Consider the following 57,671-nt stretch of genomic DNA (forward strand, 5'->3'; position numbering starts at 1 on the left):
TCCATGGCCGCCGTCATGGCGGCGGGGCCCCGGGCCGCGCAGGCGCAACGCGCGGCGCACTCCGGCCATGGCCTCACGCTGGTGTGGCGGCAGGATGCCGTCGGTCGTCCCGTCATGGGCTGGATGCTGATGCGCCGCCCGGTGGCGGCCAACGACGTCGCGGCCAACGACGCACCGTCGGAGGGCCGAACGCGGCACGCCTTCTGACCGGCGTTCGATTCCCGTAGCCTTTTCCGACACCACCGGCGAAGGGGGGATTGGCTGATGACCATGCACGTCCTCCACGGCGGCCGTGACGGGTTGGGCTCCCCCAGCCCGCTGGCCCGCCTGGCGCCGTCCCGCTGGGACATGGTGGCGCTGCCCCTGGTCCTGGGCCTGCTGGCCCTCATGGTCTTCGGCGGGCATGAGGTGGCGCAGCCGCTGTCGCAGCTGGAACGCACCCCCATCACGCTGGACCCCTGGACCCTGCCCTATTACGCCCTGCGCACCACGCTGCGCATGATGGCGGCGTTGGGCGCGTCGCTGCTGTTCACCCTGGTCTACGCGCCGCTGGCGGTGAAAAGCCAGCGGGCCGGGCAGATCCTCATCCCGGCGTTGGACATCCTGCAGTCCGTGCCGGTGCTGACCTACCTGTCCTTCACGGTCACCTTCTTCCTGGGCCTGTTCCCCGGCCAAGTGGTGGGGGCGGAGATGGCGTCCATCTTCGCCATCTTCACCAGCCAGGCCTGGAACATGACGTTCAGCTTTTACCAGTCGCTGCGGACGGTGCCGTCCGACCTGGAAGAGGTGTGCACGGGCTATCATTTCTCCACCTGGCAGCGCTTCTGGCGGCTGGAGGTGCCCTTCGCCATTCCCGGCCTGGTCTGGAACATGATGATGAGCATGTCCGGCGGCTGGTTCTTCGTGGTGGCGGCGGAGGCGGTGACCGTGGGCAGCACCACCATCACTCTGCCAGGGGTCGGCGCCTATCTGGCGCTGGCCATCGAACAGCGTGACCTGACCGCCATCGGCTGGGTCATCCTGACCATGCTGGGCGTCATCATCCTCTATGATCAGCTGCTGTTCCGGCCGCTGGTGGCCTGGGCGGACCGGTTCCGCGCCGACACCGTCCAGGCGGAGCAGCGCCCGACCTCCTGGGTGCTGACCATGGTGGAGCGGTCCGCCCTGTTCCGCGCGCTGGGCCGGCCGGCTGGCGGGGCCGCGCGCGCCACCCTGCGCTGGCGCCTCCCGGCCCTGCCCAAGCTCAAGCTGCCGGCGGCCCGGCTCAGCCCCCGCGCCATCAAGATCGGCGATTACGTGTGGCAGGGGGCGCTGGCCGCCATGGCGATCTACGTCGCCGTGGACGGCATCCGCTTCATGGCCACGGGCGTCACCTGGGGCGATGTCGGCCACGTGGTGCTGCTGGGGCTCGCCACCATGGTCCGCGTGATCGTGCTGATCGTCCTGGCCGCCATCTTCTGGGTTCCGGTCGGGGTGATGGTCGGCATGCGGCCGCGCCTGGCGGCCATCGTGCAGCCGCTGGCCCAGTTCCTGGCCGCCTTCCCGTCCAACCTGTTCTTCCCCGTCGCGGTCGCCGTCATCGTGCACTGGACCCTGAACCCGGACATCTGGCTGTCGCCGCTGATGATCCTGGGCACGCAGTGGTACATCCTGTTCAATGTCGTGGCCGGGGCGCAGGCCTACCCCGTGGACCTGCGCGACGTCATCGCCAACCTGCGCCTGCGCGGCTGGCGCAAGTGGCGCGACGCTTTGCTGCCGGGTGTCTTCCCCCACCTGGTCACGGGCGCCATCACCGCCAGCGGCGGCGCCTGGAACGCCAGCATCGTGGCCGAGGCCGTGTCCTGGGGTGACACCCATGTGCAGGCCCGCGGCCTGGGCGCCTACATCGCCCAGATGACGACCGATGCCGATTTCCCCCGCCTGGTGCTGGGCAACGTCGTCATGGTCTGCTTCGTCGTGCTGTTCAACCGCCTGGTCTGGCGCCCGCTCTACGGGTACGCCGAACGCCGCCTGCGTGTGTCCTGAGGACACGGGAAAGGAGACCGAAATCATGAACCTGACCCCGAAGTCCCTGCGGGCCGCGGCCGGCACCCCCCTGGGCGTGAACGCGCCGGCCGACCTCGCCACCGCCGGCGTGGCCCCGCGCACGCCGTCCAGCAACGCTCCCATCCTCACCGTGCGCGGTGTCAGCAAGCGCTATGACGCCGACCCGGACAGCCCCCTGGTGCTGGACAAGGTGGACATGACGGTGGACCGGCGCGAGATCGTGGCCCTGCTGGGCCGCTCCGGCTCCGGCAAGTCCACGCTGCTGCGCATCATCGCCGGCCTGTTGTCCTCCACCTCCGGCCAGGTGTCGGTGGCGGGCAAGCCGGTGTCGGGCCCGGCCAACGACGTGGCCATGGTCTTCCAGTCCTTCGCCCTGTTCCCCTGGCTGACCGTGCTGGAAAATGTGCAGGTGGGTCTGGAGGCGCGCGGCGTGCCCCCGGCGGAAATGCGCCGCCGGGCGCTGGCCGCCATCGACCTCATCGGCCTGGACGGGTTTGAGAACGCCTACCCGCGTGAGCTGTCGGGCGGCATGCGCCAACGCGTGGGCTTCGCCCGAGCCCTGGTGCTGGACCCCGGCATCCTGCTGCTGGATGAGCCGTTCTCGGCCCTGGACGTGCTGACGGCCGAAACCGTCCGCACCGACTTCCTGGACCTGTGGGCGGATGGGCACCTGGCCATTGGCGCCGTGCTGCTGGTGACCCACAACATCGAGGAAGCGGTGCAGATGTGCGACCGCATCCTGGTGATGTCGTCCAATCCGGGCCGCGTCGCGGCGGAGATCGAGGTGACGCTGCCCCAACCGCGCGTGCGCACCGATCCCGCCTTCCGCCAGCTGGTGGACCACATCTACGGTCTCATGACCCGCCGTCCCAAGGCGGCCCCCGGCGCGGCCGAGACGCTGGCGGCGGGCCTCAGCCTGCAACTGCCCCATGTGTCGACCAACGTGCTGGCGGGCCTGATGGAACTGGTGGACGGCGCGCCGCATAACGGCGTGGCCGACTTGCCGGTCATCTCCTCCGCCCTGCAGATGTCCACGGACGACCTGCTGAAGGTGGCGGAAACCCTGCAGATGTTGGGCTTCGCCGAGGTGGTGGAGGGTGATATCCGCCTGTCGGCGTCGGCCCGGCAGTTCGCCCAGGCCGAGCTGGACGTGCGCAAGCGGCTGTTCGCCGATCATCTGTTGCAACGCATTCCCCTGGCGGGCCACATTCGGCGCGTCCTGCAGGAACGTCCCAACCACCGTGCCCCCCGCGCCCGTTTCGAGACGGAGCTGGAGGACTACATGTCCGAGACGGCGGCGGATGAGACGTTGAAGGCCATGATCAGCTGGGCGCGGTATGCCGAGGTCTTCGCCTACGATGGCGATACCGAGCAGTTCCACCTGGATGCGGAAGAAGAGGCCTGATACCAGAGGCACGAGATAGAGACTCGTGCCTCTGTAGCCCGCGACTGCGGGCGCCGGAGCGAGCACCGCCCAGTTCATGTAAAGGGGGGCGCAGCGAGGAAGCCAAAGGGCGCGGATGCGCCCGCCGGCGCTTGAGGCGGCATTTGAGAGGTCACGATCAAATGCCGCGCGTATGATACCGGGCCTCGGCTTGCGGGGCATCGGGGACCGCGCATTTTCAGCCGGGATGCTGATTTGAGCGGCCGGCGATGGAAGGGACTTGGCAGAACGGGCCGCCGGTGATGCACTGCGCGGCCCGTTCCCTTTTCCGGAAGATGCCCATGGTCCGCCCCGTTTCCCGCCGCCTGTTCGCGCTCGCCCTCATCGGGGCGGGGTTGTGGGGGAACGCGGCCGGGGCGGTGGGCCTGCCATCCACACCGGCCAAGCCGGTGACGGACAGCTTTTTCGGGCAGGTGGTCACCGACCCCTATCGTTGGCTGGAGGATTGGTCGGATCCGGTCGTGAAGCGCTGGTCCGCCGATCAGAACGCCTATAGCCGCGTCTACCTGGACGCCGTGCCCCAGCATGCCGCCATCAAGGCGCGGCTGACATCCCTCATCGCGGCCACCCCGATTCGCTATTCCGGCGTGCGGGCCGCTGGTGGCCACCTCTTCGCCCGCCTGACCGATCCCCGCCTGCAACAGCCGCAAATCGTCATGATCGACGACTCGACGGCCACGACGCCGTCGCGGGACCTGCCCGTCCGCGTGGTGATCGACCCCAACAAGATCGACCCGCGGGGCCTGACCTCGGTCGACTGGTTCGTGCCCTCGCCCGACGGCCGTCTGGTGGCGGCCAGCCTGTCCACCGGCGGTAGCGAGAACGGCAGCGTCCATGTCTTCGACGCCGCCACCGGCGCGGAGGTGGGTGACGTCATCCCCCACGTGCAATATCCCACCGGCGGGGGTGACCTGGCGTGGTCCGCCGATGGCAAAGGCTTCTGGTACACCCGCTACCCGGGTGAGGAGCGGCCGGAGGCGGACCGCCATTTCTTCATGCAGGTCTACTGGCACCCGCTGGGCGGCGATCCGCGCAACGACAGTTATGTGCTGGGCCATGACTTCCCCCGCATCGCGGAGGTGGAGCTGGACAACCGCGAGGGCACCGGCCCGCTGGTCATCTCCGTCGCCAACGGCGACGGCGGGGAGTTCGAGCATTTCCTGCTGCCGGCCTCGGCCGCGCCCACCGGCACGCCGGTGCCGGTCACCCGGTTCACCGACAAGGTGGTGGCGGTGACGCCCGGGCCGGACGGCGCGCTTTACCTGATTTCCCGCCTGAACGCGCCGGCGGGCCGCCTGTTGCGCCTGGCGCCGGGCGATACGGACCTGGCCCATGCCAAGCTGCTGGTGCCGGAGGGCAAGGCGGCCCTGCTGTCCGACCGGGGCTCCCACTCCCTGGCCGTGACGGAAAACCGCCTCTATCTGCGCCGCATCGAGGGCGGGCCGATCAGCGTCGCCATGGTGGCGCCGGCCACGGGCCAGCCCTTGGGCCCCTTGCCCCTGCCGCCGGTATCGGCCAACCACGAGCTGGTGCCCCTGGGCGGCGACCGCGTGCTGTACGATGTCGCCACCTATCTGCGGGCGCCGCTCTACGCCGTTTATGACGAGCGGCGGCAAAGCATGGATGAGACCAAGCTCACGGCCACGGGTGGACTGGACTTCAGCGATGCCGAGGTGGTGCGCGATGCCGCCACCTCGGCGGACGGAACCCAGGTGCCGGTCACCCTCATCATCCCCAAGGGGGCCCGGAAGGGCGGAAAGGCGCCGACGCTGCTGACGGGGTATGGCGGTTTCGGCATCAGCCTGACGCCGGGGCAATTGGCGGCGGAACAGCGGCTGTGGCTGGACGCCGGCGGCATCTACGCCATCGCCAACCTGCGCGGCGGGGCGGAGTTTGGCGAGGCCTGGCACGACGCTGGCCGCCTGACCAACAAGCAGCACGTCTTCGACGATTTCGCCGCCGTGGCCCGCCTGCTGGTTCAGCGGGGCTACACCGATGCCGACCATCTGGCCCTGATCGGCGGCAGCAACGGGGGGCTGCTGATGGGCGCCACCCTGACCCAGCACCCGGAACTGGCCCGCGCCGTGGTGGGCAATGTGGGCCTCTACGACATGGTCCGCACCGAGCGGGATCCCAATGGCGCTTTCAACATCACCGAATACGGCACGGTGACGGACCCGGCGCAGTTCCGCGCCATCTACGCCTATTCCCCCTATCACCACGTCACTGACGGTGCCCGCTATCCGGCCGTGCTGCTGACCACGGGGGAGAATGACGGGCGGGTGAACCCCATGCATTCGCGCAAGATGGTGGCGCGGCTGCAGGCGGCGGACCCCGCCGGCCTGCCCATCCTGTTGCGCACCACCGCCAATGCCGGGCATGGGCATGGCAGTTCGCTGGCGGAGCGGGTAGCCCTGTCGACCGACATCTACGGTTTCCTATTCGACCAATTGGCCATGACCCTGCCGCCGGCGGCCAAGTGACCAACGGGCCGATGCTTTAAGGCTGTCCCGGGCGGGACGGGTGGCCCATAGTAGGGGCCTGTTTTTCCTCACGCTGTTCCGCCCCCATGGGTCCGCCTGGTGCCATGACGTCCTTGCCCAACCCCTCGCCAACCCTTCCCCTGCCGGGGGACAGGCTGGACTGGCTGGATCCCGCTTGCCGGCTGGTCCAGGACGGGCAGGCGTATGGCCGTGCGGACCTGATGGGCCGTGCCCAGGACTTGAGGGCGCGCTGGGGTGCCGTGGGACCGGTGGCGGCCGTGGCGGCCACGCCGCTGGCCGTGGCCACGGCCCTGGTTGCCGCGTGCGTGTCGAACGTTCCGCTGTTCCTGCTGCGGGGCGGCGATGTGCCGGCAGGGGTGCCGGCGGGGGTGCCGATGGGGGTGGACGCGCAGGTTCACGCGGACGGCGCGGTGACGCGCCTCAACAAGGATGCGGGAGCCACGGACGCGGGAGCCTGGGCGTCGGGCTTTTCCCTGGTGCTGGAAACCTCCGGCACCACCGGGGCGCCCAAGCGCCTGCGCCATGATTTCGCGCGGCTGACGGCCCGCATCCAGCCGGGGCGCGGGCGGGGGTGCACGTGGCTGGCCACCTTCGATCCAGGCGGCTACGCCGGCCTGCAGGTGCTGCTGACCGTGCTGCGGGGCGGCGGCACCCTGGTCGATGGCGAGGCCCATGACGTGCCGGCCCAGGCAGAGCGCGCGGCGCGGCACGCCGTCACCCACATCAGTGCCACGCCCAGCTTCTGGCGGGCCTTCCTGCTGACGGGGAAGAAGCCGCCACTGAAGGCGCTGACCCTGGGCGGGGAGGCGGTGGAGCAGACCCTGCTGGATCGCTTGGCGGTGGCCTTTCCCGGCGCCACGCTGCGCCATATCTATGCCAGCACCGAGGCGGGGGCCCTGTTCGCCGTCTCCGATGGCCTGGCCGGTTTCCCGGCCGCCTGGCTGGAGACGGGCGTGGAAGGCACCGACCTCGCCATCCGGGGCGAGGTGCTGCATGTCAGGGGGCCCCGGCTGGCGCTTGCCCTGGCCGATGGGCGCCTGCTGACGGACGCCGATGGGTGGTACGCCACCGGCGACCGGGTCGAAGTGGTGGGCGACCGGGTGCTTTTCCGGGGCCGCGAGGACGGCGTGGTCAATGTCGGCGGGGTGAAGGTCATGCCGGATGCGGTCGAGGCCCTGATCCAGGCGGTGCCCGGCATCGCCGACGCCGCCGTGCGCGTGCAGGCCAGTCCCATCACCGGGCATCTGCTGACGGCGCAGTTGGTGGCGGCCCCCGATCAGGACCCGGCGGCCCTTCGGCCCCTGGTGGTGGCGGCCCTGGCCGGCCTGCCACCGGCCGCGCGGCCAAGGCGGCTGGAATTCGTTACGGAATTGGAATTATCCCCGTCGGGCAAAAAGAAGCGGGTGCGGCATGAGTGATCACATCATCGTCACCGGCGGCAGCCGGGGGCTGGGGTTGGCCCTGGTGCGCGCCCTGCTGGCGGACGGCTGGCGCGTCTCCACCTGCGCCCGCAGCCCCACGGCGGAGGTGGAGGAACTGACAGGCCAGCATGGCGACCGCTTCCTGTTCCAGGTGGCGCGGGTGGGGGACGCGGCCCAGGTGACGGCCTTCGTCGATGCCGCGGCGGCCTGGGCCGGCGGCCTCTACGGCTTGGTCAACAACGCCGGCATCGCGCGCGAGGGCATCCTGGCCACCCTGCCGCAGGTGGAAATCGATACCCTGATCCAGACCAATCTCAACGGCGCCCTCCAGGCGGCGCGCGCGGCCCTGCGCCATCTGCTGCGCCGGCCCGCCGGCGCCAGCCCGCCGGGCGGACGCATCGTCAACATCTCCTCCATCATCGGGCAGCGCGGCTATACCGGCCTTGCCGCCTATGCCGCCACCAAGGCGGGGATGGACGGCATGACTCGGGCCCTGGCGCGCGAGGTGGGGCGCCGGGGCATCACGGTCAACTCGGTGGCGCCGGGCTATCTGGAGACGGAAATGTCGTCGACGCTCAGCGCCGGACAGCGCGACCAGATCATCCGGCGCACTCCGTTGGGACGCCTGGGCACGGCCGATGACGTCGTGCCGGTCGTGCGTTTCCTGCTGGGGCCGGCCGCCGCCTATATCACCGGGCAGACCCTGGTGGTTGACGGCGGCATCAGTTGCTGAGGGGAGAATAGTGATGGCCTTGGCCCGGTTGAACGGCGTGGCGGTGCGGGGCATCGTCTCGGCACTGCCAGCCCGGGTGGAAGACACCACGGACCTGGCCGTCCGCTTCGGGGAAGACGCGGCGCGGCGCCTGGCCACGGCCACCGGCATTCATGCCCGTCATCGGGCGGCCCCGGACCAATGCACCTCCGACCTTGCGGTCCCTGCCGCGCAGGCGCTGCTGCGGGGACTGGGCTGGCCGGCCGACAGCATCGACCTGCTGGTTTTCGTCAGCCAAACCCATGATCAGGTGCTGCCGGCCACCGCCTGCCTGATGCAGCGGCGGCTGGGCCTGCCCAAGACGGCGGCGGCGTTCGACCTGTCGCTGGGGTGCTCCGGCTATGTTTATGGCTTGTGGGCCGCAGGCTCGGCCCTGGCCACCTTGCTGCCACGGGCGGATGGCCGACCGGCGCGGGCCCTGCTGCTGGTCGGCGACACCACCACCCGCCTCCTGGACCCGGATGACCGGGCCGTCGCCCCGCTGTTCGGCGATGCCGCCGCCGCCACGGCGCTGGAAATCGATCCCGCCGCCGCCCCCATGACCATTGATCTGGGAACCGACGGCGCGGGCGCCCCCTACCTCATGGCGGCGGGGGGGGCCATGCGCGCGCCGGACCAACCCGCGCGGCTGTTCATGGACGGCACTCAGGTTTTCGCCTTCACCCTGCGTGAGGTGCCGGCCGCCATCGCCGCCACCTTGGCCGCGGCGGGCTGGACGGCGGCGGACGTCGACCGGTTCGTGCTGCACCAGGCCAACGAGATGATGATTCGCCGCCTGGGGCAAAAGATCGGCGCCCCGGAGGATCGTCTGGTGCTGGCGTTGGCCCGGCACGGCAACACCAGTTCCGCCTCGGTTCCCTTGGCCCTGACCGACGCGATGGCCGGGATGCTCAAGGCAGGGCCGGCCCGGGTCCTGCTGTCGGGGTTCGGGGTGGGGTGGTCCTGGGCCACGGCGGCGGCCACCTTGGGGCCGCTGGCCGTGTGCGAAACCCTGGTGCTGCCCCTCTGATGGCGGCCGCGCTTGGGCCGGGCGGCCGGCCTTATTCGTCGACGGACGGGGCGGCCACCTTGCGGCGGCGGCGCACCACCTCCACCGTCGGCTTGGGCGCCGGGGGCGCCTCCATGGTTTCCTTGATGTCGAACAGCTTGCGGCACAGTTTCAGGGCGCGGTAGTTGTTGCCCTCTTGCACCAGGGTCTGCACCTCATCGAACAAGGCCGCCTTGTCCGGGTGCTGGGCGCGCGCCTCTTCCAGGATCGCGGCGAAGTGAACCATGTTGGTCGCCGCGTCTTCGGGGAAGATGTAGATCAGCTGGATGACGAAGTAGAGCCGCTTTTCGATGGTGTCGCAGTTCTCCTCCTTCAGGATTTCCCGGCCGCGCAGGAAATTCACCTTGTTGTAGAAGAACAGCGAAACGGGATGATCGCCGATGCCGATGACGGCGCCATTGACGATCAGCTTTTCTCCCGGACGTAGCACCAGTTTCAGCGGCAAGGGAGCAATCCTTCCTTAGAACGCGGTCCCAGGCCCGGGATCCGGGCTGGGACTCCGGCCTCATGGCCGGGCGGGCAAACCTTAAACGGATGGGGGCGTTCCTCGCATGCGGGGGCCCCTGTGCCGGCTGCGTTTTATTGGACGCACATCCGGCTACGGAGTGGGTCGCCTCCGCGAGCGGAGGCACGCCCAAAGGCGAGCCCGCCCTCGGGCGACCCGCTCTAGGAATTACGGCAGCCGACCCCGTCCGGTCATCAAAAAACCGCTGCTGGCCGAACGCTGCGACAAAAAAGAAGGTGGCGGACGTTGCCGTCCGCCACCTTCCGTACTTCCACGCTGTCGCTGATCTATTAGAACAGCTTGAGGATGGACTGCTGAGCCTGGTTGGCCAAGGACAGGGTGGTGACACCCAGGGACTGCTTGGTCTGCAGGGCCAGCAACTGGGCGCCGGCTTCGTTCTGGTCCACCTGCGTCAGGTTGTCGGCGCCATCCTGCAACACGTTGTTGAACGCGCTCGTGAAGTCGGAGCGGGTCTGAACGATGTTGAGGTTGGTGCTGAGCGTCTGAGAGGCGGCGCGCAGGACGTTGGTGGCGTTGGTCAGCTGCGCCGAGGCCTTGTCGATGTCCGCCCGGTCCAGGAAATTGTTCTGGGCGTAGTCGATGGCCAGGCCTTGGCCCGAGGTGGTGATGTTGGTCGCCGCCACGGTGATGCTGCTGCTGTTGTCCTGGTTGAACTGGACACTCAGGTCGTTCGAGGTGCTCGCCGCGGTGGTCTGCGCGGTGGTAATGTTCGCCGCCTTGCTGGCGCTGGCAGCCTGCTTAATGTCGCTGGCGGCCACGTTCAGGCGGACGGTGCCGGTGCTGAACGAGAAGGCGTTCTCACCATCGGCCAGCTTGGAGTCACCCCGCTGGTTGGAACCAGAACGGGTCACGGAGACACCGTTCAGGTCCGTGGCGGTCACGGAGACATCCACGTTCTTTTCGATGGTGGAGGTGCCGTTGCCGTTCGTGCCCAGGGCTTCCAGCGACGCACGGTCGATGGTGAACGAGACCACCGTGCCCGACGAGAAGGAGATGGAAACGTTCTTCGTCAGGGCGTTGGATGCCGAGGTGCCCAGGGTGAAGGTGTTGGCCGTACCCGTGGCGCCGGGGGCCTGGAGGGTGAAGCTGTTGGTGCCGGCGGTCGGAGCCGTGACCGTAAAGCTGGAGAGCGAGCCGCCAGCGGCAGTCGCGGTCGTGATCTTGGCGGCCAAGCCAGCAGCAATGTTGGCTTCACGAGTAGCGGAGTCCGCCGCCACCACGTCACCGGCCGACGCGGTGTAGGTGAAGGAGGTACCGTTGACCGTGGCGGTGAAGGTGTCACCCTTGTCGACATTACCGGTGATGGTGATGGTCGACGTCTGCTTCGTACCGGACACACCGGCGGTGGTCAGCGTGTTCGAGACCGCCTGGGTGTTGTCGAAGAAGTTGATGGTGCGCGACTCGTCGCCTTCCGTCACCACCACGCTGCGGGTCTGGCCGACCGCGCCACGCGTCTGGATCGAAATGTCGGAGAAGTTGCCGGTGGTGCTGCTCAGCGTGCCGGAAACCTTCAGGCCGAACACGCCGCGGGCCGTCTCGGCATTGGCGATATCGGCGGCATCGCCGGAGATCGCGCCGGTGCCGGAGATACGCACCGAATAGGTGTCGGCGCCGGTGATGTTGGTGACGCGGGCGTTGGAGATCGCGGTGATCGAGTTGGCCGAGGCGACCGAGGTCGAGGTGGCGGCGAACGATTGGCCGTTACCGGCGACCAAGTTCTTGCCCGAATAGCCGCTGTCGCCAGCCAGCTTGTCGATCTGGTCCTTGATGCCGTTGAACTGGTCGGCCAGCGACTTGCGGGTCGCGATGGAGCTGGCGTCCGTACCCAGGTTGGAATACGCGGTCGTCAGCAGGCCTTGGGCCTGGGTGACCAGCGACTGGATGGAGGTGATGCCCTGGCTGCCCGCCTTAATGGTGTTGACGGCCTGCGTCATACCATCCTTCAGGGTGGACAGATCGCTCGCGCGCTGATTCAGGCTCTGCGCGGCGAAGAAAGCGGTCGGACCGTCAAGGGCGGAGTTGACCTTGTTACCGGTCGCCAACTGGTTTTCCAGCTTGCTGGTAGCGGTGTTGGTCTGCTGCAGCAGCAGCAGGTTGGTCCGCATGCTGGACGAAAGCTGAACGGCGTCAGACATAAAAAATCTCCTTTGGAGAGGGTATGTTTCGCCCGAATTTTTCGGACACGGTAAGTGATGACCTGTTTCGGCGGCGGAGTCAAGGTGCGATTGATAAAATTTTAGACATTCTGTCCAGGCCCCGAGGGGCTACCGTCGCGCCAGCCTTCGCCGTCAACGTTCAATACATGATCAATCGTTGAGGGATCCTTAACATGGATCAACCCGGGCCGCCAATGCGGCGGCCACCTGGCGCATGACCGGGCCCCAGTCACCGCGCGTTTCCTGCCGATACAGCCGCGCGCTGGGGTACCAGTCGCTGTCCGCGCGCCCCAGGCCCCAACGCCAGTCGGGAGACCGGGGCAGGACGACCCAGACGGGACGCCCCAGGGCACCCGCCAGATGCACCGGCGCCGTGCAGGAACTGATCAGCAGATCGACATTCATCAGGATGGCGGCGGTATCGGCGAAGTCCCGGATATCCGGGGCCAGGTCGGTGAAGGCGGCGGGAAGGGGGCCGGCCGCCAGGTCGCGCCGCCCGTCCCCCATCTGTAAACTGAAGAAATGGACGCCCGGCACCTGAAGCACCGGCGCGAACGCCGGCAGGCGGGGTGAGCGCCAGCGGTCGCCGGTGAAGTTGGGATTGCCGGCCCAAACCAGCGCCACCTTGAGGCTCTGTTGCGTCGATGCTTGCCGGGTCGTGGCCGACGGGGCCATGGCCTGTGCCAATCGATCGCGCCACCGTGCCCTGCGCGGCTCGTCAACGTGAAGGTAGGGCACCTGGTTCGGAATGGGGCTGATGCCCGCCTTAAACAGGCCGGGCAGGCTCATGATCGGGCATTGCAGGTCGAAGGGGGGCAGCGGCCGGTCCGTGGGCGCCAGTTCCAACCGGCCGGGCCGCACCAGATCCTGCATCAGGTCGACCAGCTCCGGCGGCGTTTCCAGCAGCACGCGCCCCCCCATCGCCGCCACCGCCGGCAGATACCGCGCGACCATCAGCACGTCACCCAGGCCTTGTTCGACATGCACCAGCAATGTGCGGCCGGGGAACGGCGCGCCGTCCCAGGCGGGACGGTCGAAGGTGCGCAAGGGGTTGGTGCGGCTGTGGCGTCGCCATTCGTAGAGCGGCCAGCCCTTGGCGTAGCGTCCCAGCAGCAGCGACACCAGCGCCAGGTTCCAATTCGCCTCGACCCCGCTGGGGTGGATCTCCAGCGCCCTTTCCGCCGCCGCCGCCGCTTCCTCGAACCGCCCCAGTTCATAGAGGACGGCGCCCAGGGCGGTCCAGGCGCGATGGAAGGAGGGATCCAGGGCCAGCGCCCGGCGATAGGCGTCGGCCGCCCCTTCCAGATCATCCACCGCATGCCGGCCCATGCCGACGTTCAGCCAACCGCCCACGAACGCCGGGTTCAGCCGCACGGCCTCCTGATAGGCGGCCAGGGCCTCGGCCGGTTGGTTCAATTCCGCCAGGACCGTCCCCAGGTTGGTGTGCAATTCCGGCACCTTGGGGAACAGCGCCAGCGCTTGGCGATAGCGGGCGGCGGCATCGTCCAGCCGCTTCGCGGCCTTCAGCGCGGCGCCCAGGTTGGACAGGGCCTCGCCGTAGCGCGGGTTGGCGGCGACGGCGGACTCCAAAGCGGCGATCGCCTCCTCCCGCCGCCCGGCCGCCAGCAAACCGGTGCCCAGGCTGTTCCACAGCGTCGGCTTGGGCGACAGGCCGGCGGTCCGCAGTACGGCCACGGCCTGCTCCTCCTGGGACAGGGCCGCGGCCGCGTCTCCGCGCGCTTGAAGGGCTTTGGCCCGCTCTTCCAGCATTTCCGCGAGGGCGGCCGCGGCCTCGCCCTGTCGGGGTTCCGCCGCCAGCACCTCGCGATACAAGGTTTCGGCGGTGGCCAGCCCGCCCATGGCCCGGTGCGTGGCGGCGAGGAGGACGGTGATGACCGCCGCTTCTGGCGCCAGGTAACGCGCCCGTTCCAGGCGGGGCAGCGCCGCGGCATGGTCGCCACGCAGGTGGGCCGCCGCCCCCCACAGGTACAGCGCCTGCACGTGGTTGGGCGCCATGGCCACGACCCGGCCGTACAGCGCCTCCGCCTCCGCCAGCCGGCCGGCATCGTGATGGTCCAGCGCCAGCTTCAGCGTGTCTTCAACGGTAGCCATGGTGATCGTGCCATCCCGGCGCTGCGCATGCGTCGGTCGCAGCATGGCCGCCCGGGCCCCGCCGTTTCAAAAGAAATCGCGCGGGAAGGACCCGAGGATGCGCAGGGGCGCTGGGATGGAAGGGCCTATGGAAAGACGCGCTCAGGCCATCACATTGACGGCGGCCGCACCTAACGTGACGGCGGCGACGGTGGCACTGATCAGGGCGCTGCCTGACCCGCCCGTGCTTCCGCTGGACAGCGCCGCGCCCGTCCCGCCACCTGACGAACCAGTGCCGCCGCTGGCTGGCGCCGCCGCCGTCCCGGTTCCCGACTGGTCGTTGGAAGGTGCATCCACCTCAGCCGCCAGCCGGGAGTTGCCGCCCTGGTAGCGCGCCGCGCCGGTGGCCCGCAGGCGGTACTGTTCCACCACCTGCCGTGAGGGGATCTGGTAATCCACGGCGCCCGTGACGCTATCGCGGAACTGGGTGATGGCGATGGCCGCCTGACTGTCGTAGGTCACGACAGGGCTGATGTAAGCGGGGGCCGAGAGCCGGGGGCCAGCCTCCCCGCCCGAGGCCGCTCCAGCCGCCGTTCCGGTATCCGCCTTGGCTCCGCTTGTCTCGGCCGTGGCGTCGTTGGCGGCATACGCCAGGGTTCCCACGGTCCCGCTGGGGACCTGGGCATAAGCAGAGCCAGTGCTCAACACGCCATCCAGTGCCATGGACTCGGGTCCTTGGTTAGGAGACAATCCGAAATATTCGCCACATCCCCGCAAAGGGGACATGGGTAGGCCAGGAAGACATCGGTTCAGTCCCCTTATTCCACCCTTGGTGCCGACGGCCTTTCCGGAAATGAAGTCCTAGGGAAAGAGCGATGGCGAGGGGGCCGGGGGTGGCGGATTCACGCCACAATTAAATTTTCAACAACAACTTTAACAAAATTGACGCCGGTGCACAAATTTTTTCCGCAACTCTACCGTTAGTGCAGGACGATGCCCGGCACGGGTGCCACCCATGATTGTGGCGGCCGCGTGAAGGAGAACCTGGCCTTCGTATAAAATTGAATTTTATCAGGTGCTTGGCGGAATAGCCAAATCAGCGGCGACTTGTTGGATGGTCGGGCCCCAATCACCCCAAACCCTTTGGCGGTAGAGGCGCAGGGTCGGATACCAGGGGCTGTCGGTCCGGTCGCGCAGCCAGCGCCAGCAACCATCGACGCGGGACAGCACCCATACGGGCCGGCCCAGCGCCCCTGCCAGGTGGGCCACCGCCGTGTCCACCGTGATCACCAGATCCAGGCAGGACAGCAGGGCGGCGGTGTCGGCGAAGTCGCCCAACGCCGCCGTCCAGTCCAGCAGGGGGAAGGGGGCGCCCCCCACCTGTGCCGCCGCCTGGCCTTTCTGCAGGCTGACGAAGCGGACGTCGGGGATGGCGGCCAGCGGAGCCAAGGTCGCCAGCGCCAGGCTGCGCCGCCGGTCGATCAGGGCGGATACCGGGTCGTCCGGCCGGGGATCGCCGGACCAAACCAAGCCGACGGTTCGCGTGCCGCCGGGGACCGCCCGCGCCAGCCGGTCGCGCCACGCGTCCGCTGGTGGCGGCGCGAGATAGGGGCAGTGGGCGGGAATGGTTTCCAGCGTGGTGCCCAGGCGATACGGCAGGCTCATGAGCGAGACGCGGGCGTCCCAGTCGGTGGCGCTGACCGCCGCACCGGGCGGCAGCACCGTCACGCCGGGCAGGCTGATCGCCATCAGCCGGGCCAGCGCCGGTTGCACGCTCAGGCCGATCTGAACCAGACCCAGGGAATGCGCCGCCGCCTGGAGCACGGGGGCGTACCGGACGAACTGCAGCGTGTCGCCGTGGCCCTGTTCCGCGTGCAGCAGAAGGCGGATCGGCCCCGTCGCCCCGCCGGGTCCCCGCCATTCCGGGATGGCGGCCAGGGCCGGGTCCAGCGGCGGCATTTGGCCAGTGCGGTGGCGCCACTCATAGTCCTGCCAGCCGGTGGCGAAATCCCCCGCCAGCAGGCGGGCCAATGATCGCTGCCAGCGCACCGCGGCGTCATCCGGCGCCAGGGCCAGCGCCTGGGCGTAGCGCGCCTCCGCGCCGGTGTCATCCCCTTTGTCCTTCAGCACAGTGGCCAGGTTGGTCAGTGGCCGGTGGTCATCCGGGGCGGCATTGGCGGCACGGGTCAACACTTCCGCCGCGTCGGCCAACCGGCCCTGGGCATGCAGCAGCACCCCGCGATGGTTCAGCGTTTCCGCCCGGCCGGGCTCCAGGGCCTCGGCCCGCTCCAACACTGCCGCCGCTTCGTCGAAACGACCCAGGCGGGTTTCCAGGAAGCCGAGGTTGATCAGGATCTCGGCCGTCTCCTCCACAGGGCCGGGCAGGGGCAGGGCCCGGCGCAGGGCATCGGCCGCCGGCTCGGCCTGGTTCATCGCCATCAGCGCCACGCCCAACCGGGCCCAGCCATCGCGGCGGGCGGGGTCCCGGTCGACCGCCCGGCGGGCCAGGTCCGCTGCCGCTTCCGGCCGGTCGCCGTCGAGATGGTTGACAGCCTGGTTCAGCCAGAGGCTCACCAGGTTGCGGGCCGCTCCGGCGTGGTCGGGCCGCCGCCTTAGAACCTCGGTAAAGGCTGCCTCCGCCTCGTCCGGCAGGCCGGCCTTGATCAGCATCACCGCCAGGTCGTCCAGGGTGTCCACGTCCTGGGGCGCCAGGGCCGCCGCCGCCCGCAGCGCCGACAGCGCTGCCGGCATGTCTCCGGTGACGGCCAGGGCCCGGCCGCGCCGCCGGTGCCAACCGGCGGCCTGGGCGGCCGCTGGCGCCAAGGCCAGGGCCCGGCCCAGGCATTCCGCTTCCAAGGCCGGGCGCCCCAGCGCGGCGGCGGCATCGGCCTCGGTGGCATGAAAGCTGGCGGCGCCGGGATTGGCCCGCGTGGCCTGCCCGGCCAGGTCCAGCGCCTCGTCCCCCCGACCCGTCTGCAGGCAGAGCAGCGCCAGCAGGTTCAGGGCGTCCCCCTCCGCCGGGGCCACCTCCAGGATGCGGCGATAGATCACCTCGGCGTGGCCCAAGGCGCCCTCGCGGTGGTGACGCAGGGCCTCGTTCAGGGCTTCGGCGATGGTGGCCATGGGGGACTTTCTTAAAAGGCTACCCGGTCCGGTGGGGGCGGGGCCGGGTCAGCCCCGCGCCACGGCGCGGTCGGAGACGAAGGGATTGGTGCGCCGTTCCTGCCCGAAGGTCGATGGCTCGCCATGTCCGGGCAGGAAGGTGATGTCGTCGCCCAGGGGGAACAGCTTTTCCCGGATGGAGCGGATCAGGGCCGCATGGTCGCCCCGGGGGAAGTCGGTGCGGCCGATGGAGCCCTGGAAGATGACGTCGCCCACGATGGCCAGGCGCGACGGCTGATGAATGAAGACGACATGGCCGGGGGTGTGGCCGGGGCAATGCAGCACATCCAGGATCACGTCGCCCACGGCCACGGTGTCACCGTCGCCCAGCCAGCGGGTGGGGGTGAAGGGCTTGGCATGCAGCATGCCGTACTTGGCCCCATCCTCCGGCAGGCGGTCGATCCAGAACTTGTCCTCTTGCTGCGGTCCATCGACCGGCACGCCGGTCTCGGTCATCAGGTCGGCCACGGCGGCGGCATGGTCGACATGGCCGTGCGTCACCAGGATGCGTTCCAGCGTCAGTCCCTGACGCGCCAGGAACTCCTCGATCTGGGTGACGCCGTCGCCGGGGTCGACCACGGCGGCCCGCTTGGTGGCGGTACACCATAGGATGGAGCAGTTCTGCTGGAAGGGCGTCACCGGCAGGATGGCGACCTTCAGCGGCGGCATGCCCGGTGCTGACGGCCCCGGGGCGGTCGACGCGGGGGAACGGTCTGGTCCGGCATGACTGGCCTCGACAGTGGCGTGGGTGATGGTTCGTCATACCCCGACCGCCGGCGTCCGGTCCAGGTCCAGGCAGCGCGCCCCCAGGACGCCCCGGCGGGCCCAGGTGGACCGGGAGCATGGTGAAAGCAATGATAAGACTGAGAAATACAACACAGGGCACTGCCCTCCGGATATTCCGGCGGATGATGACAAATAATTTAGGGGAGTTTGCAAAAATAGGTCGTGACACGCCGGAATTATGGTTGCCCCTGGTGCGCTCAAGTGCCGTTGTGTCGGGAGTGAAAATTAAACCAAGATTCCCCACTACCCCGTTGGGGTTAGCCCTTTTTGACGTACGCCATCTGACCTATGTCTGTGCCGCTGGTAGCGAATCCTTAAGCACTTCCGCCCAGACTTCGACCCAAGGGCACAGGGAGTGGGGTTATGGATATTGCCACGATGCGGGCCGGGGTCGCCTTGGGCGGCGACGCCATCCGGATTATCGGGTCCTGGCCCGCGCTGCTGACCATAACCCTGGCCATCGCCGTGGCCCTGCGCGGCCTGGTGCGCCGCCGTGCATTGATCCGCACCCGCCGTGCCGCCCCCCTTATTCCAGAGGTGATGGGGAGAGGGGGGTGGACGGTCCGCGTCTGGAAAGCCAGCCGCCGCGGGACATAACCGTTGACGCCCTTGCCCTGCTGGACAAGGCCCAGTCGCAGATGATCCATCGCCTGCGCGCCGCCAGTGCCTTGCGCGACAATGAAACGGCCGCCCATACCGACAGGGTGGGCCAGATGGCCCGCCATCTGGCGCTGCTGGCGGGGTGCGAGGCGGATTTCGCGGCGCAACTGGCGCTGGCGGCGCCCCTGCATGACGTGGGCAAGATCGGCATCCCAGACGCCATCCTGTTGAAGCCCGGCCCGCTGGACCCGGCGGAATGGGATGTGATGAAGACCCACACCACCATCGGCGCCGACATCCTGATGGGCAGCGGCCTGCCGCTGCTCGACCTGGCGGCGGAGGTGGCGCTGTGCCATCACGAGCGCTGGAATGGCCAGGGATATCCCCGGGCCTTGAAAGAGACGGCCATCCCTTTGTCTGGGCGTATCGTGGCCCTGGTGGACGTGTTTGACGCCCTGATGTCGGCCCGTCCCTACAAGGCGCCCTGGCCCCTGTCACGCTCCCTCGCCTACATCGCGGCCGAGGCCGGTGTTCATTTCGATCCCAGCCTGGTGCGGTTGTTCATGAACCATATCCAGGACTTCATCGCCATTCGGGAACGCGACCGTGACGAAGGCGCCCGGGGGAGGCGGCCTTGGCGCAGGATCGCGAAGAGGCGGCTGCCGGCCAGGTGATCCCGTTGCCGCGGCGTTAGAGCGGAACGCGATCAGGTGTAGTCACCTGATCGTGTAAATCCGCTCTATCATGAACAGGTTAAGAGCGAGATGCGATCAGACATGATCGTATCTCGCTCTAAGGGGCCGTCTCGTTCCCCGACCGTCCTTCCGCTTTCCCGCATGGCTGATCTGCCCGCTGTTTCCCAGTGCCGTTGGCGCCAGGGGCGCCTGCGACCAATTGTCTGAAACGGCGGATGCAAGCGCTTTCAAGGAACCGGGCGGCTCCGCTGCGCCAGATGGGAAAACTCGCCGACGCGCACGCCCCCTGCGCGGGCTGAAACCCGCGCAATTCCTGGCCTGCCGGGTCGTTGCCCGCTTGCGGCCCCTCAGGTGGCGGAGTGGGCGCCCTGGCCCAATGTCGGGCCGCCCCGTGCCCATCGGCGTTCGGCCGCGGCACCCATCGTTCCGCCAGGAAACGACAAAACCGGCATATTAATCGTCCCTGCAAGCGACAGCTTTCCGCGCGTCGTCCGTATAACGACAAAAGCGCACCTAATTCCTGTCGCCCCGAGGAAGAGTTGGCTGAAGTGCCAAGGGGTGGCGCCCCTGTCCGGGCAAATTTGGACGGGACGCTGGAGTTGGTTGCGACATTGCATCGGTGTGTTGGGCCCGAGCGATAGTGAATGCCATTTCTGCAATGGCCTAAGTTGATTTCGCAACTATCGGCGGTTCCCTTCCCGCCGACAGCGCGCGGAACCAGCGGGCGGGTGCGGATTGGCGGTGTCGGGCGGCTTCGTCCCCAGGCCTTTGGGCGCGCCCTGTCCAGGACGCGCATCCAAGGGTGCAGGGGCCGGCCAAGCAAGTGGGTTTGCAGATATGAAGATCAAAAGCGTCATCGTCATTGAAGTGGAAGCCGAGGACTTCGTGGCGGCCGGTGATCACCAGGCGAACATCCGTCGTCTCTTTGAGCCGATCATGACCACGTATCCTCAGGCCAACCTCACGTTTTCTCAGGTGAAGCAGCGCGCGGCGTCCCAGGTGCGGCCGTCCCTGCGCCTGGCCTCCAACACGGGGAACATGCATCACTATGACAGCTAATCAGAACGACGGCCGCCACCGGCAGCGCAGCGCGCCCCTGGCGACCTTGGAAGCCATGCGCGCGGTGGATGAGCAGTTCTCGCTGCAGGAGGCCTGCGGCTTCCTGTACATCTGTGAGAACGAGGGCATCAGCCTGCGGGAACTGGGCCTGCTGCTGCGGGCGCAGCCGCACACCGTCTCCCGCATCGTGGCCCGCCTCTCCACGGGGTTCGGCAACCGCGCCTCGGACCTGGTGGAGGCGCGCACCCTGCACCATGACAACCGGGTGCGGACCCTGCACCTGACGGAACGGGGCCGGACGCTGTGCCGGACGCTGAACAGCATCGTCCTCCAGGCGGTTCCCATCATCGATGATGGCGACGACGTCCCGTCCGCCAGCCGGTCACCGGCCAGCACCTCCTGGGCGTCCGCCACGGCCTGAGCCTGAGCCGCGGTCCCCGGCGGCGGTTGGCCGCCGGGGCGCGTCTTCCCGGAGTCTATGACGCGGGTCAGTCGGCGACCTTCAGCACCAGCTTGCCGAAGTTCTCCCCGCTGAAAAGTTTCAGCAGGGTGGCCGGGAAGGCATCCACGCCGCCCGCCGCGATATCCTCGCGGCTGACCAGCCGGCCTTCCTTGATCCATGCGCCGATGTCGGCCACCGCCAAGGGATAGCGATCGGCATAATCGAGCACCACCATGCCCTCCATCCGGGCGCGGTTGACCAGCAGCGACAGATAGTTCGCCGGCCCCTTCACCGCCGTGGTGTTGTTGTATTGCGAAATGGCGCCGCACACGACGATGCGGGCCTTGCGCGCCAGCTGCGCCAGCACCGCCTCCAGGATGTCGCCGCCAACATTGTCGAAATAGACGTCCACGCCGTTGGGGCAGTGGGTGCGCAAATCCTGGCGGATGTCGCCGGTCTTGTAGTCGATGGCGGCGTCGTAGCCCAACGTCTCCACGGCGTAGCGGCATTTCTCCGGGCCGCCGGCGATGGCGACGGTGCGGCATCCCTTGATCTTGGCGATCTGCCCCACCACCGCGCCCACGGCCCCCGTGGCGGCGGACACCACCACCGTGTCGCCCGGTTTGGGCTGGCCCACGTCCAGCAGGCCGAAATAGGCGGTCATGCCCGGCATGCCCAGGGCGCTCAGGTAGACGGGCGGGGGGGCCAGGGTGGAATCCACCTTGGTCAGGGCCTTGGCTGGCAGGGTCGCGTACTCCTGCACGCCCAGGGCGCCGCTGACGTGGTCGCCGACGGCGAAGCCGGGGGTGGCGCTGGCCACCACGCGGCCGATGCCGATGGCGCGCATGACCTCCCCCAGGCCCACGGGCGGGATGTAGGACTTGCCCTCGTTCATCCAGCCGCGCATGGCCGGATCCAGCGACAGGTAGAGGGTCTGCACCAGAACCTCGCCATCGGCCGGCGGGCGCGCCGGCTCTTCCGTGCGCTGCCAGTCGCCGTCCTTGGGCAGGCCGACGGGGCGGGCCGCCAGGCGGATCTGGTGATTGGTGGGCGTGCTCATGGGCGGATTTCTCCCGGTATCGAAGGGCCGGCGTGCCCCGGCCTTGGCTGACGCGGGATGCAGCCTACCGCCAAGTGGGCGGAACCGGTATATCGAAAATCATCGATACGACAGCGTCACCAACGGTGTCGCCCACCCCTGGGCCGGCGATCATGGCTGGCGCACATGAAAACGGCGGGCCCGGGGGCCCGCCGCTCCAACGCTTTTGCTTGCTGCCGCCGCCGATCAGAAGTCGGCGGTGACGCCCAGGAAGAAGGTCCGGCCCAGGGTGTCGTAGATGCCGGGGAAGGTGTTGCCGTTGCCGTAGTTCGACGTGCCCGAGACGCCATAGACATTGCTGTCCAGGATGGGCGGGTCCTTGTCGAACAGGTTGTTCACGCCAAAGCGGACCGTGTAGTGGTCGTACAGGGTGGCCGACATGGCGATGTCGAAGTAGCTGTAGGAATTGATGCGGCCGTCGGCCTTGTCATAGTCGCCGGACAGCAGGGCGTTGCTGGTGTTCTGGTCCAGCTTCACGCCACCGATGTACCGCCAGTTGCCCGACAGGTCGAAGTTCCACGGCGTCTGCCAGGTGACGCGCATGGTGTGGCGCCACATCGGGGTGGGCTGGCCGCAGGTCACGCCGAACAGGCCCTTGCAGTTGAAGGCGCTTTCACCCGGCTGCTGCTGCACCAGGTAGTTGGCCATCCAGGTGCCGTTGAAGTTGAACAGCACGGAACCACGGTCCTTCACGTTCAGGTCTTCCAGGTCCAGCAGGTAGTTCAGGCCGATGTCCACGCCCTGCTCGTTCAGGTAACCGGTGTTCATCTCGGTGTCGATGATGTAGCCGCCGGTCAGCGCCAGGCTGCCGTTGCTGGCGCGATGCACCAGCCCGCAGTAGTAGCTGTCGCCGGTGTTCAGGCACTGGTTCAGGATGGACGACACCGACAGGGTGCTGATCAGGTTGGTCACGCGGATGTCGAAATAATCGATGGTGGCCGAGAAGTTGTGCATGAAGGTCGGCGTGATGACGGTGCCGATGGTCCAGGTGTCGGCCGTCTCGGGCTTCAGCGCGGTGTTGCCGCCGGTCAGCACGTTGCACTGTGAGGAGGTGCATTCCGCGATGCTGCCGTACTGGGCGGCGGTGACGCCGCTGCGGGCGCACTGGGCCAGCGAGGCCGACGGGCTGGATCCCGAGCAGGGGTCGGAGGCGGAGGTCAGGCCGACGGTCTGGGTGGAGTAGAGTTCCAGGATGCTGGGCGCGCGGACGGCGCGGTTGAAGCCGCCGCGGAAGCTGACGTCGGACACGGGGGCGTAGGTCAGGCTGGTCTTCCAGCTATCCACGGCGCCGGACGAGCTATAGTCCGACCAACGGTAGCCGGCATCCATGACCAGGGACTTGGCCCATTCGCGGTCCTCGATCAGCGGCACGCGCAGTTCGCCGTACAGTTCCTTCACATCATAGGAACCGCTGGAGTTCTGGGTGGCGCCGCCGGAACCGGCCAGGTCGCCCGAGGAATTCTCCTCGTCCACCTTCAGGTTCAGGCCTTCCTTGCGGTATTCGGTGCCGAAGGCGATGGCGACAGGGTTCTTGGCGAAGGGGCTCTGCGCGCCGAATTGGCCGAAGTCGCCGGTGACGGAACCGCTGACCACGTCCTGGGTGACGTTGCCTTCCTTGAAAGAGGTGGTCTTGATGTAGTTCCAGGCGTCGCTGCTGATGCCGTTCAGCGAGAAGATGTTCAGCGGCACGCAGTTCAGGTCGGTGCCGTCGACGACCGACTGGCAGGTGGGCGTCCCGTTCACGTTCACCACGTTCAGGGCCTTCTGGACCTTGGAGATGGAAACGTCGTTCTCATAATGCTCGTTGTAGATCACCTCGGAGTGCTGGGCCGAAACGTCGTAGCTCCAGCCACCGCCCAGGTCGCCCTTGGTGCCGATGACATAGCGATAGTCGGTGTGGCGGATGTCGTCGTACCGCTCCTGCCCCGACCCGCCGAAGCGCAGGCCGATGGTACCCGACCAGTTGGTGCTGGTGCCGGCGTTGCTGCCGCACAGCGCCGTCGCTTCCGACGCCGACATCAGCGGATTGTCGCAGTTGATGTTGTACAGCGCCGAATTGAAGATGGCCGACGGGGCGATCTGGGCCCGGGTGTGGTCGGTCATGAACATGAAGTCGGTGTAGACGTCGAACGCCGGGCTGATCTCATAGTGCGCGAAGGCGCCGCCCGTGTACCGCTCGTCCTGGCGCTGCAGGTAGTTGTAGGGCCCGTAGTTGTAGGACAGGGCGTTGCTGTAGGGCACGAAGGTGGACGACCCGTCCGGGTTCAGCGACAGGCCGTTGCCCGACCCGTTGGTGCGGAAGCGGCCGTAGGTCGTGTTGCTGGAACCCTGGCAGACGTGGCTGTCGTTGTTGTCGCCCGCGACGGAAATGGAACAGGCGGACCAGTCGCGGCTGGACTGCTTCACCGGTTCCGTCCAGCGGTAGGTGGCGTAGGCCGTGACGTTGCCGCGGTTGTTGGGGGCGTTGGCGCCGATGATGAAGGAACTGTCGCGCACGAAGCCGTCGAACTGGCTGCCCGGCACGGCGACGCCGAAGTTCTTCAGCGCCGTCTGCGCTTCCTGGTTGTTGTTGTCGTGCTGGGCGGCCGACAGCTGGTAGTCGACCCTCACGCCCTCGAAATCGCGCTTCATCTTGAAGTTCACGACGCCGGCCACGGCGTCGGAGCCATAGACCGCGGAGGCGCCGCCCGTCACCACGTCCACGCTGTCCACCAGCGCGGCCGGGATGAAGTTGACGTCGACATAGGGGTAGCTGGGATCGCCGCCCACCATGCGCCGGCCGTCGATCAGCACCAGGGTGCGCGAGGCGCCCAGGTTGCGCAGGTTGATGGTGGCCGTGCCGCTGGCGCCGTTGGAAACGCCCTGCGTCTGGTCGGCGGTGACGCCGGGCAGACGGTTCAGCAGGGTTTCGATGTTGGTCGTGCCCTGCAGCTTCATTTCCGTGTCGGTGACCGTCGTCAGCGGGCTGTCGCTGGTAAGGTTCGCCGCCTGCTTGATGCGCGAGCCCGTGACCACGATCTCCTGCAACGTGTCGTCCGCATCGGCGGCGGCGGCGGAGCCCGCCACCATCGCCATCGCCGCCATGGCCATGGAACCGACCAGCATGGTCGACGTGAGCAACCGTCCCCGGTTTGTAATTTTCTTCACTTGTCTCATCTCCACCAAACTGCCTGAAACAGCGTCTTGACGGTCACGCCGGTAATGCCGCGCCGAAAACGGTACGGACCCGTCGGATCGCTTGGAGCAGAGTTTTTGAGGAGTGAAAAACGAGCGTCAACTAAAGGCGATAATATCGCCGCATATGATGAGTCAATGTCACGTTTCAGTGACACTTAATATTAATAACGCACCATGATTTTGGTAACTGCTTCGTAACCCCTCGCAGATATATTTGGACGTTGCGATCATTATTAGATGCAGTAACGTGCGCCTTCGTTGGCTAATTGCACAAACATGGTGCATTTGAGTGTGTTTCCAAACGGTTAGTATTCAGATCCCTAGCATTGCGGCCTGAGTTGTGCTGCCATGGCGCGGGAAAGAACGTTGATAACGGGGAGCAACGATGCAGCCTGATGTCCAAGCCCAGCGGTCGAATGCGGCCGCCATGGCGGCCATGAAATCAGGCAATTACGCGGAGGCGCACGCCATCCTGGAGGAGGCGCTGCGCCAACACCCCCGGGAACTGCCGCTGTGGCTGAACCTGGCGGCGGCCCGTCGCGCCATGGGCCGGCACGGGGATGCGTTGGCCGCGGTGGATCATGTGCTGGCGCTGGAACCCCGCCAATTCATGGCCCTGCTGATGCGGGCGTCGTTGTTGCAGGCGCTGGGCCGCAAGCGCGAGGCGGGCGAGGCCTATGGTGTGGCCGTCGCCATGGGCGAGGCGCAACAGAACCTGGACCCGCCGACTCAGCGGGCCCTGGACCAGGCGCGCAAGGCCCACGCCGCCCATGTCCAGGACATGGCCGATTTCCTGCGCCCGGTGGTGGACCAGGGGGCGGCGCGGGGCGGCAGCGCCGATGCCCGCCGCATGGGTTTCTTCGTTGACCAGGTGCTGGGGCGGCGCAAGGTCTACACCCAGCAGCCGACGCACTATCACTATCCCGACCTGCCCGCGATCGAGTTCTACGATCGCGAGGAGTGCCCCTGGCTGCCCACGCTGGAGGCCGCGACCGCCGATATCCAGGCGGAACTGGCGGCGGTGCTGGCGGAAGAGGCGCTGGCCGACGCCTTCGTGCCCTATATCGACTATCGCGACGGCCTGCCGCTGGACCAATGGGCGGAATTGAACCGCTCACCCCGGTGGAGCGCCTTTCACCTGCTGCAGCATGGCCTGCCGGTGCCCGGCAATGCCGACCGCTGTCCCAAGACCATGGCGGTGCTGGAGCAGATGCCGCAACCGCGCATGATCCGTCGGTCCCCGGCGGCCATGTTCTCCGTGCTGAAGCCGCGCACCCGCATCCCGCCGCACACCGGCGTGGCCAACACCCGGTTGGTGGTGCACCTGCCCCTGGTGGTGCCGCCGGGCTGCGGCTTCCGGGTGGGCAACCAGACCCGCGAATGGAAGGTGGGGGTGGGGTGGGCCTTCGACGACACCATCGAGCATGAGGCCTGGAACGATAGCGACCAGGTGCGCGTGGTCATGATCTTCGACATCTGGAGTCCCCGCCTTTCCCCGGCGGAGCGTGACTTCATCGCCCACGTCATGGCGGCGATGGATGATTTCCAGACGCAGCAGCCAGTGGCCGCCATGGGGGGCGCCGGGGGCTTCGGCGCCGCGCCGCTGACGCCATCCGTCCGGTCGGCGGGCGGGTTTTCCAGCCTGTAGGGCGGGCTCTAGCGGGCGACTGTCTCGGGGGCGTAGGCCCGCAGGAACACGTCAACGGCCGCGTCGGCCGCCGCGTCGATGGCCGCGCCCTCCGGCTCTTCCCTGGCGCCCAGCAGGAACGGCTCGACATGTTCGGCCTCCAGCAGGCCGCGGAAATGGGCCGCAGCCCGGCTGGCGTCGGCGGTCCGCAACCGTCCCCGTTCCATCAGGCCGGTGAGATAGGTGGCGAACTGCGACCAGCCCACCTTGGGGCCGTTTTCGTAGAGCAGGCGCCCGACGTTGGACCGCGCCGCCTCCGCCACCGCGATGCGGCGGGTGGATATCGCCCAGGGTGACAGGATGAAGCGCAAATAGATGCGGCCGAAGCGGCTCAAGGTTTCGCGGGGGTCGCGGTCGGGGTTCAGCGCCTCGAACGAGCCTTGCTTCATCTCGCCGGCGGCATGGGCCATGACCGCGACGAACAGTTCTTCTTTGGAATGGAAGTAGCTGTACAGCGTGGCCTTCGATCCCCCGACGCGGGCGGCGAGGCCCGACATGGACGCGGCGGCGAAGCCCACTTCCTGGAACAGGGCGCTGGCCGCATCCAAGATGGCCTGACGGCGGGCTTCGGTCTTCACCTTCATAATGCGCACTTCCTCAAGGCTCTGCCGGCCCTTCTCGCCCGCAGCTCCGGTCATTGGGGCCGACCATGCCTGGGGGACGCGTGGGCGGCAAGACGGAATCGCTCATAACTGAACCGTACGGTATGTTTATGGCTTGACGGGCTGTGGGCGCAAGTATAAACCGTACCGTACGGTTCATTTATGCCGACAAGGTTCCTCATGTCCGCCCCTGCTTTTCCCCTCGCCCATCCGCTGCGGCGGCTGGGCGCCCGACTGTTGGTGTCCACCGCCCTGCTGGTCCCGGCCGCGTGCGCCTGGGTGCCCGATGTCGGGCCCGCGCCGGTGCCGCGCGACGCCGCCAGCTACGCCACGCAAGCCAGCTTCGCCCCGTCCGCGTCGCAAACCACCGTCGCTTGGCCGCAGGACCGGTGGTGGACGGCCTATGGCGACGCCCAACTGAATGCTCTTATCGAAGAAGGCTTGGCCGGGGCGCCGGACTTGGCGGCCGCGGCGGCGCGCCTGCGCAAGGCGGAATCGTTGGCCGACCAGGCCGACTCCGCCCTGTTGCCGCACCTCACCGCCAATGCCCAGGTGACGGAGGACAAGCAAAGCTATCGCTACCTGTTCCCGCCGTCCTTCGTGCCCAAGGGGTATCACGAGGTTCCGCGCGGCACCCTCGACCTCAGCTACGACTTCGACTTCTGGGGGAAGAATCGGGCCAGCCTGGCCGCCGCCACCTCCGAGGCCGAAGAGGCGCGGGCGGAACTGGCGCAGGCCCGCCTGACCCTGTCGGCCAGCATCGCCGCCGCCTACGCCGACCTGGCCCAGCAGGTGGCCGACCGCGACGCCGCCGCCGAGGCGGTGGACGTGCGGGCGCGCAGCGCCAACCTGACCCGCCAGCGCCGGGACAATGGCCTGGAAACCCTGGGCGCCGTCCGTCAAGCCGAGGCGCGCGAGGCCGCCGCCCGGGGGGATTCGGCGGCCGAGGATGAGGCCATCGCCCTGACCCGCAATCGGCTGGCCGCCCTGATCGGGGCGGGGCCCGACCGGGGGCTGGCCATCCAGCCGCCCGCCCAGGCCCGGCTCAAGGCCTTCGGCCTGCCGGCGACGCTGGCCGCCAACCTGCTGGGTCGCCGCCCCGACGTGGTGGCGGCCCGGCTCAAGGCGGAGGCGGCGGCCAAGCGGATCGACGTGGCCAAGGCCTCCTTCTATCCCAACGTGAACCTGTCCGCCTATTTCGGGCTCCAGACCCTGGGTCTGAACGCCTTGACCAAGTCCGGCGCCACCATTGGCAGCGTCGGCCCCGCCGTCAGCCTGCCCTTGTTCGATGGTGGTTCGCTGGCCGCCCAATACCGGGGGGCCCGGGCGGACTATGACGCCGCCGTCGCCGACTATGACAACACCGTCGCCAAGGCCCTGCAGGACGTGGCCGATGCCGCCGCCAGCACCCGCGCGCTGGAGGAACGGCTGGCCCATGCCCGCGACGCGCTGGCCGCGGCGGCCGATGCGTACCGCATCGCCACCGCCCGGTACGAGGGCAAGCTGTCCACCTACCTCGATGTGCTGACGGCGGAGGACACGCTGATCACCGATCGGCGCGCCCTGGCGGATTTGCAGGCCCGCGCCTTCACGCTGGACGTCTCCCTCGTCCGTGCGCTGGGCGGCGGGTATCAGTCCGCCAGTCCCGCTGCCCAAACCGCCGTCACCCAAACCGCCGCCGCCCGTTGACCTGACCGCTCGTCCCCAAGGATCGTTTCCATGTCCACACCTTCCCGCTCCCCCGTCGCCGGGGCGACCGAACCCTCCTCCGTCCATGTCCTGGCGCCGGCGCCGAAAGGCCCGTCGACCCGGGCCCGGCTGTTCGCCGGCTTGGGTGCCGTCATCGTGCTGGCGGGACTGGGGTATGGCGGCTACCGCCTGGTGATGGGCGGCCGCTATGTCTCCACCGACAACGCCTATGTCAACGCCGACGCGGCCCAGGTGACGTCGTCCGTCGACGGCACCGTCCGGGCCGTGCCGGTGGTGGATACCCAGGCGGTGAAAAAGGGCGACGTGCTGGTGGTCATCGACGACACCGACGCCCGCATCGCCCTGGCCCAGGCGCAGGCGCAGCTGGGTCAGGCGGAACGCCGGGTCCGGGGGTATTTCGCCAACGAAGGCGCGCTGGCGGCCCAGGTGGCGGCGCGCGAGGCCGATAGCGTTCGGGCCGAGGCGCAACTGACCTCCGCCCAGGCCGATTTCGACAAGGCCCGGATTGACCTGGAACGGCGCAAGGCGCTGGCCGCTTCCGGCGCGGTGTCGGGTGATGAGCTGACCAGCGCCCAGAACGCCTTCGCCACCGCCACCGCCAACCTGGCCGTGGCCAAGGCCACCCTGGCCCAGGCCGCCGCCAACCGCGCCGCCGCCCAGGGTTCGCAAAAGGTCAACACGGTGCTCATCGCCGAAAGCGACGTGGCCACCAATCCCGAGGTGATGGCCGCCCGCGCCAAGGTGGACCAGGCCCAGGTTGACCTGGGCCGCACGGTGGTGCGGGCGCCCTTCGACGGCGTCGTCGCCCGCCGCCAGGTGCAGGTCGGTCAGCGCATCAAGTCCGACAGTGTGCTGATGAGCGTGGTGCCCGTGGGCCAGGCCTACGTCGACGCCAATTTCAAGGAGGTGCAGCTGGCCCATGTGCGTCCCGGCCAGCCGGTGGAGCTGACGGCCGACCTCTACGGCGGCGATGTCACCTTCCATGGCCAGGTGGCCGGTTTGGCCGGCGGCACCGGCTCCGCCTTCGCCGTGATCCCGGCGCAGAACGCCACCGGCAACTGGATCAAGGTGGTGCAGCGCGTGCCGGTCCGCATCACGCTGGATCCCAACGAATTGGCCGTGCACCCCCTGCGCGTCGGCCTGTCCATGAACGTGACCATCGACACGGCCGGTGCCGACACCGCGTCGGCCACCGTCCCCAAGACGCACTGAGGGGCTTTCCCATGAGCGGCGCTGTTCCCGGGGGCGACGCCCCCAAGACCCTGGTCGGCGGGCAGCTGGCGGTGGCGGCGCTGCTGTTGGCCGCCGCCAACTTCCTGGTGGTGCTGGACACCACCATCGCCAACGTGTCGGTGCCCAACATCGCCGGCGGCTTGGCCGTGTCCTCCAGCCAGGGCACCTTCGTCATCACCTCCTATTCCGTGGCGGAGGCGGTGACCGTGCCGCTGACCGGCTGGCTGGCGGGGCGCTTCGGCACCGTGCGCACCTTCGTCATCGCCATGCTGGGCTTCGGCATCTGCTCCGCCCTCTGCGGCTTCGCCCAGTCGCTGGGCATGCTGGTCCTGTTCCGGGTGTTGCAGGGCCTGGCCGGCGGGCCGCTGATGCCCCTGTCGCAGACCCTGCTGCTGCGCGTGTTCCCCAAGGAGAAGGCGCCCGCCGCCATGGGCATCTGGGCCATGACCACCCTGGTGGCGCCCATCCTGGGGCCCATCCTGGGCGGCACGCTGTGCGATAACTGGGGCTGGCCCTTCATCTTTTACATCAACGTGCCCATCGCCCTGCTGTGCGCGGTCGCCTGCTGGGGCCTGCTGAAGGGATTCGAGACGGCGACGGTCCGCCCCCGCTTCGACCTTGTGGGTCTGGTCCTGTTGATCGTCTGGGTGGGTGCCTTGCAGATCATGCTGGACGAGGGCAAGGATCTGGACTGGTTCTCCTCCTCCACCATCGTGGTGCTGGCCATCGTCGCCGTCATTGGCCTGGCCGCCTTCCTCATCTGGGAACTGACCGAGGCGCATCCGGTGGTGGACCTGAAGGTCTTCCGCCATCGCGGCTTCGCCATGGCGGTGCTGACCATCAGCCTGGGCTTCGGCGCCTTCTTCGGGGCCACCGTCCTGACGCCGCTGTGGCTGCAAAGCAATATGGGCTACACCGCCACCTGGGCGGGCTATGCCACGGCGGCCACCGGGGTGCTGGCGGTCATGGCGGCCCCCATGGTGGCCAACATGTCGGCCAAGGTCGATCCCCGGCCCCTGGTTTTCTTCGGGCTGATGTGGCTGGCGGGCGTCACCCTGTACCGCAGCGGCTCGACCCCCGACATGACCTATGGACAGATTTCCCTGCCACTGCTCATGCAGGGGCTGGGCATGCCCTTCTTCTTCGTGCCCCTGACCGGGCTGGCGCTGGCCAGCGTGAATGTGGAGGAGACCGCGTCGGCCGCCGGCCTCATGAACTTCCTGCGGACCCTGTCCGGCGCCTTCGCCACCTCCCTGGTCAATACGCTGTGGGAGGATGGCGCCACCCGCAACCGGGCGGAACTGGTGGATCTGCTGCGCCCCGGCTTGATCGGGGACGGCCTGTCCATCCAGCAGTTGGACAACCTGGTCCAGGGCCAGGGGGTCATGCTGGCGACCAACCAGATTTTCCTGGGGGTCGCCGTCGCCTTCGCCCTGTCGGCCCTGGTGATCTGGCTGGCGCCCAAGCCGACCCGGGTGGCCGACACCACCGGGGTGCATTGATGGCCAAGGCCCCGCCCGGTTTGGCGCCGGGCGGGGCCTTGGAGGAATTTGGTGTTTCAGGGCTAGAAAGTATAAGACGCCTTCACGCCGAACTCGCTGCGGTCATTGTTGCGGATGATTTCGGTGAAGCCGGCGAAGGCGTCGTCCAGCCGGCCCACGTCATAGCGCTTGTTGAAGATGTTCTCGCCATACACGGCGGCCGTCCAGCGTCCGTGGGCCGGCGTGTAGGCGATGTTGAAGCCAACCAGGCTGCGGGACTTGATCAGGTTATAGGCGTCGTTGGCCGCCTGCCCGTATTCCTTGCCGCGGTAGGAATAGTCGATGCGGGCGTCGATGGTGCCGCTGTCCAGGAACAGGTGGTATTGCGGTGCCACCGACAGGGTCCATTGCGGCGTCAAGGCCGGGGTGAAGCCCACCTTGATGGCGGTGGCGTCCCCCGGAACCGCCGTGATGCGGGCGTCGATGAAGCCAACGGAGGTTTGGATATCGAAGGCCTTGCTCAGCTTCAGGGTCCCTTCCACCTCCACGCCCTTGGCCTCTGACTGGCCGGCGCTCTCGATGCGGGTGTTGAAGCCGCTGGCCGACGGTTGCGACACCTCCAGCGGCAGGTCGGTGTATTCGGTGTAGAAGCCTGAGACGTTCATTTGCAGCCGGTCGAAGAAGACGCCCTTGATGCCCGTCTCGTAATTGGTGGCGAAGGTGGGGTTGAAGGCGGTGAAGTAGCTGGGCCCGTTGAACGGCCGGGGCGGGAAGCCACCGCTTTGATAGCCGCGCGAAATGGTGGCGTAGGCGCTCAAGGATTTGCGGATATCGTAGGTCGCCGACACGTCCCAGGTGGTGGCGCTCCATGACTGGCTGCGGTAAACCCGCGACGGGTCGGTCCAACTGTCGAATTGGGCGCTGGCGTTCTTGTGGTCGTCGGAATAGCGGGCTCCGGCCGACAGTTTCAGGTCGTCCAGGATCTGATAGCCGGCATGGGCGTACACGGCGTAGCTGCTGGTCGTCTGCTTGATGTCGAAATAGCCGCTGGGGCTGATATAGACGGTGGGGCCGGAATTGGTGTTGCCCTGTTCGTCGCTGGCGTAGGCGCCGACCACGAAGTCCAGCTTGCCGTACTCGCCGTTCAACTGCGGTTCCACCGAATATTGCCGGGCGAAGCCGCGTTCCGGATAGGATTCCAGATCGAGGTAGGTCTGGTCGTCATCCAGGCCGCCCGTGTAATGGGTGTAGCGGAAGCCGCCCAGCACCTTGGCCGTCAGGTTCTCGTTCAGCTCCCAATTGGCGGTCAGCGAGGCGCCCCGGTTGCGGATGGTCTGCTTGAACAGCTCGGGGTGGTTGGAATTGCTGTCGTCCGGGTTGGCGGGCAGCAGGCGTTCGCTCAGGCCCAGCGTGCCGGTGAAGAAGGCGTTGGGGTTGTTCACCTCCATTGTCGTGGGCGTCTTGCCATAGATGCCGTTCATGGCGTCCAGCGTCAGCAGCAGGGAGAAGGTCTCCGACGCCTGCAGTTTCGCGGCGGCGCGGCCCGACACCTCGTTGATCTCGCCCACGTCCTCCGGCGCGTTCACCTTCAGGGCCCGGCCGATGCCGTCGCGGCGGTTGACGGCCGCGGTGAAGGACACCGCCAGCTTGTCGGTGATCCTGGTGTTGGTATAGACGTCGGCCGCCACCCGGGCGCGGCTCCCCACCTTCAGGTCCGCCTTCGTCACCTGTTCATCACCCGGCTGCGCGGTGATGACGTTGACGGCGCCGCCGATGGTGTTCTTGCCGTAGAGCGTGCCTTGGGGGCCGCGCAGCACCTCCACCCGCTCAATATTGGCGAGGGTGAGGTTGGATCCCATCTGCCGGCCCAGATAGACACCGTCGACATAGACGCCCACGCCGGGGTCGGTGGTGATGATGTGGTCCTGCAGGCCGATGCCGCGGATGAAAATGGCGGCGTGCGCCGGGTTGCCGACGCCGAAGCGGTTGATTTCCAGGTTGGGGACGTACTTGCCCACGTCCGCCAGGTTTTCCATGTTCCGCTGCTGCAAATCCTCGGCGGTGAAGGCGGAAATGGCGGTCGGCGTCTCGATGAGGTTTTCCGCCCGCTTGCGCGCCGTGACCACGATTTCCTGGAACGTCTCGTCCGCGTTTGTCGCCGTCTGCGCTTGGGCGCCGGTGGCCATGGCCAGCGCGGCACCGCCCGCCAGCAGGCATGTCAGATTGCGGCCGGTCTTTGTTGCAGGAGTGCCCGTTGAATGAACTGCCCTGTTCGACATTGTTGTCCCCGTCTTTCGTGATTGGATTTGACGAAAGCAGGCCCGATGGATTCCGCCCCTTTATTGTGGGGCCGATCCACCCGCAGGGCGTGACCGGCCGCAAACAGCATCGGCGCAGCCAGGGGTTGCGGCAATGGTTTTCTGACCAGACGGTCAGGTTTTGGCGTTGTGGGTAAGCCGGGGCGCCGTCTCGCGCATGTCAAGGCCGCCGCCCTCTGCGCGCGGGGTATGCCGGTCGGTGCGTGCCGTCCGGTCGAGAGGGCCGTGGAGCCGGCTTCGATGGTGCCGCGCTTTGCCCGAGTCGGCCGCGGCGTTGGCCATGAAAAAGGGCGGCTCCCTTGGCCGGGGCCGCCCTTGCTGGTCTGGATGATGCCGGGACGCCGGCGCGTCAGTTGATGCGCGTGGCCTTCACCACCCGGCTGTGGCCCACCACCATGGAGTAGCTGCCCAGCAGGCCGTGCATCACCCGCACCTCGTCACCCGGCTTGGGGTCGAAGGTCAGGGCTTCCTTGCTGACCCAGGTTTGTCCGTTCTCCAGCGTCACGGCGAACATGCGATAGGGCAGGGCGACGGACTTCGCCACGGTGGAATGCATCTCCTCCTGCTGTTCGGCGTCGTCCTGGGCCCGCTGTTCTTCCGTCCGGGGCAGCTTCTCCTTGCCGAAGCGGGCGGTCGGGTCTTCCGGAACAGCGGGCGTCGCCGCCGGCGCGGCAGTCGCGGTGACGGCCGGTTGTGCCGGTGCGGTGGCCGCGGCGGCCGCCAGGGCGTCGTAACAGGCCAGGCGCTGGGTGGCATCGCCAATGGCCCGGCAGGTTGCCAGCGTATCGGCGGCCATCGCCATCCGGGGGGCGGCGGGCGCCACGGCCATGGCCAGCGACAGTGCTGCGGCGGCCTTCATCAGCGGCATGTTCTTGAACGGCATGATCTGGGATTCCAGGAGTGGGGCCCAAAGGTCAGGGCCGGGTGCGTGATCCGTGGCGTCAGTGTGCCATGGCTTTATACAGGGCGGAATAGGGGCGGCTGTCGGCCGCCGTTATGCCAAGCGCCTGAGGACAAAAGAAAACGGCGGGCCCCGGAGGACCCGCCGTCTCTGGACTGAACGCTACGCCTGGGTTCGATTAGAATTTGGCGGAAGCGCGGAAGAAGAAGTAACGGCCCAGAGCGTCATACACCTGCGAGTAGGTGTTGCCGTTGATGTACGCGCTGCTCGACACCTGCGTGGTGGCCAGGGGCGGATCCTTGTCGAAGACGTTGTTCACGCCGCCGCTCAGCGTCAGCCAATCGCTGACCTGATAGGAACCGGAGAAGTCGAAGTAATCATAGCTGTCGATGTGCGACAGATTGGGGATGGTGGTGCCATGCAGCGTGGCGTTGCTGCTGACACGCTCCCAATCAACGCTGGACAGGTGACGCCAGGCCACCGACACCTGGGCATCCCACGGGGTATCCCAAGTCATGCGGACCTTGTGACGCCACACCGGGGACGGAACGCCGCAGTTGGCGCCGTACAGGCCGGCGCAATCGTAGCCGTCCGAGCCCGGCAGGGCCTGGGTGACGAAGTCGATCAGGTAGGTGCCGGTCAGGTTGAAGTTCAGGGCGCCAACCTTGTCCAGGCCCAGATCGGCCAGGTCCAGGCGGTAGTTGGTGTTGAAGTCGATGCCCGACTGCTCCAGGCGACCGGTGTTCTGGTTGGTGTTCACAACATAGCCGTTCGTGCCCAGCCACAGCGAACCGGTGGTCGGGTCGCGGTGAACCAGCGGGCAGAAGTAGCTGGTGTTGATGCCCTGGGCGCAGTTGTTCAGGATCAGGTCGGCACCGATGCCGCCGATCGTGCCGTCGATGTTGATGTTGTAGTAATCGGCCGAGAAGGTCAGGTCCGGCAGGAAGGTCGGGGTGATGACCGCACCCACGGTCAGCGTGTCCGCCGCCTCGGGCTGCAGGGCGGTGTTGCCGCCTTCCAGGTCGTTGTACTGGCCGGCGCCGTTGGCCGTGATGCGGCCGTACTGCGCGGCGCTCACACCGGTGCGGGCGCACTGGGCGGCGCTGTAGGTCGGCGCGGCACCGGCGCACGGATCGTCGGACAGGCCCAGGGCGACGCCCGACGGCGTGAACAGTTCAACCACGTTCGGGGCACGAACGGCATGGTTGAAGCCGGCACGCAGACGCAGGTCCGACGTCGGGGCCCAGTCGCCGCCGATCTTGTAGGTGTCGGTCTTGCCCGAGGTGCTGTAGTCGGAGTAGCGGTAGCCACCCTCGATGTTGAATTCCTTGATGAACGGCTTGTCCTGGATGACCGGGATCTTCACTTCCATGAAGGCTTCGCGGACATCGTAGGCGCCGGCCACACCGTGCGTCGGGCCACCCTGGCCGGCCAGATCGCCGGTGTCGAATTCCTGGTCGACCTTCAGCGTCAGTTCTTCGCGGCGGTACTCGGTACCGAACGCGATGGCGACGCCGCGGTTGGCCAGCGGGCTCTGCAGGCCATAGCGGCCCAGGTCACCGTTGATGGACAGGTTCACCACGTCCTGGACGGTGGAACCTTCCTTGAAGCCCGGGGTCTGCAGGTAGTTCAGCGCCGCCTGGGAGATGGGCGTGTTGGCGTTGAAGATGGTGTAGGGGGCGCAACCGGCGGCCACGGCGGTGGCGTTGGCGCACACCAGCTGGCCGGCGCTGTTGGTGGTGACGTTCAGCGCCTCGGCCGTGCGGGCCAGCGAGAAGTCGTTCTTGTAGGTTTCCGACAGGATGACGGTGCTGCGCTGGGCGGACGCGTCATAGCTCCAGCCGTCCCACAGGTCGCCCTTCAGGCCGACCAGCTCACGGTAAGAGGTGTGGCGCAGGTCGTCCATACGGCCGCCGCCTTCAACGTTGCGGCGCAGGATGCTGACGTTGGCGCTGTCGGTCGCGGCCAGGCCGTTGTCGGTGCACAGCGTCTGAACCTGGCTGGCCGACAGCAGGGGGCTGTTGCAGCCGATGCTGAACGCCTGACCGAAAACACCCGACGGGGCGATCTGGGCCTGCGTGTGGTCATCATGGAACATGAACTGGGTATAAACCTGAACATGTTCGTTGAAGTCGTAATGACCGAAGAAGCCGGCGGAGTAACGCTGGTCCGGACGCTGATAGTAGTTGTACGGCGCGTAGTTGAACGCCGAGGCGGAGGTGTAGTCCTTCAGCCCGTTGCCGCTGACGATGTAGTCGCCGCTGTCCTTCGGGTTGGTGTTGATGTTGTCGATGATCTGGGCCGGGGCCGTGGTGCCGGAACCGCCGCAGCTGTAGGCGCCCTTGGAGCTGACGGAGATGGCGCAGGCGCTGTAGTCGCGCTGGCCCTGCAGCAGGGGCTGAGCCTTCAGGTATTCGGCATAGACGGTGATGTTGCCCTTGCCGTCCGTGCTGTTCACGCCCAGCACGCCGGAATAGGTGCGGGTGAAGCCATCGGTGACGTCGTTGTCCGGCAGCGCGAAGTTACGCGCCTTGGTGGCATTCTGGTAGTTCGTGGCGCTGTTGTTGTGCTGGTAGAAGCTGTAGCCAACCTCAGCCTTCGCGCCTTCGAAATTGTCGTCCATGATGAAGTTGACGACGCCGGACACGGCATCGGCACCGTACACGGCCGAGGCGCCACCGCTCAGCACGTCAACGCGCTTCACCAGGGCGGCCGGGATTTCGTTCAAGTCGGCGGCGGAATTCAGGGGCGAACCGGCCGGCATGCGGTGGCCGTCGATCAGCACCAGGGTACGGGACGCGCCCAGGCCGCGCAGGTTGGCCGTGGCGGTGCCGGTCGACCCGTTGGAGATCGTGCTACCCTGGCTGGCGAACACCTGCGGCAGGTTGTTCAGCACGTCTTCGATGCGGGTGGCGCCCTGCAGCTTGATTTCTTCGTTGTTGACCGTGGTCACCGGGCTGATGCCAACGGACGAATCCGTCTTAATACGCGAACCGGTGATGACGATTTCCTGCAGATCGTCCGCCGCAGCGAACGCCGTCGTCGACATCGTGAGGGCGCAAACGCCAATGGCGGCGCCCGTCAGCAGCGACTGACGGATCCTGCTCTCAAATCCCTTCATGTAGTCCATCTCCACTTCGGATTGGTTGTTCCCCGTTCGGCGCCGCCCGGGCGTGTTGTCCGGCCTCAGGCGGCAGCTCCCCAGTTCGCCTCTGCCCAGCGTTCTGTTTGGCTTGAGGGAAGTTTTCCGATCACGTTAGCAATGCGTCAACGATCCAAGGGGGCGCCAGCCTGATTCCGTGCAGGTCTGTAGCTTTTTGGTTACACTTAAGCGATAAACTTGCGCCAAAAATGTTGAAATTGGACAAAAATAACCCCCGGACAGAATGAGCTGTCCGACACACATCTGTTGCAAATGCAAAACCAAACCGTAACAGCGGAAAAATGCAGTCCTGCGTCGGTCTTTAGCGGCCAGGGTTCCCGTTTGCCGAATCAGTAGGCAGCGAACCACGTTGCACAAAGAGAGGGCGTTTCGACGCGCGCGTGAGGGCTGGCGCATGAGGGTTGGCATCGCGATTCATCGACAGCCGCAGGCATGAAAAAGGGGCGGCCCGAAGACCGCCCCCATCCGGGACCGGCGGCCCGAAGGCCACCGGCGTATGATAAGCCGGATTATTAGAAGGACGTGTGGATGGTGCCCATGAACGTGCGCGGGGCACCAACCTGGTAGAAGGGCAGGCTGGTCTTGCCGGCCACCGTGGCGACCGTCGTGGACGACGAGATCGTGTTCAGGTAGCGGCGGTCGAACAGGTTGTTCACGTTGAACTGCAGGTAGGTGCCCTTGAAGCCGGCGGTGTCCGGCAGGTCCAGACGGGCCTCGAAGTTGGCGACGAAGAACGGGGTGGTCCATTCGTCATTCACGTCGGTGGCGGCGCGGGTGCCGGTGTACTTGCCTTCGATCGAGGCCGACAGGATGTCCAGCGGCTTGTACTCGACGCGGCCGGCGGCCATCCATTCCGGCGTGTCCACCAGCTGCTTGCCGGAGGTGAGGAAGGTGGTGCCGTTCGGGCCGGCCAGGTTGTTCTTGACCTCGGAGTGCGTGTAGCTGCCGGAGGTGTAGAAGGTGACCTGCTCGGTGACGGTGAAGCCCGCTTCGATCGAGGCGCCGTACAGATCGACGCGGCCCAGGCTGCGGTCGATGGTGTTGTTGGCGTCGTTCGGGTCCAGGGCGGACACGATGCGGTTGATGTACCGGGTGTACCAGCCGCTGACCGAGGTCATCAGCCAGTTGGTCTGATAACGCTCGCCCAGTTCGAAGTTATAGGTCTTCTCCGGATCGACGATGCCCGGCTGGTCGGTCTTCACGCCATACAGGTTGTCCGTGCGCGGGGCGGAGAAGCCTTCCGAGAACTGGAAGTAGACCTGATGTTCCGGCGTGACCTGGTACACGACGCCCAGGCTGGGCAGCGGGTCGCTGAAGTCCTTCGTGCCGGTGAACGGGGTCCGGTACAGGTTGGTCTGGGTGATGGTCGGGTTGGTGGTGCAGTACTGGTTGCTGTTCAGCGACGCCACGTTGGTGGAGGTGCCAGTGTAGGTATAGCAGTACTGGTTCAGTTCACGGTGGAAGTAGGGCAGGCGCAGGGCCGGCACCACGGTCAGCTTCTGGTCGAAGGCCTTGTACACATATTCCAGCGACGCCTGGTTCAGCTCGGCGATGGAATAACGGTTACGCGATTCCAGTTGGGAGCCGTCGGCGGCGTAGACCTGGCCGGAGTACTTGCCGCCGAACACGTCCAGCGGGGTGCCATCGGCGCCGATGTAGGTGAAGTCGCCGGTCTGGCGGTGACGGCCGTAGTCCAGGGTGTAGCCGACGCGCAGGCGGTTGTTGTCATCGATGTCCCAGATCAGGGACGAGGTGACGCCGGTGCGGAAGGTGTTGGTGTTGCTGGGGGCGTACAGCAGCACGGTGTCGTTCAGGTCGCCGTCGCCGTTCAGGTCCACGCCCTTGGCGGTCTTGCTGGCGCCGATCAGGCGGGGATCGGTTTCCTTCATCGAGGTGGTGCCGCCGCCGTTGGCCAGCGTGTACTGGAAGTACGGGTCGACCGTCAGCATGACGTCATCGGCCAGGTGGAAGCGCGACTGGCCGCGGACGTTGCCCGTGTTGGACGGGTTGACGCGCACGCCGTAGTAGTTGCTGTCCAGGCTGGACGGGGTGTCCGGCTTGCCGGCGACGGCCGTCTGCGGCACCCAGGTGTTGTTGTAGTCGGCGAAGTAGTTGTTGGCGAACGTCGCGCGGCTGTTCGTCTGGTACGAGTTGTTGCGGTTCTCGTTGTAGTGCGCGGCGACGGAGATGAAGTCACCACCACCCAGGTCTTCATAGATGCGGCCGTTGACCTGCTTCTTCTGCAGCTCGCCGTAGCCCTTGAACTTGTCGTAATCCTGGTAGGACGCGGCCAGGAAGGCGGAGGTGCGGTTGCCGGGGCCGAAATCGCCGGTGTCCAGGACGGTGAAGATGCGCTTGTAGTTGTTGCTGCCGAAGCTCAGCTTGCCTTCGACGCCCAGCTCATCCAGCGGCTTGCGGGTCTGGACGTTGATGGTGCCGCCGGTGGCCGACGCGGTCGGGCTGTCGACGTCGGTGGTGCCGATGTTGACGGTGGCGCGGTTCACCAGCTCTTCATCGATGACCTGGTTGGAATAGATGGCGTAGTTGCCGGTGTCGTTCAGCGGGATGCCGTCGAAGGTCAGCGAGACGCGGTTGCCGTCGAAGCCGCGGATGCGGATGTTGCCGCCGGAGGAGCCGTAGGCGTCGTTGTTGGTGAAGTTGACGCCCGGCAGCAGGTTCAGGCTGGCCAGCACGCTCTGCCCGGCGGTCTGCGTGGCCAGGTATTCCTGGGTCACGGTCGACTTGGACTTGGGCGCGGTCTCGGCCTGGATCAGGCCACCGATGGTGGGCTGCTTGCGCGCGCCGGTGATGACGATCTCATCCATTTCGGAGGCGGTGGACTGCGCCAGCGCCGGGGCGGTCCAGGCGGCGGCGGTGGCCAGCGCGACCAGGCCGGTGCCCAGCTTCAGGAAAGAGGTATAGCGGCGCGCCGGCGCCATCCCGCGAGTAAGCTTCTTCATCGATTGCCCCCAGAATTTGGATCGTTCGTCGTTCGGTCAGCCTTACACCCGTCCGCACCCGCTCGTTCAGCCAGGGTGTGGCCGTGTCGGGCGCTTTATTCACTCCTTCGTATTACAACACCATTACAGAGGCGCGGCCTTCTTGTCCGTGCCGTGCAAAAGCGCGCTGATTTGCCCCCTGGTGTGGCCGTCAAAGCACATATCGGATGCCGTCCGCGACAAAGTGCAGCGCAGCTTTTTCTCGCGGAAATAGACAAATTATCATTTCATATCAAGTAGTTAACTGCCGTCGCAACTGCACTGGCCCCCTGTGTCGGGGGAAGTGTTGCAGAATGATGAAATCTTGACCCGTTGATCAGGAAATCGGACGAATCAGGGCGCCGCCGGAGCCCCTTTCCCACCGCGTCGCTGAAAGGATGGGATCTTGCCGTCGGGGTGGTCATGGGTGCGGCGTCGCGCGCCGGACCCAAGTTGTGCCGGGCGCGGGCCGGGGCACCGCGTTTCTACTACCCAATCGCTGGCCTTTCCGAACCACCCGCCCTTGGCGCCTTGGGTGGCCGGCCCTAATATGATCACAGGGCGGGTTTCCTTTGGGGGATCCGGCCGGGATGCATTCGGGGGCATGGCGCATGCGACGCGCGGACGGTGAGGGGTGATGCGTCTACCGGGGTTGCGCAGCAGGCTGCTGGTGCTTCTGGTGGCCGTCATCGGCGCCATGGCGGCGCTGATGGTGGTCGAGGGGCAATCCCGCCGCCACGCCGCCGTCACCGCCGCCCGCGCCCATCTCCGCATCCTGACCCAGGTGGCGGAGGAAGAGCACCGTGTGCTGGTGGAACAACTGGGCCATTTGGTGGAAACCGTGGCCCTGCAGGAATTGGACGTGTCCACGGGCGACTGCGCTGACGACCTGGCGCGCCTGAAGGCAGCCGAGCCCTGGATCGCCAACGTCTTCCTCTCCCGGCCGGACGGCACCACCATCTGCGCGTCGACCAACGCCCCGGCGGCCCTGCTGACCGTCGGGGACCGGCCTTATTTCCAGGAAGCGGTGCGCACCGGCCGCGCCACCCTGAGCGACTATATGATAGGGCGTACCTCGCGGGCGCCCATCCTGGCCATGGCGCGCCCCATCCTGGGACCGGACGGCCAGGTGACGGCCGTCGCCCGGGCCAGCATGCGGCTGAACTGGGCCGGCCGCCTGGCCGCCATGGCGGCGGACATGCCCAACGGCGTGTTCGCCATTGTCGACGCCCGGGGCGAGATGCTGGTGCGCTTCCCGGCGACGGCCCGCGCGCCCGCCCCCCTTCCGCTGGATGGCTCGGCCGTCCTGGATGACAAGGCGGGCGCGGACCTGCCGGGGGAGACCGTGGAGGCGGGCCTGGTGTCGCAGCTGTTCGCTCAGCCCTCGGGCACGCTGCTGTCCGCCGGGCTGGATGGGGTGCCCCGCATCATCGGCTTCGGCGCCTTGCAGGGCCTCAACGCCCGCGTCCTCGTCAGCCTGCCCCGGGACGAGGCGGTGGGCGAGGCGGATGATGATTTCTGGCGCAGCATGATGGGGTTGGCGGCGGTGGCCGCCGTCACCCTGATGTTCGGCATCGTTGGCGTCGAAACGTCGGTCATGAGCCGGCTCGGCACGCTGACGCGGGTGGTTGAGCGCATCGGCCGGGGCGAGCGCGGCGTGCGCGCGCCCGTGCGACCGGCCGATGCGGAGTTCGCGGTGTTGGCCCGCGCCATCAACACCATGGCCCACAACCTGGAACAGGGCGCCGCCGACCTGGCGGAGCGTGAGGTGCGCTTCCGCGACCTGATCGATGTGTCCACCGACTGGTATTGGGAGGCGGACCCCGCCCGGCGTCTCACCTACGTTTCCCCCGGCGTGCGCGCCATCGGCCTGGACCCGCAGCGCATGGTGGGGGAAACCCCGGTCGCTGGCCTGACCCCCACGCCCGAGACGGCCGCCGCCCTGGCCAGCGGCGCCGACGGACGCGAGTTTCGCGACCTGCGCTACATCGTCGATCACCCCAGCGGCCGGCGCTATCACATCGTGCTGTCGGGGCGTCCCCTGTACGACGTGGACGGCACCATCCGCGGTTGGCGTGGCGTCGGCCGGGACATCACCGCCCTGGTGGAGGCGCGCGTCGCCCGGGAGGAGAGCGAGGCCCGGTTCCGCCTGCTGGCTGATCGCGCCAGCGACATCATCCTGCTGACCCGCCCCGATGGCACGCGCCTGTACGTTTCCCCCTCGGTGGAGCGCATCCTGGGTTACAGCGTGGCCGAATTCACGTCACTGCCCCTGTCGGACCTCCGCCACCCGGACGACGATGCCGTCGACGCGACGCTGGCGGCGCTGTCGGCGGCGGCCCAGCAGCCGGACCGCCTGGCCGGGGACGAGGGCGGAGAGCCGGCGGGGAACGCGGCCGATGGCGTTTCCGCCCGTTTCCGTCTGCGTCACAAGGATGGCCGCTGGATATGGCTCGAGGCCCTGATCTCCCACACCCGGGGTGACGATGGCGCGCCCTTGCTGATCTCCGCCGCGCGCGACATCACCCGCCGCGTGCGGCAGGAGGAGGAGTTGCGCGCCGCACGGGACACCCTGACGGCGGCGGCGGCGGAATTGGAGCAGGCCCGCCGCGCGGCGGAGGATGCCAACGTCGCCAAATCCGCCTTCCTCACCGCCACGAGCCATGAGATCCGCACGCCGTTGAACGGTATCATCGGGGCGATCCAGTTGCTGGCGGCGGAGCCGCTGGCGCCCTTGCAGCGCGATTTGGCCGCCATCATTCGTGACAGTGCGCAGACACTTCTGCTACTGGTGGACGATCTCCTGGATTTGTCGAAACTGGAGGCCGGCCGCGTGGAATTGGTGGAGACGGAGTTCCAGCTCGCCGCCGTGGTGACGGAGGCGGCCCGCCTGATGGAGGGCCAGGCGCGGGCCAAGGGCCTGGCGCTCACCACCCGCATCGCGCCCGAGGCGGCCGCCCCCTTCCGGGGCGATGCCCGCCGCCTGCGGCAGGTGCTGCTGAACCTGCTGGGCAACGCCGTCAAGTTCACCGACCAGGGCGAGATCCAACTGATGGCCGAGGTGGTGGATGCCCCCGGGCAGATGACCCATGTGGTGCTGACCGTGCGCGACACCGGCATCGGCATGACGGCCGAGCAGCAGGCGCGGCTGTTCAACCGTTTCGTCCAGGGCGATGACGGCATCGCCCAGCGCTATGGCGGCAGCGGCCTCGGCCTGTCCATTTGCCGGGAACTGGTCACCCTCATGGGCGGCACCATCACCTGCGAGAGCGCGCCTGGCCAGGGCAGCACCTTCGTCATCGATCTGACCCTACCCCGCTTGCCCATCCAGGCGGCGGCCCAGGCCCCCGACTCCGGTCCCGCCGCCGCCCCCAAGCGCGGGGCCGGGCGGCGCGTGCTGGTGGTGGAGGACAACAGCATCAACGCCCGCATCACGGAAATGATGCTGCGGACGGAAGGCTACACCGTCGTCCTGGCCGGCGATGGCGCCGCCGGGGCCGCCATCGCCCTGGGCGATCCGCCGGTGGATTTGGTGCTGATGGACATCCAGATGGCGGGCCTGGATGGGCTGGAGGCCACGCGCCGCATCCGCGCGGGCGAGCCGCCCGGCCGCCGCGTGCCGGTCATCGCCATGACGGCCAACGCCATGGTGGGAATGCGCGAAGAATACCTGGCCGCCGGCATGGACGACTATGTGTCCAAGCCCTTCGATCAAAACCGCTTCCTGGATCTGGTGGCGCGGTGGACGGCGGCCGTGCCGGCAAACAACGGCGAGGTGGTGGACGCCCCTCCGCCGCCGCCTACCGCCGGCGACGGGTATCCCATGGGCGACCAGCCGCTGTTCGATGGCGAGCCCTTGGCCAAGCTGGTGGATCTGGCGGGCCGCGAGGGCACGGTGGACATGGTGCGCGAGTTCGTGAGCTTCGGCCAGGCCCGTATCGCCCGCACCGCCAGCCTGGTGGCCGCCGACAACCTGGCCGAGGCGCGGCGCGAGGCGCACAGCCTGATCTCCACCGTCGGCAATCTAGGATTGCGCCGCCTGCAACGCCTGGCGGAATCGCTGGAACAAGCCTGCGTCGACGGCGATGCGGAACAGGCACGCCAGCTCATGGCCGCCATCGTCGGCCTGGCCCCGGCCTCCTGGACCGCCCTGGCCCAGGATTATCCCGTGCCCATCGCCGCGGCTTGATCGCTTCGCTTCGGCGGGGGCAACCTCAGGCGCTGCCGATGAGGATCCCGGTGGCGAACACCAGCAGGCCCCCGACGATCACCTGGAAGGCGGCGGCCAGGAAGGTCGTGTCCATGTAGCGATTGCGGATCCAGGCGATGACGCCCAGCTCCGCCGCCACAACCGCGGCGGCGATGGCCGTGGCCGTCCAGAAGTCGGGAACCAGATAGGGCAGGGCGTGGCCCAGGCCGCCCACGGTGGTCATCAAGCCGCAGACCAGACCGCGCAGCCAGGGGCTGCCCCGGCCGGTCAGGCTGCCATCGTCGGACAGGGCCTCGGCGAAGCCCATGCTGATGCCCGCCCCCACGGCGGACGCGATGCCCACCAGAAAGGTTTGCCAGGTGTCATGCGTGGCGAAGGCGGCGGCGAACAAGGGGGCGAGGGTGGAGACGGAGCCATCCATCAGCCCGGCCAGGCCCGGCTGCACCACCTGCAACACGAACAGGCGCCGTTCCGACGCGTGCTCCTCCTCCCGTACTTCGGGCGTCACCAGGCGGGATTCCAGCTGCTCCGCCCGCGCCTCGTGGCGCCGCTCCTCATCCGCCAAATCCCCCAGCAGCTGCCGGATGGCGGCGTCGGTGGAGCGGCGGGCGGCCCGGGTATAGAAGCGTTTGGTCTCCGCCTCCATCAATTCGGCCTGTTGGCGCACCGTTTCCAGCGCCAGGGGGCGGGTCAGCCACACCGGCTTGCGTTGCACGAACCCGCGCACGTCCTGGCGCCGGATCAGCGGGATATGCTCGCCAAAGCGCTTGCGGTACAGCTCGATCAGGCGGTGCCGGTGGCCATTCTCCTCCGCCGCCATGGCGTTGAAGACCTTGGCGCTTTCCGGGAAATTTTCCCGAAGGCCGGTGGCGAACTCGTCATAGATGCGGGCGTCCTCCTCCTCCAGCGAGACGGCCAGCGCCAGCACCTCCTGTTCGGTGAGGTCGGAGAAATCTTTCATGGACGGGCCTCGGGCGCGGACGGCGGGAAGGATGATCCCGAGACTAGCCATGTTCACGCGGCCGTCAACCCGCGGCGTGGGGGGCTCACCGAATTTCCAAGTAATAATAATGAGTTGCGCTTGCTTCCCGCTGCCGCCATGGCGCTGGGGCATGGGCTCCCTGCGCATGGCCCCCCTCATCAACCGACGGCTTCCGGGATACAGTCCCAGCCCAACCCTTATCAGCGAGGACGCGCGGGCCATGTTGAGCTGGCAGACCCTTTCAGCCTTCACCGTCACCTGCTTCCTCCTCTCGGCCACGCCGGGCCCCAACATGCTGTTCGCCATGGGGGTGGGTCTGCGTCACGGCGTGCGCGCGGCGGCCTGGGCGGGGGCCGGCATGTGCCTGGCGTTGGGGGCCATGGCGGGCCTGTCCGCCATCGGCATGGCGGCGCTGCTGCAGGCGTCCTCCACCGCCTTCATGGTGGTGAAGGTGCTGGGCGTCGCCTATCTGCTGTACCTTGGCGTCCAGGCCTGGCGGGCCAAGCCCGAGGACACGCTGCGGGCCGAGGCCGGCGCCGAACGGGAGGGGGAGGCAGTGCGTCCCGCCGATGCCGCCGCCCACCGGCTGCTGCTGCGCGGCCTGCTGGTTTGCGGCTCCAACCCCAAGGCCTTGATCTTCATGGCCGCCTTCTTCCCTCAATTCATTGATGCCGCCCTGCCGCTGACGGCCCAGCTGGTGCTGCTGACCGTGCTGATGGTGGTGATCGAGTTCGGCTGGATCCTGGCCTACGCCATCGGGGGGCAGACCCTGGCCAGCCGCCTGCAGACGCCCAAGGCGGCGCGCCAGTTGAACCGCCTGACCGGCGGCCTGCTGATCGGGGCCGGCGGCATCCTGGCCCTGATGCGCTGACCGCCGCGCTGACAGTCGGGCCGACAGCCGTGTAAGCTCAGGTCGTTTGCAGATGCGCGCCCATGGCCTACAGTGGTGACGGGTGGCCTTCCGCCGCCGATCCCGTCCCGTCTGGCCGTTCCTGGGGTGCCATGCCTGTGCGTCGTCTTTCCGCTCCCGTCATCGCCGCCGGCTTGGCCGCGTCCCTGCTGTCCGGCTGCGCCTTCTTCCAGGGGGATGACGAGCCCGTGGCTTCCAAGCCGACGGTGCCCGCCGCCCCGGTTCCGATGGCGCAACAGCCGGCGACCCCGGCGCCGGACACCATCATGCCCGGCGCCCAGGGACAGGCCGCCGGTCGCGGGCCGGTATACGATCTGCCTCTGGACGGCCACATCACCCCGCCCGTCGACCCGCCGGATGCCCAGCGCCTGGTGGCCCAGGCTGACGCGCAGATGGAGGACAAGGACGGCAAGGGCGCCAGCTCCCAGGCCATGGCGCAGGCCCTGGCCCTGTTCGACCAGGCCATGGCGCGCGGCAGCCTGAAGGCGCGCGAGGCGCTGGCTGTCTATTATTATTACGGCCGGGGCACCGGCCGCGATCCGCAAAAGGCGGCGGAGGTGGTGAAGCCCGCCGCCCAGGCGGGGCTGCCCATGGCGGCCCTCATCTACGGCCAGCTTTATAACAACGGCAGCATCCCCGGCGGCGGGGCGGGGGAGGCGCAGTACTGGTACAACGTCGCCCGCCGTGCCGGCTGCGCGCCCTGCATGTCCAGCCACCAGGAATTCCTGAACAGCATTGAGGCCAAGCTGAACCTGCCGCCCAGCAAGGGGCAGGGGGATCTGGCCAGCGACCCCATCGTGTTGACCGGCATCGCCGACGACGCGGCGGGAACCAAGCGTGAATACGCCGTGCTGGGCATCCTCTACCCTGGCTGGAAGCAGGTGGAGCAGCATCGCGTGGTGGAGAACGGCCGCCAACTGGACCAGTTCACCCTGGAAAACACCCAGAAGCGGCGGGTGCGCGTCTATTTCGACGCCACCGATTGGGGCAAGCCGGCGGCTAAGGGCGGGCCCGGGGGCGGCCCTGGCGCCAAATAACGGGGGCCGCCGTCTTCATCCCCCGGATGCCCAGGCGCGGCGCAGGGCCTGTCCGCAGGCCATGCTGGCCAGATAGGCCCGGGGCGCCACCACCTCGCGGGCGACCAGGCCATAGGTGCCGCGGTCGGCGGTGATCCAGGGATAAAAGCCCATCATGCCCGGGCTGCTGAACGCCCCGTCGCCGCCGGGGCCGTCCTCCACCCAATGGTTCAGGCTGTAATGCCAGGGCTGGGGCAGTTCGGGCGCCTGCACGGCGGGGCAGTTCGGCCCCCCGGTGCAGACGGGATGGCTGCCCAGCAGGTCGTGGATGCGCAGGCGGCCGGCCACCACCTTGCGCAGGAAGGCGGCATAGGCGGCGGGGCTGGCCTTCAGGCCGCCGCCCACCCGTGGCGCGGCGTAGTCCAGGGCGAGTTCGGGGCCCAGCACGCGGCGCACCTCCGCCGCCAGGCCATAGCGGTCCAGGTCGCCCAGGCCCAGGGTCGCGGCCAGATGCTGGTCATGGCCGCCGTTGTAGCTGAACCGTCCCTGGTGATTCGCGTTCACCAGCCCGTTGTCGCGCCGGTCCAGGCAGGCCGCGACGGTGCGCGCGCCGAAGCAGGCCAAAGGATTGAAGTTGTCATACCCGGACCGCATCTCCAGCGCGTCCAGCTGCGCCGGCGTCAGCCGGCCATCGACCCGCTCCACCACATAGGCGGCGAAGATCAGCTTGCTGGCCGATGCCACCTGCAAGGGCTTGTTGGCGCTGTAGCGGGTGCCCCGGCTGCCGCTGGCCAGGGCGCCGGTGCCGTCGCCGATCTCCCAGTAGAAATCGCCGATCCCGCGGCAGGCGGCATCGCCATTGGCGGCTGCAACCACGGCGGCGCGGCGCCGGCTCAGTCCATGATGGGGGTCGGATTTCTGGAACGACTGTACCAACGCCGTATCCACGCGGACGCCGCTGGCGTCGGTTTCCAAGGGGGCGTCCGTCTCCCGGGGGGCTGCCGGTGGTGCCGCCGACTGGGCCCGGGCCGGCTGATGCCACGTACCGGCGGCGGCCAGCAGCGCGCCCGCAAGGCCGATGGCCCGGACGGATGTCCGCCACCCCGCCATCGCTCCTGCTACCTGCCGCTTGCCCTGCACGTCCGCCGACCACACCGTTGACCAAAGACACCTATGATATCAGCCACCCCGGATCGCGGGTATGGGCGGGGCTGGTACGGTCGTCTTTGTCGCAGGGGGGCAGGGAGGCGTCGCGGGACGGTGACCCGATGAACGGACGACGCCGGCGCCCTTAAGAACGCCGGCGTCGTCGCGCGGTCATCGCTGCTGCATGCCCCAGTCGGCGGCTTCTCCCATTCCATCGGGCCCCGGGCTGGCGCCGGGGGCTTTCCTGGGATTTACGCGCCCACCTCCATCAGCCGGTCATAGGCGGGCAGGGTCAGGAACTCGGCGAAGCGGTGCTGGAACACCAGGTCGGAGAACAGGCGCGCCGCCTCCTCATGCCGGCTGTGGGCCAGGGCCACCTCACCCACCCGGCCGATCCAGGCGGCCAGCTCCTCCTCGATGACGCGCTCCACCAGGGCATGGTCGACGACGCGGCCGTCGTCCAGCCGGGCGCCATGGCGCAGCCACTGCCACACCTGGGCGCGGCTGATCTCGGCGGTGGCCGCGTCCTCCATCAGGTTGAACAGCGGCACGCAGCCCTGGCCGCGCAGCCACGCCTCGATATAGCCGATGCCCACCGCCACGTTCTGGCGCAAGCCCGCCTCCGTGCGCGGGCCCTGCGGAATGGCCAGCAGATCCTCCGCCGTCACCCGCACGTCGTGGCAGGTGGCGTGGATCTGGTTGGGGGTGCGCATCAGGTCGTCGAACACCGCCCGCGCCACGGGCACCAGCGCCGGATGGGCCACCCAGGTGCCGTCGTGGCCGTTGCGGGCTTCCCGCTCCTTGTCCGCCCGCACCTGGGCGAAGGCGCGGTCGTTGGCCACCGGGTCGTCCTTCACCGGGATATAGGCCGCCATGCCGCCGATGGCCGGGGCGCCGCGGCGGTGGCAGGTCTTCACCGCCAGGCGCGAATAGGCGTTCAGGAAGGCCTTGTCCATGGTGATGGCCGCGCGGTCGGGCAACACGGCGTCCGGGTCGTTGCGGAACTTCTTGATGAAGCTGAAGATGTAATCCCAGCGGCCGCAATTCAGGCCGGCGGAATGGCAGCGCAGCTCATACAGGATCTCGTCCATCTCGAAGGCCGCCAGGATGCTCTCGATCAGCACCGTCGCCTTGATGGTGCCGGCGGGCAGGCCCAGGCAGTCCTGGGCATGCAGGAAGACATCGTTCCACAGCCGCGCCTCGGCCCGGCCCTCGATCTTGGGCAGGTAGAAATAGGGGCCGCTGCCCCGGGCCAGCAATTCGCGGGCGTTGTGGAAGAAATAGAGGCCGAAGTCGAACAGGGCGGCGGACACGGGCCGGCCGTCGATCAGCACATGCTTTTCCTCCAGGTGCCAGCCGCGCGGGCGGACCATCAGCACGGCGACCTTGTCGTTCAGGGCGTAGTGCTTGCCCGACACCGGGTCGACATGGGTGATGGTGCGGCGGATGGCGTCGCGCAGGTTGACCTGGCCGTCCATGACATTGGCCCAGGTGGGGGCGTTGCTGTCCTCGAAATCGGCCATGAACACCTGCGCGCCGGAATTCAGCGCGTTGATGATCATCTTGCGCTCGACCGGGCCGGTGATCTCCACCCGGCGGTCGCGCAGGTCGGCCGGTTGCGGTTCGACCGCCCATTCCTCATGCCGGGCATAGCCGCAGGCGGGGTTGAAGGCCGGCTTCTCGCCGGCGTCCAGGCGGGCCTGGCGCTCCACCCGCTTTTCCAGCAGATAGCGACGGCGCCAGCCGAAGCGGCGTTCCAGGTCGGCGACGAAGGCCAGGGCGGCGGGGGTGAGAAGGACATCATAGCCGGGCTTGGACGCGGCGCGGATCTCGATACGCCCTACCGGGGCATCCGGCGACAGGCGGGGGGCCGAGGGGGCGAACAAAGCGTCAGGCATGATACCTCTCCCTTCAGATCAGGGGGCCCGGCCGGGATGGGGGCGCGGGCCCGTGAGGCGGTTTTTGAGGGGGCAGGGGTGCGGCGGCGGGACGCTCCAGCGTCGTTCATACCCCGTCGCCGCACCCTTGCCAGGGCAGGGAATGGAATGGGCCATTCCTGCCGATCTTGGGGACGCGTTTAGACTTGAGACAGGAACCGGAGGGGAAAACCGGGCGGCGGCGGGACGCTCCAGCGTCGTTTATTCCCGCCGCCGCCCGAAGGGTGCTTCCAGGCGAACGGTGCGTCGGCCTTCCCTGGTAGCCACCCCGTTCCGGGGATGGAGACGATCAGTGGAACTGGTCGGTCTCGGTCGAGTCCTTCATGGCGGTGGTGCTGCTGGCGCCGCCGGAAATCGCCAGGGACACGGCGTCGAAGTAGCCGGTGCCCACCTCGCGCTGGTGCTTCACCGCGGTGAAGCCGTGCTCGACGGCGGCGAATTCCTTCTGCTGCAACTCGGAGAAGGCGGCCATGCCGCGCTCCTTGTAGCCGCGCGCCAGCTCGAAGGTGGCGTAGTTCAGCGAGTGGAAGCCCGCCAGGGTGATGAACTGGAACTTGTAGCCCATGGCGCCCAGTTCCTGCTGGAAGCGGGCGATGGTCGCCTCGTCCAGGTTGGCGCGCCAGTTGAAGCTGGGCGAGCAGTTGTAGGCCAGCAGCTTGCCCGGGAACTGCTTGTGCACGGCTTCGGCGAAGCGGCGCGCGTCATCCAGGTTGGGCTTGGACGTTTCCCACCACAGCAGGTCGGCATAGGGCGCGTAGGCCAGGCCACGGGCGATGCAGTAGTCGACACCCATGCCCTTGCGGATGCGGAAGAAGCCTTCCGGCGTGCGGTCGTTGCGGTCGATGAAGGGATGGTCGCGCTCATCCACGTCGGACGTGATCAACTGCGCGCTTTCCGCGTCGGTGCGGGCCACCACCAGGGTGCTGGTGCCGCTGACATCGGCGCCCAGGCGGGCGGCGTTCAGGATGCGGATGAACTGCTGGATGGGGATCAGCACCTTGCCGCCCAGATGGCCGCACTTCTTTTCCGACGCCAGCTGGTCCTCGAAATGGACGGCGGCGGCGCCGGCCTCGATCATGGACTTCATCAGCTCATGGGCGTTCAGCGGGCCACCGAAGCCGGCCTCGGCATCGGCGACGATGGGCACCATCCAGTTGATGCTGTCCTTGCCCTCGGCATGGTGGATCTGGTCGGCGCGCAGCAGGGCGTTGTTGATGCGCTTCACGACGCTGGGAACCGAGTTGGCCGGGTACAGGCTCTGGTCCGGGTACATCTGGCCCGCCAGGTTGGCGTCGGCCGCGACCTGCCAGCCGGACAGGTAGATGGCCTCCAGGCCGGCCTTGGCCATCTGCACCGCCTGATTGCCGGTGAAGGCGCCCAGGCTGTGGACATAGGGGCGGGTGTGCAGCAGCTCCCACAGGCGGCGGGCGCCCAGCTCGGCCAGGGTGTATTCGATCTTCACCGTACCGGACAGACGCTTCACGTCCTCCGCGGTGTAGTCGCGCTTCACGCCGTCGAAACGGCGGGCATGCAGCGCCTTCAGGTCGGTGGGGGTGGAGCCGTGATCCAGCGGAGCCATGATCGCCTAATTCCTTTCTAGAAGACTTCGGATGCCGGCGGGCGGCTGTCCCACCCTGTCTGTCCGGTCAATCCGCCGATGATGACGTGAACGTCGGTGGTCGCCTGTTTCGCGGTGCGTCCGTCGCGTTCACTGCACTGCATTAGACTTGGCGATTTGGTAAACTGGATCAATAAGTCTTTGATTGAAAAGTGGTAACGTTGTAATCTCTTGTAATGTAGGTAAGTGAAAACTTGTAAAGTTTGTAAATCGACTTGCCCCTTCCGGCGCACTGCGGAAGGGTCGGGAACCCGGGCGGATAGACCGGGAGGCAAGGGCGGGAACGGAAGGGGCGGACCATGGCGGCGGAAAAGAAGGCGATGCTGGGCCACAAGGTGCGCCGCCTGCGCCGCGAGCTGCGGCTGACCCAGGCGCAAATGGCGGAAATGCTGGCCATCTCCCCCTCCTACCTCAACCTGATCGAGGGCAATCAGCGGCCGCTGACCGTGGCGCTGCTGCTGAAGATCGGCCAGACCTTCGACGTGGATCTGGCCACCTTCGCCGAGGATGACGAGGTGCGGCTGGTCGCCGGCCTGCGCGAGGTGTTCTCCGACCCGCTGTTCGACCACAACGACATCAAGAACCAGGACATGAAGGAACTGGCGGCCGTGGCCCCCACCCTGGGCCAGGCCGTCGTCACCCTGTATCGCGCCTATCTGGAGGCGCGCGAGGATGTGCAGGCGCTGGCGGAAAAGGTGGACGACCGCGACCGCCAGCATCCCCAGGCCGCCGGCCAACATTTCGCCCAGGACGAGGTCGGGGAGCTTTTCCAGAACCAGAACAATCATTTCCCGGAGCTGGAGCTGGCGGCGGAGACGCTGTGGTTCGATGGCGATTTGGAGTCCGGTGACCTGTACGGCTCCCTCGCCCGCTTCGTGCAGAAGGCGCACGGCCTGACGGTGAAGCTGATGCCGGTGGAGGTGATGGGCGAGACGGTGCGCCGCTATGACCGCCATTCCCGGCGGGTGCTGATCTCGGAAATGCTGTCGCCGGCGGGCCGCACCTTCCAATTGGCGGTACAGGTGGCCCTGATGCGCCATCGCGACCTGCTGAACGCCACGGTGGAAAAGGCCGGCATGGCGGCGGAGGAGTCGCGGCAACTGGCGCGCATGGTCCTGGCGGGCTATTTCGCCGCCGCCGTCATGATGCCTTATGGCCGATTCCTCGAGGCGGCGAAGGCCGCGCGCTATGACATCGAGGTGCTGATGCACCGCTTCGTCGCCAGCTTCGAACAGGTCTGTCACCGGCTGACGACGCTGCAGCGGCCGGGCGCCAAGGGCGTGCCCTTCTTCTTGGTGCGGGTCGATCCGGCGGGCAACATCTCCAAGCGGTTCAGCGCGGTGCCGGGCTTCCACATGGCGCGCTTCGGCGGCGGCTGCCCGCGCTGGACGGTGCATCAGGCTTTCCGCAACCCGGGCCAGATCCTGACCCAGCTGATGCGCATGCCGGACGGCACCAGCTATTTCGCCATCGCCCGCACCCTCAGCAAGGCCGGCGGCTGGAAAAGTGTCCCGCGGCAGTTCGCCCTCAGCCTGGGCTGCGAGGCGGCCCAGGCCCATCAGTTGATCTATGCCGACGGCATGGACTTGGCGGGCGCCGCCGATGCCGGGGGCCGGGCGACGCCCGTGGGCACCAACTGCCGCCTCTGCCCGCGCCTGGACTGCACCCAGCGGGCGTTCCCGCCCCTGAACCACCGCCTGGTGGTGGATGAGAACATCCGCGGCCTGTCCAGCTACATCGGCCCGCCCACGGGCTGACATCGGTATCCCACCCCATCCCCTTGCACTCTTGTGGTCCGGCGTCCGGGGTGGGCAGGGTGCGGCTTGGTTGTAAGGGCCGGGGGCTTTGGTGATGCGCAGGTTGGTGATGGGAATGGCCCTGGGCGCCGTCGTGGGTGTGTCCCTGGCCGTGTTCGCCGATCCGGTGCCGGGGTTGAAGCCCATGGCCTTCCTGGCCGGCCATTGCTGGACGGGCGAATTCCCCGGCAGCCAACGCACCGACACCCACTGCTTCGCCTGGTTGTACGAAGGCAAGGCCCTGCGCGACACCCACATCGTGCGTGCCCCGGGCCAGCCGGACCATGTGGGTGAAACCACCTATTACTGGGACCCGGCGGCCAAGCGGGTGGAATACCTCTACATCGAGAACCAGGGGGGCGTCAGTCACGGCACCGTGACGCCGGAGCGCGGCGCCCTGGTCTTTCCCGCCGCCCAGTATGTGACGGACGGCGAGACCATGACCTACCGTGTGCGCTGGACCCCCCAGAGGCCCCCTCAGGCCGGTGAGGGCGCCGAGCCCGACGCCTACGAGGCGTGGAGCGAGGCCCAGACCAAGGACGGCTGGGCCACCATGTTCAAGCTGGTGCTGAAACGGCAGCCCTGACCACTGCCGACTTTCAGAAACCCTTCTGCGCCCTTTCCCCGTGCCCGTTGGCTGGCTTTCCGGGCATCCTGCCGTGGCAATGGCCGTTGCGGGACCGGGGCCGGGGCGGATACGGTTTCCCCACCGGTCCGCGGGACCTATCCGGCGGACCCCAGAACAAGACGGACGATGGGCAGAAAGGGCGAAAGATGAGGGGCTTGATGGGGAAGCGCCGGCGGCTGTGGCTGGCGGCGACGATGGCGTCCACCGCGCTGGCGCTGGCGGCATCCGGAATGGCGGTTGCGGCGGAAGCGCCCGCCCATGACACCGTGGTCTATGCCGGCGCGCTGATCGATGGCGTGACCTTTGCTCCCCGCCGGCAGGTCACCATCGTGGTGCATGAGGGCAAGGTGGCGGCGGTGGAGGCCGGCTATGTCGCCCACCCCGGCGCCACGGTCATCGACCTCAAGGATCAGACGGTGCTGCCCGGCCTGATCGACTGCCATGTCCACATCGCGTCCAAACTGCCCAGCCAGGCCAACGCGGTGGAGGACATGGTGACCCACAGCGCGGTGGATGCGGTGCTGGACGGCGCCGTCTTCGCCCGCGCCATGCTGCTGCAGGGTTTCACCAGCGCCCGCGACGTGGGCGGCGGGGACGACACGGTGTCGCTGCGCAACGCCATCGACGCCGGCAAGGTGCCGGGCCCGCGCCTGTGGGTGTCACTGGAACCCCTGGGCCCCACCGGCGGCCACGGCGACCCTTCCAACGGTTTTGATTCCCGGTTGCACCATCCCGATTGGCAGAACGGCATCGTCGACACGCCGGACATGGCCCGCCTGCGGGTGCGCGAACACCACAAGCGCGGCGCCAACCTCATCAAGATCATGCCCTCCGGCGGCATCGCCAGCACCGGTGACGATCCCCGCGCCCAGCTCATGACCAATGAGGAGATCAAGGCCGCCATCGATACGGCGCACGCGCTGGGCATGAAGGTGGCGGCCCACACCTATCCCGCCCAGGCCATCATCAACACCGTGAACGCCGGCGTCGATTCCATCGAGCACGGCTCTTTCGCGGATGCCGACGCGGTGAAGGCCATGAAGGCCCACGGCACCTACCTGGTGCCGACGCTGACCGTGTACGACGTGTACATGAAGGCGGCGCAGGAACATCCCGAACTGCTGCCCCCGGGCACGGCGGAAAAGGAACTGGCCAACGACGCCATACCGAAGCGCAACCTGCCCCTGGCCTACAAGGCGGGGGTGAAGATCGCCTATGGCACTGACATCGGCGAGGGCGACCACGCCCGCGAATTCGCCCTGCTGGCGGAGGCCGGCGTGACCCCGGCCGACGCCCTGTCGTTCGCCACCCGCAACGCCGCCGACCTGATCGGCGCCGCCGACCGCATCGGCACGGTGCAGCCCGGCCGCTACGCCGACCTGATCGCCGTCTCCGGCGACCCGCTCAGCCATCTTGAATTGATGGAACAGGTGCGGTTTGTCATGAAGGGGGGCGTGGTCTACAAGGCCGATGGCCACCCGGTCGCGCTGCCGTGACCGGGGACCAAGTCCAACCGCGAGGGCCCGAAGGCCAGGGCCCAAAGGAAAGGGGAGGGCGGATGTGAGGGGAAACGAGGGCGATATCAGCCTGGCGGAACGGTGGCGCACCCGCATCCCGTCCTGGCACACCTTCCTGGAACGGGCGCAGATGGACCGGCGGCTGGCCATTTATGACTTGCTGCCCATGATCTGGACGCCCCGGGCGCGCGATGTCGCCGCCGCCATCGTGGCCTTTTTCCAGCCCAAGTCGCCCTGGCCCCGGCCCACCAACCAGGCCCGGTCGTGGGCGCGGGATCTGGCCTGGCAGGGGCTGGTGCCCCTGCCGGCGCTGGATGGCGAGGTGGCGGCCGAGATCCGCGCCTATTTCCAGGGTGTGCCGTGCAGCGACCCCTTCCGGCCCCATCTCGGCACCTTCCCCTGGGACAGTCCCGCCAGTGATGAAACCAACATGGGCTATTACGCCGTGCAGGACATCCTGGCCGCCCCCCATGTGCTGTCGCTGCTGAACGACCCCACCATCCTGGACGTGGCGGAGCTGTACCTGGGCTGCAAGCCGGTGCTGGACAATATCGGCTGCTGGTGGTCCTACGGCGACCGCCCCATGGCCAAGGGCACCCAGCGTTATCACCGCGACTGGGACTCGCTGAAAGGCTTCAAGCTGTTCTTCTACCTGACGGACGTGGGGGAGGAGGACGGCCCCCACGTCTTCGTGCGCGGCAGCCACCGCGACCCCCGCCTTGCGGTGGGCAAGGCCCTGTCGGATGAGGGGGTGCACCGCGTCTTCGGCCTGGACAAGGTGGCGGCCATCACGGGGCCGGCCGGCACCCG

General features: G+C 67.8%; 39 protein-coding genes (2 of these 39 only partly in view). 22 read left to right on the plus strand and 17 right to left on the minus strand.

The window, feature by feature from the left end; all coding sequences use genetic code 11:
• The 7 genes from ULB03_RS19175 to ULB03_RS19205 all read left to right on the plus strand — a co-directional run.
• Positions 1-207 carry the 3' portion of a hypothetical protein gene (locus ULB03_RS19175; RefSeq protein WP_322484697.1) on the plus strand. 39 nt of this gene lie to the left of the window's left edge, so the window shows 207 of its 246 coding nt (coding positions 40-246); its start codon lies beyond the left edge, outside the window; its stop codon occupies positions 205-207.
• A gap of 57 nt (positions 208-264) precedes the next feature.
• Entirely contained in the window at positions 265-2,025 is a 1,761-nt protein-coding gene (locus ULB03_RS19180; RefSeq protein ID WP_322484698.1) for an ABC transporter permease, read from the plus strand.
• 25 nt (positions 2,026-2,050) lie between these two features.
• Entirely contained in the window at positions 2,051-3,451 is a 1,401-nt protein-coding gene (locus ULB03_RS19185) for an ABC transporter ATP-binding protein (protein WP_322484699.1), read from the plus strand.
• Between the two features lie 320 nt (positions 3,452-3,771).
• On the plus strand, positions 3,772-5,973 hold the full coding sequence (locus ULB03_RS19190; protein WP_322484700.1) for a prolyl oligopeptidase family serine peptidase: 2,202 nt from the start codon (positions 3,772-3,774) through the stop codon (positions 5,971-5,973).
• A 104-nt stretch (positions 5,974-6,077) separates the two neighbouring features.
• Positions 6,078-7,412, plus strand: a complete 1,335-nt coding sequence (locus ULB03_RS19195) for an AMP-binding protein (RefSeq protein WP_322484701.1) — start codon at positions 6,078-6,080, stop codon at positions 7,410-7,412.
• Positions 7,405-8,148, plus strand: coding sequence for an SDR family NAD(P)-dependent oxidoreductase (locus tag ULB03_RS19200; RefSeq protein WP_322484702.1), 744 nt, complete (start codon positions 7,405-7,407; stop codon positions 8,146-8,148). Before ULB03_RS19195 ends, ULB03_RS19200 begins: the two co-directional genes overlap by 8 nt.
• A 13-nt stretch (positions 8,149-8,161) precedes the next feature.
• Complete coding sequence (locus ULB03_RS19205) at positions 8,162-9,196, plus strand: 3-oxoacyl-ACP synthase III family protein (protein WP_322484703.1); 1,035 nt, start codon at positions 8,162-8,164, stop codon at positions 9,194-9,196.
• Between the two features lie 31 nt (positions 9,197-9,227).
• Here the strand turns inward: ULB03_RS19205 and ULB03_RS19210 are convergent, their stop codons facing one another.
• The 6 genes from ULB03_RS19210 to ULB03_RS19235 all read right to left on the minus strand — a co-directional run bounded on the left by ULB03_RS19210 (position 9,228) and on the right by ULB03_RS19235 (position 17,839).
• Positions 9,228-9,680 carry a flagellar biosynthesis repressor FlbT gene (locus tag ULB03_RS19210; RefSeq protein ID WP_322484704.1) on the minus strand — a complete coding sequence of 151 codons (453 nt, stop codon included), beginning with the start codon at positions 9,678-9,680 and terminating at the stop codon, positions 9,228-9,230.
• Positions 9,681-10,030: 350 nt separating this feature from the next.
• Entirely contained in the window at positions 10,031-11,896 is a 1,866-nt protein-coding gene (locus tag ULB03_RS19215) for a flagellin N-terminal helical domain-containing protein (RefSeq protein ID WP_322484705.1), read from the minus strand.
• Positions 11,897-12,085: 189 nt separating this feature from the next.
• On the minus strand, positions 12,086-14,029 hold the full coding sequence (locus ULB03_RS19220; protein ID WP_322484706.1) for a tetratricopeptide repeat protein: 1,944 nt from the start codon (positions 14,027-14,029) through the stop codon (positions 12,086-12,088).
• Between the two features lie 141 nt (positions 14,030-14,170).
• Positions 14,171-14,731, minus strand: coding sequence for a hypothetical protein (locus ULB03_RS19225; protein WP_322484707.1), 561 nt, complete (start codon positions 14,729-14,731; stop codon positions 14,171-14,173).
• Positions 14,732-15,079: 348 nt separating this feature from the next.
• Positions 15,080-17,131 carry a tetratricopeptide repeat protein gene (locus ULB03_RS19230; RefSeq protein ID WP_322484708.1) on the minus strand — a complete coding sequence of 684 codons (2,052 nt, stop codon included), beginning with the start codon at positions 17,129-17,131 and terminating at the stop codon, positions 15,080-15,082.
• A gap of 48 nt (positions 17,132-17,179) precedes the next feature.
• On the minus strand, positions 17,180-17,839 hold the full coding sequence (locus ULB03_RS19235; protein ID WP_322484709.1) for an MBL fold metallo-hydrolase: 660 nt from the start codon (positions 17,837-17,839) through the stop codon (positions 17,180-17,182).
• A gap of 480 nt (positions 17,840-18,319) precedes the next feature.
• On the opposite strand from ULB03_RS19235, the gene ULB03_RS19240 reads away from it, so the two are divergent.
• From ULB03_RS19240 to ULB03_RS19255, 4 genes are all read left to right on the plus strand, one after another.
• On the plus strand, positions 18,320-18,553 hold the full coding sequence (locus ULB03_RS19240) for a hypothetical protein (RefSeq protein WP_322484710.1): 234 nt from the start codon (positions 18,320-18,322) through the stop codon (positions 18,551-18,553).
• Positions 18,511-19,230, plus strand: a complete 720-nt coding sequence (locus ULB03_RS19245; RefSeq protein WP_322484711.1) for an HD-GYP domain-containing protein — start codon at positions 18,511-18,513, stop codon at positions 19,228-19,230. The genes ULB03_RS19240 and ULB03_RS19245 overlap by 43 nt, the downstream gene beginning before the upstream one ends.
• An 858-nt stretch (positions 19,231-20,088) precedes the next feature.
• Complete coding sequence (locus ULB03_RS19250) at positions 20,089-20,310, plus strand: hypothetical protein (protein ID WP_145734723.1); 222 nt, start codon at positions 20,089-20,091, stop codon at positions 20,308-20,310.
• Positions 20,300-20,731 carry a MarR family winged helix-turn-helix transcriptional regulator gene (locus ULB03_RS19255; RefSeq protein ID WP_322484712.1) on the plus strand — a complete coding sequence of 144 codons (432 nt, stop codon included), beginning with the start codon at positions 20,300-20,302 and terminating at the stop codon, positions 20,729-20,731. Before ULB03_RS19250 ends, ULB03_RS19255 begins: the two co-directional genes overlap by 11 nt.
• A 67-nt stretch (positions 20,732-20,798) precedes the next feature.
• Here the strand turns inward: ULB03_RS19255 and ULB03_RS19260 are convergent, their stop codons facing one another.
• On the minus strand, positions 20,799-21,812 hold the full coding sequence (locus tag ULB03_RS19260) for an NADP-dependent oxidoreductase (protein WP_322484713.1): 1,014 nt from the start codon (positions 21,810-21,812) through the stop codon (positions 20,799-20,801).
• Between the two features lie 225 nt (positions 21,813-22,037).
• Positions 22,038-25,007: a TonB-dependent receptor domain-containing protein gene (locus ULB03_RS19265; protein WP_416211160.1), complete on the minus strand. Its 2,970-nt coding sequence runs from the start codon at positions 25,005-25,007 to the stop codon at positions 22,038-22,040.
• Positions 25,008-25,413: 406 nt separating this feature from the next.
• On the opposite strand from ULB03_RS19265, the gene ULB03_RS19270 reads away from it, so the two are divergent.
• Positions 25,414-26,676 carry an aspartyl/asparaginyl beta-hydroxylase domain-containing protein gene (locus ULB03_RS19270; protein WP_322484715.1) on the plus strand — a complete coding sequence of 421 codons (1,263 nt, stop codon included), beginning with the start codon at positions 25,414-25,416 and terminating at the stop codon, positions 26,674-26,676.
• Positions 26,677-26,684: 8 nt separating this feature from the next.
• Here the strand turns inward: ULB03_RS19270 and ULB03_RS19275 are convergent, their stop codons facing one another.
• Complete coding sequence (locus tag ULB03_RS19275; RefSeq protein WP_322484716.1) at positions 26,685-27,299, minus strand: TetR/AcrR family transcriptional regulator; 615 nt, start codon at positions 27,297-27,299, stop codon at positions 26,685-26,687.
• Positions 27,300-27,497: 198 nt separating this feature from the next.
• Between ULB03_RS19275 and ULB03_RS19280 the strand changes: the two genes are divergently transcribed.
• Genes ULB03_RS19280 through ULB03_RS19290 form a run of 3 tightly spaced genes read left to right on the plus strand, consistent with a single transcriptional unit; the run spans position 27,498 to position 31,762 of the window.
• Positions 27,498-29,006 (plus strand): efflux transporter outer membrane subunit, encoded by a 1,509-nt coding sequence (locus tag ULB03_RS19280; RefSeq protein ID WP_322484717.1) that lies wholly within the window; start codon positions 27,498-27,500, stop codon positions 29,004-29,006.
• Between the two features lie 30 nt (positions 29,007-29,036).
• Positions 29,037-30,239 (plus strand): HlyD family secretion protein, encoded by a 1,203-nt coding sequence (locus ULB03_RS19285; RefSeq protein ID WP_322484718.1) that lies wholly within the window; start codon positions 29,037-29,039, stop codon positions 30,237-30,239.
• 11 nt (positions 30,240-30,250) lie between these two features.
• Complete coding sequence (locus ULB03_RS19290) at positions 30,251-31,762, plus strand: DHA2 family efflux MFS transporter permease subunit (RefSeq protein WP_322484719.1); 1,512 nt, start codon at positions 30,251-30,253, stop codon at positions 31,760-31,762.
• 62 nt (positions 31,763-31,824) lie between these two features.
• Here the strand turns inward: ULB03_RS19290 and ULB03_RS19295 are convergent, their stop codons facing one another.
• The 4 genes from ULB03_RS19295 to ULB03_RS19310 form a co-directional block, all read right to left on the minus strand.
• Positions 31,825-33,927: a TonB-dependent receptor gene (locus ULB03_RS19295; RefSeq protein ID WP_322484720.1), complete on the minus strand. Its 2,103-nt coding sequence runs from the start codon at positions 33,925-33,927 to the stop codon at positions 31,825-31,827.
• Positions 33,928-34,408: 481 nt separating this feature from the next.
• The gene (locus ULB03_RS19300; protein WP_322484721.1) at positions 34,409-34,942 is read right to left on the minus strand and encodes a hypothetical protein; all 534 of its coding nucleotides are present in this window, start codon (positions 34,940-34,942) and stop codon (positions 34,409-34,411) included.
• A gap of 196 nt (positions 34,943-35,138) precedes the next feature.
• The gene (locus ULB03_RS19305; RefSeq protein ID WP_322484722.1) at positions 35,139-38,081 is read right to left on the minus strand and encodes a TonB-dependent receptor domain-containing protein; all 2,943 of its coding nucleotides are present in this window, start codon (positions 38,079-38,081) and stop codon (positions 35,139-35,141) included.
• A gap of 554 nt (positions 38,082-38,635) precedes the next feature.
• On the minus strand, positions 38,636-41,083 hold the full coding sequence (locus ULB03_RS19310) for a TonB-dependent receptor (RefSeq protein WP_322484723.1): 2,448 nt from the start codon (positions 41,081-41,083) through the stop codon (positions 38,636-38,638).
• Between the two features lie 655 nt (positions 41,084-41,738).
• Between ULB03_RS19310 and ULB03_RS19315 the strand changes: the two genes are divergently transcribed.
• Complete coding sequence (locus tag ULB03_RS19315) at positions 41,739-45,290, plus strand: ATP-binding protein (RefSeq protein WP_322484724.1); 3,552 nt, start codon at positions 41,739-41,741, stop codon at positions 45,288-45,290.
• Between the two features lie 25 nt (positions 45,291-45,315).
• Here ULB03_RS19315 and mbfA read toward each other — a convergent pair whose 3' ends face one another.
• Positions 45,316-46,272, minus strand: a complete 957-nt coding sequence (gene mbfA, locus ULB03_RS19320) for an iron exporter MbfA (protein WP_322484725.1) — start codon at positions 46,270-46,272, stop codon at positions 45,316-45,318.
• Between the two features lie 241 nt (positions 46,273-46,513).
• Between mbfA and ULB03_RS19325 the strand changes: the two genes are divergently transcribed.
• Positions 46,514-47,164, plus strand: a complete 651-nt coding sequence (locus ULB03_RS19325; protein ID WP_322484726.1) for a LysE family translocator — start codon at positions 46,514-46,516, stop codon at positions 47,162-47,164.
• Between the two features lie 131 nt (positions 47,165-47,295).
• Positions 47,296-48,240 carry a tetratricopeptide repeat protein gene (locus tag ULB03_RS19330; RefSeq protein WP_322484727.1) on the plus strand — a complete coding sequence of 315 codons (945 nt, stop codon included), beginning with the start codon at positions 47,296-47,298 and terminating at the stop codon, positions 48,238-48,240.
• A 15-nt stretch (positions 48,241-48,255) separates the two neighbouring features.
• Here ULB03_RS19330 and ULB03_RS19335 read toward each other — a convergent pair whose 3' ends face one another.
• The 3 genes from ULB03_RS19335 to aceA form a co-directional block, all read right to left on the minus strand.
• Positions 48,256-49,329: a hypothetical protein gene (locus tag ULB03_RS19335; RefSeq protein ID WP_322484728.1), complete on the minus strand. Its 1,074-nt coding sequence runs from the start codon at positions 49,327-49,329 to the stop codon at positions 48,256-48,258.
• 287 nt (positions 49,330-49,616) lie between these two features.
• Positions 49,617-51,263, minus strand: coding sequence for a malate synthase A (gene aceB / locus ULB03_RS19340; RefSeq protein ID WP_322484729.1), 1,647 nt, complete (start codon positions 51,261-51,263; stop codon positions 49,617-49,619).
• A 328-nt stretch (positions 51,264-51,591) separates the two neighbouring features.
• The gene (gene aceA, locus ULB03_RS19345; RefSeq protein WP_322484730.1) at positions 51,592-52,881 is read right to left on the minus strand and encodes an isocitrate lyase; all 1,290 of its coding nucleotides are present in this window, start codon (positions 52,879-52,881) and stop codon (positions 51,592-51,594) included.
• Between the two features lie 338 nt (positions 52,882-53,219).
• Here aceA and ULB03_RS19350 point away from each other — a divergent pair, with 338 nt between their 5' ends.
• From ULB03_RS19350 to ULB03_RS19365, 4 genes are all read left to right on the plus strand, one after another.
• Positions 53,220-54,677 (plus strand): helix-turn-helix domain-containing protein, encoded by a 1,458-nt coding sequence (locus ULB03_RS19350; protein ID WP_322484731.1) that lies wholly within the window; start codon positions 53,220-53,222, stop codon positions 54,675-54,677.
• 94 nt (positions 54,678-54,771) lie between these two features.
• Positions 54,772-55,302 carry a hypothetical protein gene (locus ULB03_RS19355; protein WP_322484732.1) on the plus strand — a complete coding sequence of 177 codons (531 nt, stop codon included), beginning with the start codon at positions 54,772-54,774 and terminating at the stop codon, positions 55,300-55,302.
• 200 nt (positions 55,303-55,502) lie between these two features.
• Positions 55,503-56,840, plus strand: coding sequence for a metal-dependent hydrolase family protein (locus tag ULB03_RS19360; RefSeq protein ID WP_322484733.1), 1,338 nt, complete (start codon positions 55,503-55,505; stop codon positions 56,838-56,840).
• A gap of 64 nt (positions 56,841-56,904) precedes the next feature.
• Positions 56,905-57,671 carry the 5' portion of a phytanoyl-CoA dioxygenase family protein gene (locus ULB03_RS19365; RefSeq protein ID WP_322484734.1) on the plus strand. 178 nt of this gene lie beyond the right edge of the window, so 767 of the gene's 945 nt are visible here — the first part of the coding sequence; it begins with the start codon at positions 56,905-56,907; its stop codon lies off the right edge, out of view.

Origin of the sequence: Nitrospirillum goiasense, assembly GCF_034427435.1 — a bacterium.
Classification (GTDB): domain Bacteria; phylum Pseudomonadota; class Alphaproteobacteria; order Azospirillales; family Azospirillaceae; genus Nitrospirillum.

Coding starts and splice junctions, on each gene's coding strand:
- ULB03_RS19225 (WP_322484707.1), bottom strand. CDS start 14,731: ATGGCACTGGATGGCGTGTTGAGCACTGGCTCTGCTTATGCCCAGGTC.
- ULB03_RS19190 (WP_322484700.1), top strand. CDS start 3,772: ATGGTCCGCCCCGTTTCCCGCCGCCTGTTCGCGCTCGCCCTCATCGGG.
- ULB03_RS19255 (WP_322484712.1), top strand. CDS start 20,300: ATGACAGCTAATCAGAACGACGGCCGCCACCGGCAGCGCAGCGCGCCC.
- ULB03_RS19330 (WP_322484727.1), top strand. CDS start 47,296: ATGCCTGTGCGTCGTCTTTCCGCTCCCGTCATCGCCGCCGGCTTGGCC.
- ULB03_RS19300 (WP_322484721.1), bottom strand. CDS start 34,942: ATGCCGTTCAAGAACATGCCGCTGATGAAGGCCGCCGCAGCACTGTCG.
- ULB03_RS19335 (WP_322484728.1), bottom strand. CDS start 49,329: ATGGCGGGGTGGCGGACATCCGTCCGGGCCATCGGCCTTGCGGGCGCG.
- ULB03_RS19185 (WP_322484699.1), top strand. CDS start 2,051: ATGAACCTGACCCCGAAGTCCCTGCGGGCCGCGGCCGGCACCCCCCTG.
- ULB03_RS19305 (WP_322484722.1), bottom strand. CDS start 38,081: ATGAAGGGATTTGAGAGCAGGATCCGTCAGTCGCTGCTGACGGGCGCC.
- ULB03_RS19355 (WP_322484732.1), top strand. CDS start 54,772: ATGCGCAGGTTGGTGATGGGAATGGCCCTGGGCGCCGTCGTGGGTGTG.
- aceB (WP_322484729.1), bottom strand. CDS start 51,263: ATGCCTGACGCTTTGTTCGCCCCCTCGGCCCCCCGCCTGTCGCCGGAT.
- ULB03_RS19195 (WP_322484701.1), top strand. CDS start 6,078: ATGACGTCCTTGCCCAACCCCTCGCCAACCCTTCCCCTGCCGGGGGAC.
- ULB03_RS19285 (WP_322484718.1), top strand. CDS start 29,037: ATGTCCACACCTTCCCGCTCCCCCGTCGCCGGGGCGACCGAACCCTCC.
- mbfA (WP_322484725.1), bottom strand. CDS start 46,272: ATGAAAGATTTCTCCGACCTCACCGAACAGGAGGTGCTGGCGCTGGCC.
- ULB03_RS19260 (WP_322484713.1), bottom strand. CDS start 21,812: ATGAGCACGCCCACCAATCACCAGATCCGCCTGGCGGCCCGCCCCGTC.
- ULB03_RS19270 (WP_322484715.1), top strand. CDS start 25,414: ATGCAGCCTGATGTCCAAGCCCAGCGGTCGAATGCGGCCGCCATGGCG.
- aceA (WP_322484730.1), bottom strand. CDS start 52,881: ATGGCTCCGCTGGATCACGGCTCCACCCCCACCGACCTGAAGGCGCTG.
- ULB03_RS19295 (WP_322484720.1), bottom strand. CDS start 33,927: ATGGCCACCGGCGCCCAAGCGCAGACGGCGACAAACGCGGACGAGACG.
- ULB03_RS19275 (WP_322484716.1), bottom strand. CDS start 27,299: ATGAAGGTGAAGACCGAAGCCCGCCGTCAGGCCATCTTGGATGCGGCC.
- ULB03_RS19200 (WP_322484702.1), top strand. CDS start 7,405: ATGAGTGATCACATCATCGTCACCGGCGGCAGCCGGGGGCTGGGGTTG.
- ULB03_RS19325 (WP_322484726.1), top strand. CDS start 46,514: ATGTTGAGCTGGCAGACCCTTTCAGCCTTCACCGTCACCTGCTTCCTC.
- ULB03_RS19315 (WP_322484724.1), top strand. CDS start 41,739: ATGCGTCTACCGGGGTTGCGCAGCAGGCTGCTGGTGCTTCTGGTGGCC.
- ULB03_RS19350 (WP_322484731.1), top strand. CDS start 53,220: ATGGCGGCGGAAAAGAAGGCGATGCTGGGCCACAAGGTGCGCCGCCTG.
- ULB03_RS19215 (WP_322484705.1), bottom strand. CDS start 11,896: ATGTCTGACGCCGTTCAGCTTTCGTCCAGCATGCGGACCAACCTGCTG.
- ULB03_RS19250 (WP_145734723.1), top strand. CDS start 20,089: ATGAAGATCAAAAGCGTCATCGTCATTGAAGTGGAAGCCGAGGACTTC.
- ULB03_RS19265 (WP_416211160.1), bottom strand. CDS start 25,007: ATGAGACAAGTGAAGAAAATTACAAACCGGGGACGGTTGCTCACGTCG.
- ULB03_RS19240 (WP_322484710.1), top strand. CDS start 18,320: ATGGATATTGCCACGATGCGGGCCGGGGTCGCCTTGGGCGGCGACGCC.
- ULB03_RS19360 (WP_322484733.1), top strand. CDS start 55,503: ATGGGGAAGCGCCGGCGGCTGTGGCTGGCGGCGACGATGGCGTCCACC.
- ULB03_RS19290 (WP_322484719.1), top strand. CDS start 30,251: ATGAGCGGCGCTGTTCCCGGGGGCGACGCCCCCAAGACCCTGGTCGGC.
- ULB03_RS19310 (WP_322484723.1), bottom strand. CDS start 41,083: ATGAAGAAGCTTACTCGCGGGATGGCGCCGGCGCGCCGCTATACCTCT.
- ULB03_RS19205 (WP_322484703.1), top strand. CDS start 8,162: ATGGCCTTGGCCCGGTTGAACGGCGTGGCGGTGCGGGGCATCGTCTCG.
- ULB03_RS19280 (WP_322484717.1), top strand. CDS start 27,498: ATGTCCGCCCCTGCTTTTCCCCTCGCCCATCCGCTGCGGCGGCTGGGC.
- ULB03_RS19180 (WP_322484698.1), top strand. CDS start 265: ATGACCATGCACGTCCTCCACGGCGGCCGTGACGGGTTGGGCTCCCCC.
- ULB03_RS19230 (WP_322484708.1), bottom strand. CDS start 17,131: ATGGCCACCATCGCCGAAGCCCTGAACGAGGCCCTGCGTCACCACCGC.
- ULB03_RS19235 (WP_322484709.1), bottom strand. CDS start 17,839: ATGCCGCCGCTGAAGGTCGCCATCCTGCCGGTGACGCCCTTCCAGCAG.
- ULB03_RS19220 (WP_322484706.1), bottom strand. CDS start 14,029: ATGGCTACCGTTGAAGACACGCTGAAGCTGGCGCTGGACCATCACGAT.